The following is a 55,631-nucleotide window of genomic DNA, read 5'->3' as shown; positions in this document are numbered from 1 at the left end:
GAGGTGGTGCTCGCCCGCGATGCCCGGCCGCAGCGCGATCCCGGGCTGATCCTGCGGGTAGCCGCGGCCTCGGCGCAGACCGGGCTGCCGATGTCGGCGACCACGCTCAACCGGCTCGGCGAGGACGCGCCCGAGCTACGCGAGCCGTGGCCCAAGGAAGCCCTCAACGACCTGCTGGTCCTGCTGGGCACGGGCCGCGGCGCCGTCGATGCCGTGGAGGCGCTGGACCGGACGGGCCTGTGGGGCAGGCTCTTTCCGGAATGGGGCGTGGTGCGCGACCTGCCGCCGCGCGATGCCATGCACACCTGGACCGTGGACCGTCATCTCATGGAGACCGTCGCCCAGGCCGGGGCGCTGTCCACCCGGGTCGCCCGCCCGGACCTGCTGCTGCTGGGTGCGCTGCTGCACGATATCGGCAAGGGCCGCACCGAGGATCACAGCGTGGTCGGTGCGGAGCTGGCCGTCTCCATCGGAAATCGCCTGGGGCTGTGGCCTTCCGACGTGCAGACGCTCGCGGGTGTGGTGCGCCACCACCTGCTGCTGCCCGACACGGCCACGCGGCGCGACATCACCGATTCCGACACCGTGAAGATGGTGATCGACGCCCTCGACGGTGACCCGCAGCTGCTGGAGCTGCTGCACGCCCTGGCCGAGGCCGACGCGCTGGCCACCGGGCCCGGCGTGTGGAACGACTGGAAGGCCTCGCTCATCGGCGATCTCGTGCGCAACTGCCGCACGGCCATGGCGGGCTACGCCCTGCCCGAGCCGACCCCGATTCCCGACGAGCTGCGCGCCCGCGCGGAATCCGGTGGCGTGCACGTGGATCTGAAGCCGGGCGAGAGCCGCTACCACCATGTGGTCACCGTGGTCGCGCCCGACAATCCGGGTCTGCTCTCCGATGCGGCGGGTGTGCTGGCCGTGCATTCGCTGCGGGTGCTGTCGGCCGAACTCGCCAGTGTGGGCGCCTCGGCCATCGATACCTTCGTCGTGGCACCGCGTTTCGGTGATCCGCCGGACCCGGGCCTGCTGCGCCAGGAACTGATCCGCGCCATCAACGGCGATCTGGATCTGGCCTCGGTGCTGGCCCGTAAGGAGCGCGATGCGAGCGGCGCCCAGCCGAGGCCGTTCGCGCAGGCGCGGCCGCGGGTGTTCTGGCACGAGACCGCCGATCCGGGCCGGGTGCTGCTGGAATTGCGTGCCGAGGATCGGATCGGGTTGCTGAGCCGGCTGGCCGCGGCGCTGGCCGAGGCCGGGGTGAATGTCTGCTGGGCGAAGGTGGTGACCATGGGTTCGGCGGTCATCGACTCGTTCTGCCTGGATCTGGGCGCTTCCGACACGCCCGGGCGGCGGGCGGAGATCGAGGCGGCGGTGCTGACGGTGGTGCCGCCGCAACAACCGAAGAAACCTCTCGAATCGGACAGCTGAATTGGATCTCCCGGTGGTTTACCAATTGTTCGCCAGGAACCGGGATTAGCGGACAAACCGCACGTTTGCCGGTTAATCAGAATGTTGCAGGAGATTTGCTGTAATACCGATCGGGTGATCGGAGTCACACCCTAGTATTCGCGTGCAAGGTCGATCCGGAGGTCCCAAGCTGTCGCGAGCATGAGGGGAGCAGGTCGGTGGCAATCGAAGTCGTATCCGCGTCGATGATGACCAGCGATTTGACCGCACACATCGCCCGCTGCGTCGGTGGTGATCGCTGGGTGGTCTCCTGGCTGCCGGGGCGCACCCTGAGCGGCCAACAGGCGGTGACCGCGATGACCATCGCGTCCACCGTCGCCGACCAGGCGCCCTCCGACGCCGAATGGGCGTTGCTGGACGGGCTCGCCCTGGAACTGGGCCTCACCGCCCGCGAGGCGGTCGGTATGGTCGCCACCGAGAACCATGATCTGCGGCGGCCCGGCCCGCGTCCCCGCTCGCTGGAATAGCCGCCGGAACCGCTTGCCGCGCCGCCGCGTTCGCGCAGGTCCGAGCCTGGCGCAACGGCATCACGCGGATCCCACTACCCTGGTATCTCGAGTGACGTCCCTCGAGATCAGGAGCATCGGTGTTCGAATCCCTTTCCGACCGGTTGGCCGGTGCCCTCAAGGATCTGCGTGGCAAGGGACGCCTGTCGCCGGCGGACATCGACGCGACCGCCCGTGAGATCCGGCTGGCGCTGCTCGAGGCCGACGTGGCGCTGCCCGTGGTGCGCGGCTTCATCGCCAAGATCAAGGAGCGGGCCAAGGGCTCCGAGGTCTCCGCCGCCCTGAATCCGGCGCAGCAGGTCGTCAAGATCGTCAACGAGGAGCTCATCAATATCCTCGGCGGCGAGACCCGGCGGGTGCGGCTGGCCAAGAACCCGCCGACCGTCATCATGCTGGCCGGTCTGCAGGGTGCCGGTAAGACCACCCTCGCGGGCAAGCTCGCCAAATGGCTGAAGGCGCAGGGACATACGCCGCTGCTGGTGGCCTGTGACCTCCAGCGCCCCGGCGCGGTCACCCAGCTGCAGGTGGTCGGCGAGCGGGCCGGGGTGCCGGTCTTCGCGCCGCACCCGGGCACCTCCATCGGCGGCGGCGAGAACCCGCTGGGCGTCTCGGCCTCCGACCCGATCGATGTGGCGCGCGCCGGTATCGAAGAGGCGAAGACCAAGCAGTACGACGTGGTCGTCGTCGACACCGCCGGTCGCCTCGGTATCGACGAGGAGCTCATGCGGCAGGCCGCGGGCATCCGCGACGCCGTCAACCCCGACGAGACCCTGTTCGTCCTCGACGCCATGATCGGTCAGGACGCGGTCGCCACCGCCGAGGCCTTCCGCGACGGCGTCGGCTTCACCGGTGTCGTGCTCACCAAGCTCGACGGTGACGCCCGCGGTGGTGCGGCCCTGTCGGTGCGTGAAATCACCGGCCAGCCCATCCTTTTCGCCTCCACCGGCGAGAAGCTCGAGGACTTCGACGTCTTCCATCCCGACCGCATGGCCAGCCGCATCCTCGGCATGGGCGACCTGCTCACCCTGATCGAGCAGGCCGAACAGGTCTACGACGCCAAGCAGGCCGAGGAGGCCGCCCGCAAGATCGGCTCGGGTGAGCTGACCCTCGAGGACTTCCTCGAGCAGATGCTGGCCATCCGGAAGATGGGCCCGATCGGCAACCTGCTGGGCATGCTGCCCGGCGCGGGGCAGATGAAGGACGTGCTGGCCCAGGTCGACGACAAGCAGCTCGACCGGGTGCAGGCCATCATCCGCGGCATGACCCCCGCCGAGCGCGCCAACCCCAAGATCATCAATGCCTCCCGCCGCCTGCGCATCGCCAATGGCTCGGGCGTCGCGGTCTCCGACGTCAACCAGCTGGTCGACCGGTTCTTCGAGGCCAGGAAGATGATGGGCGCGATGTCCCGGCAGTTCGGCCTGCCGGGTGCGGGCCGGGGCGGCAAGAACACCAGGAAGGGCAAGAAGGGCAAGAAGGGCGGGCGTGGCCCGACTCCGCCGAAGGTGCGAGGCGGCTTCCCCGGCATGCCCGGCCTCCCGGGCGGTATGCCGGCCGGCATGCCCGACCTCTCCGACCTCCCCGCCGGTCTCAACGAGCTGCCGCCGGGTCTGGAAGGTTTCGACCTCTCGAAGCTGAAATTCCCCAAGAACTGATCCGCGCGAACCTGATTCGGCCCCGCCCCACACGGGCGGGGCCGAATTGCGTTTCCGGCCAAGGGCCATCGTGCGTTCCGGGCCCGGGGTGATGCGGGTGGGTGCTCAGTCGTGCGTGGGTCCGAGGGCTCGGGTCACGTATCCGGCCAGGCGGTCGATATAGTCCGCGTCGGCGGGTTCGCGGGTGAGCATGGCACGGAAGTGGATCGGTGCGATGAGCGGTTCCAGGGCCATACGCGCGTCGGTGCCGGGCGGGAGTTCGACCGTGCTCGACGTCTACGCCGACGACGACCACTGCGCCATGGGTCATGCCGTGCAATGGTCGGAATTATCGGTACGGTTCCTGCGTGACCACTTGGTGTCCTCCGACGCGGCAGAACCGGTGATGCGATGACCGAACCCACCCCGCTCCCGCGCCTGCGCCGTACCCTCGACCGCGGCCGGCGGCGCATCCTCCGCCAGATCGACACCGGCGGCGGGTGGACGACGGTCGGCGAATCCGATGGCGGCGCGGCCGATCTCGTGCCCTCGGCCTGGACCGAGGAGTTCGAGCTGGCCCGCTACGAGCGCCTGGAGCTCGCCGACGGGGCCACGGTACTGCCGGTGTGCCCGGTCTCGTTCCGGGACTTCATGCTCTACGAGAAGCATGCCGTGGACGCCGCGCGGGGGATGGCCCGCCGGTTCCTGCCCGCCGGATACCGGCTCGGGCAGGCGTTCGAGACGCTGACCCGTCGGACGTTCCCGGCCTACCGGCCGCACCGGCTCTGGTACGCCCAGCCCATCTACTACCTGTCCAATGCGTTGACCATCGTGCCCTCGGGTGTCCCGATCGCGCCGCCCGCCTACAGTCGCGCACTGGATTTCGAGCTCGAACTCGGGGTGGTGCTGGGCGCTCCGCTGCGCGACGCGTCGCCGGAGCAGGCGCTGGCCGCGATCGCGGCGGTGGTGGTCGTCAACGACTTCTCGGCGCGGGATGTGCAATTGGCGGAAATGCGGTCGGGTTTCGGGCCGCAGAAGTCCAAGCATTTCGTCAGCTCGATGTCCGGGACGGCGGTCGCCGGTGCGGCGGTGGCCGATCGGCTCGATCGGCTCACGGCCACGGTGGCGATCAATGGGGAGACGGTGTCCCGCACCGGGACCGGGGGCATGCGCTTCTCGCTCGGTGAGGCCATCGCGCATGTCTCGCGCTCCGAGCAGCTGTATCCGGGTGAGCTGCTGGCCACCGGCACCCTGCCGGGTGGCAGTGGTATGGAAGTGGGCCGCTGGCTGGCTCCGGGCGACGAGCTGCGCCTGGAGATCGACGGCATCGGCGTCATCGAACATCGAATCCGGCCGTGATCGATCACCGAATCCAACGCTGAGGAGGGGTACGTGAAAATCGACCAGGTTTCCGATTCCGTCTACGTCGTCGCGGGTACGAACGTCAACTGGGCGTTGGTCAGTGACGAGCGCGGTGTGACCGTCGTGGACGCCGGATATCCCGCCGACACCGAGTCGGTGCTGAGTTCGGTGCGCCAGATCGGGCACGAGCTCGGCGATATCGCCGCGGTGCTGCTGACCCATGCGCACCTCGACCACATGGGTGCGATTCCGACCCTGATCGAACGCCTGGGCGTGCCGGTCTACACCGGCGCCGAGGAGGTCCGGCACGCCAAACGTGAGTACCTGCAACAGATCACGCCCGTGGACATGGTGCGGCAGTTGCGGACTCGGCGCGGGGCGGTCTGGGTCGCGCAGACCCTGCGCGCCTGCGTCGGTCACATCGGGATGACCGTGCCGACCGCTCGCACCGCAGACGCCGACACCCTGGCGGCGCTACCCGGCGGTTTCGTCGAGGTGCCGACGCCCGGTCACACCAACGGTCACACGGCGTATCTGATGCCGTCCGAGGGTGTGCTGTTCTCCGGCGACGCCCTGGTCACCGGTCATCCCCTGTTGCTCGAGACCGGACTACAACTTCTCCCGAGCGTGTTCAACCACGATGAGGCGGGGACGCTCGCGAGCGCCCGCGCGCTCTGCACGCTGGAGGCCGGAATTCTGGTTCCCGGGCATGGGCTGCCGGTCCGGCACGACCTGTCGAGCCTGCTGGGTGATTTCGCCCGGCAGTGATCGCCGCGGAGAAGTCAGATCGGCAGGCAGGGGTTGGCCGAGGTGGTGATCATGCCCGGATCCCAATCGACTCCGAACGCGCTCGACCCCGAACTGGTCGCTACGGGGGTGGCGGTGGTGCTCGGATGATCGAGGGAGACGGGCGCCACAGGTGCATACGCACGGCGCCACAGGCGCAGCGGGTGTAGCTGACGATGCCCTCGGAGGTGCGGTGGCGCGAAAGGACTTGGAAGGGTTGGGCTGTGGGCCAGCCGCAGTGGCGACACTGTCGGTCCGATTCGGTCATGGGGCCAGTCTTCGCGGGGGCGGTAGTCTCGATCCATCGAAAGTTTTCGTAGCGAATCGTTCGGAATTGCCACATGATCGATCCTCGGTTGCAGGCCCTGCGGGTACTGCGTGAGCACGGCACGGTGACCGCGGCCGCGGCGGCACTGCATCTGACGCCGTCCACGGTGTCGCAGCAGCTACGTGGCCTGGCCCGGGAGCTGGATGTCGAACTGCTCGAGCAGGTGGGGCGCAGGGTGCGGTTGACGGCCGCGGGGCACGCGCTGCTGCGGCACGCGGATCTGCTTGCGGCACAGGCGGAGAGCGCGCGGGCGGAGCTGGCGGCGCACCGGGCGGGCATCGCGGGGGTGCTGCGGATCAGTGCGATGCCGACCGCCCTCGCGGCCCTGGTGGCGCCGGCCGCCGCCCGGCTACGGGACGCGAATCCGGGGCTGACCGTGGAACTGATCGAGGATGAGAGCGCGCACTGCTTCGAAACCCTGCTGGCCGGGGACAGCGATATCGGGATAGTGCTGCCCGCGCCCGGCAGCCCCGCGTCCGACGACCTGCGGTTCGAGCAGCGTCCGCTGCTGGCCGAGCCGTTGGATCTGCTTGTGCCCGTGGGGCATTCACTCGCCGGGTGCGACAGCGTGGCCCTGACCGAGGCGGCGACCGAGCCGTGGATCACCGGGCGTGCGCGCATCACCCATCACCTGGTGGTGTCGGCCGCCTGCGCCGCGGCCGGGTTCACACCCCGGATCGCTGGGCAGGCGGTCGATTTCCCGGGTGTGGCGGCCATGGTGGCGCACGGATTCGGGGTGAGTCTGGTGCCCCGGCTCGCGTTCCTGCCGCCGGAGCTGGCGGTGGTGCGTGTTCCGCTGCACGACGATCCGGTCCCGGTCCGCCGTCACCTGTCCGCGGTGCGGCGGGGCAGCGCCGGGCATCCGGTGATCGCGGCCGGGCTGGACGCCATTCGCGGGCGTTGCCGGGAGCGCATCGATATCACCGTGCTCGACGACTGATGCGATAGTGGACCCGGATTCGTGTCGAGACATACCGTCCAGGCGAGGAGGTCGGCATGCGGCTGCATTTCCGCGGCGTGGTCCTACCCGATGACGAAGTCCGTGACCTGTGGGTGCGCGACGGCCGGATCTCGGCGGAGCCGATTCCCGACGCCGACACCGTGCAGGCCTCCGGCTGGATCGTGCCCGGCCTGGTCGACGCCCACTGCCATGTCGGTATCAAATACGGCGGCGGACACGAGGATTCGGCGGGTGCGATCGCGCAGGCCGAGGTCGAGCGGGACGCGGGCGCCTTGCTGCTGCGGGATGCGGGCTCGCCCATCGACACCCGTTTCATCGACGACCGTGACGACCTCCCGCGCATCATCCGCGCGGGCCGCCACATCGCCCGCCCCCGGCGCTACATCCGCGAACTCGGCATCGAACTCGACGACGAGCGCGACCTGCCCGAGCTCGTCGCCGAGCAGGCCCGCCGCGGCGACGGGTGGGTCAAGATCATCGGCGACTGGATCGACCGCGCGATCGGCGACCTCGCCCCACTGTGGTCCGACGACATCCTGAAGGCCGCCATCGACGCCGCCCATGGCGAGGGCGCTCGCGTCACCGCCCACGTCTTCGGCGAGGACGCCCTGCCCGGCCTGCTGAACGCCGGCATCGACTGCATCGAGCACGGCACCGGCCTCACCGACGACACCATCGCCCTGATGGCCGCCCACGGCACCGCCCTCGTCCCCACCCTCATCAATATCGACACCTTCCCCGGAATCGCGGACGGCGCAACCAAATTCCCCACCTACGCCGCCCACATGCGCGACCTGCACCGCCGCTCCCGCGTCACTGTCGCCAAGGCCCACGAGGCCGGTGTCCCCATCTACACCGGCACCGACGCCGGCGGCTCCATCCGCCACGGCCGCATCGCCGACGAGATCGCCGCCCTCGCCGGCGCCGGCTTCACCCCCCACAACGCCCTCGGCGCCTCGTCCTGGCACGCCCGCACCTGGCTCGGCCGCCCAGGCATCGAACCCGGCGCCCCCGCCGATTTCGTTGTGTACCAGGAGGACCCACGAGAAAACCTGGCCGCCCTCGCCACCCCCGCCTGGGTGGTATTACGCGGCCGCGTCTACAACCGCCGCGACCCGGTCACCAGCCACCGCTGAACTCCGGCCGCTGAGACGACCCGCCAAGTTCCGCATCACGATCCGGGTGTGCCGCAGCTGCGTGGGCGGTTGGGCGGGTCTGGCGATTCGGCTGCGCATTTAAAGTGAATCGGTCATGCTTCAGACGTTTGTTGTTTCGACTCGATGAGGAGATGACCGTGGGGTCTATCGAAACCCTGGCCATTAGCGTGTTGGCCGGTTTGATCGTGAAGCTGCTGACGTCCGGGAGCTCCGGGCCCGGCCCGGTTCAGCCGTAGGCTCTGCGTGAGACGCAGCCCATCGGGGTCGTACCCGGTGGGCTGTGGTGTTTCCGGGGCCGGGTCGGGGCGATTTCTCCGGGCCGCCGGTGCTCTGGCAGAATGGACGACCGTCCTCATCGAGGACAGTGTCAGCCCGTCTCCGGTTCCGTACCGCGCGGCGGTCACAGCACTTGACGCAAAACCGGGTCCACCTCGTGTGGGCTGCTGAATTGCGACGTGACCAACCATTTGAAAGGCATCAGCTCATGGCTGTTCGTATCAAGCTGACCCGTATGGGCAAGATCCGCAACCCGCAGTACCGCGTCGTCATCGCCGACGCCCGTACTCGTCGTGACGGCCGCGCCATCGAGTCCATCGGCAAGTACCACCCGAAGGAAGAGCCGTCGCTCATCGAGATCGACTCGGAGCGCGCTCAGTACTGGCTGGGTGTCGGCGCGCAGCCGACCGAGCCGGTGAAGCGTCTGCTGGAGATCACCGGCGACTGGCAGAAGTTCAAGGGCCTGCCGGGCGCCGAGGGCACCCTGAAGACCAAGGCCCCGAAGCCGTCCAAGCTGGACCTGTTCAACGCCGCGCTGGCCGCCGCCGAGAACGAGCCGGTCGCCGAGGCCGTCACCCCGAAGAAGAAGGCCGCCAAGAAGGACGAGGCCGCCGAGGCCGCTGAGGCCACCACCGAAGCCGCCGAGTAATGAGTGCCGTTGTCGCCGATGCTGTCGAGCACCTGGTGCGCGGCATCGTCGCCAATCCCGACGACGTCCACGTCGAGCTGATCACCAGCCGTCGGGGCCGGACCGTCGAGGTGCACGTGCACCCGGATGATCTGGGCAAGGTGATCGGTCGCGGCGGTCGTACCGCGACCGCCCTGCGCACCCTGGTCGCCGGGATCGGCGGTAAGGGCATTCGCGTCGACGTGGTCGACACGGATCAGTAGATGGAACTGGTCGTCGGGCGGGTCGCCAAGTCACACGGTGTGCGTGGCGAACTCGTCGTAGAAGTCCGCACCGACGAGCCGGAACTGCGGTTCGCGCCCGGCAGCGTCCTGAAGGGGAAGCTGCCGCGCGCGAAGCAGGCGCAGGAATTCGAAGTGGAGTCGGTCCGGGAGCACTCGGGCCGGCTTCTCCTGCGTCTGGACGGCGTCGCCGACCGCACGGCCGCGGATGCGTTGCGGGGCATGCTGTTCGTGGTGGACTCCGCGGATCTGCCGCCGTCGGAGGATCCGGACGAGTACTACGATCACGAACTCGAGGGCCTGCGCGTCGAGCTCGGCGACGGCACCCAGGTCGGCACCGTCAACGAGGTGCTGCATTCCGCTGCGGGAGAACTGCTTTCGATCAAGGCCGGGGACGCGTTCCCGCCCGCGGGCCGGGAGATCCTGGTGCCGTTCGTGCTCGCCATGGTGCCGACGGTGTCGGTCGCCGACGGCCTGATCGTCATCGACCCGCCCGAGGGCCTGCTGGACCCGGAGTAGCGGCGTGCGAATCGACGTAGTCACGATCTTCCCCGAATACCTCGAGCCGATGCGAGCGGCCTTGCTGGGCAAGGCGATCGACAAGGGTCTGCTCGAGGTGGAGGTGCACGACCTGCGCCGCTGGACCCACGACGTCCACAAGTCGGTGGACGACACCCCGTACGGCGGCGGACCGGGCATGGTCATGAAGCCGACCGTGTGGGGCGACGCCCTCGACGAGGTGTGCCCGGACGACGCGCTCCTGGTGGTGCCGACTCCGGCGGGCGTGCCGTTCACGCAGGAGACCGCGCAACGGTGGTCCGCCGAACAGCACATTGTCTTTGCCTGCGGCCGCTACGAGGGCATCGACCAGCGCGTCTTCGACGATGCCGCGCGCCGGGTGCGCGTCGAAGAGGTCAGCATCGGCGACTACGTGCTCATCGGCGGCGAGGCCGCCGTGCTGGTCATGACCGAGGCGTTCGTCCGGCTGATCCCGGGCGTCCTCGGCAATCAGCAATCCCACGAACAGGATTCGTTCTCCGACGGTCTATTGGAAGGCCCCTCCTACACCCGCCCGGTGTCCTGGCGCGGCCTCGACGTCCCCGAAATCCTGTTGTCCGGCAACCATGCCAAGATCGCCGGGTGGCGGTACGAGCAGTCGCTGCGCCGCACGGCCGAACGCAGGCCCGATCTCCTACCGGATAACCTGGGCCATGCGTGAAGGAGGGTCGATCATGCGTGAAACCAGAGGATTTCTCAGCGCGACGCTGGCCGGGCTGGCCCTGTTCGCCGCGATGTTCGGCGGCGGCAAGGCGGTCGCGGACAATCTCGACGTGCTCTTCCTGAGTCACCTGGGCGACGAGACGGTGGCGTCGCCCGGCTATGAGGACACCGCGGACGGGCAGCGCCTGATCGCCGAGGGCAAGGACATCTGCGCCCACCTGCGCGCGGGCACTCCGGTTGTAGCGACCGACCAGTGGGGATTCGGGGAAAGGCTTGCCCGCGCGGCCGTCTCGGTGTACTGCCCCGAATTCAAGGCGACCCCAAGAGATTTCGGCTGACGGTGAAATTCGGTACGTAACAACTGATTTCGCGAGGATCGGGGTAACTCCCCGGGTACGCCCACACTTGATTCGGCACCCGGCGCAGGCACGCATGCGTCCCGGGTGACGGCTCTCGGCCGGGCGCCGAAGTTTCGGAGAGGCGGGGCAATGACCGAATCCTGTGTGGGCCTTGCACGCACTGTCGGGTGGCGGCGGTAGTGTCTGCGGGCGTGACGACAGCCTCCGAAACCGTCAGCGCAGCATCCGCAGGTGCCGCATCCACGGGTGCAGCGAGCACCGAGAGCACCGTCCGCCTCGCCAGCGTCGGCCGGCGTATCGCCGACGAGCTGGGGGTGCGCGAGGAGCAGGTGCGCTCCGCCGTCGAACTACTGGACGCCGGGTCGACCGTGCCGTTCATCGCCCGCTACCGCAAGGAAGTCACCGGCGGACTCGACGACGCCCAGCTACGCACCCTCGACGAGCGCCTGAGCTACCTGCGTGAACTCGACGAGCGCCGGGGCTCGATCATCGAATCCATCCGTGGCCAGGGCAAATTGGACGAGGCGCTGCACGCGCAGATCATGCTCGCCGACACCAAGGCCCGCCTCGAGGACATCTACCTGCCCTACAAGCCCAAGCGGCGCACCAAGGCGCAGATCGCGCGCGAGGCCGGGCACGAGCCCGTGGCCGACGCGCTGCTGACCGACCCGACCACCGATCCCGCGCAGTACAACGCCGAACAGCTCGACGGCGCGCGGGCCATCCTGGTGGAGCGTTTCGCCGAGGACGCCGACCTGGTCGGTGAACTGCGCGAGCTCATGTGGGAACGCGGGCAGATGAGCTCGACGGTGCGCGCGGGCAAGGAGGAGGCGGGCGCGAAGTTCGCCGACTACTTCGAATTCTCCGAGCCCTTCAGCAAGCTGCCCTCGCACCGCATCCTGGCGCTGCTGCGCGGCGAGAAGGAAGAGGTGCTCAACCTGCACCTCGAATCCGACACCGAGGAGCCCGAGGACGGGCAGCGCTCGATCTACGAGGGCCGCATCGCCATCAAGTTCGGCATCGCCGATCAGGGCCGCGCCGCCGACTCCTGGCTGCTGGACACCGTGCGCTGGGCGTGGCGGACCAAGCTGCAGGTCAGCATGGGCATCGACACCCGAATGCGGTTGCGGCAGTCCGCCGAACGCGATGCCGTCGACGTGTTCGCGGCCAACCTGCGCGACCTGCTGCTCGCGGCGCCCGCCGGCACCCGCTCGACCATGGGCCTGGACCCGGGCTACCGCACCGGTGTGAAGGTCGCCGTCGTGGACGCCACCGGCAAGGTGGTCGCCACCGAGGTCATCTACCCGCACAAGCCGCAGGGGCAGACCGAGAAGTCCCTGGCCGTGCTGGGCGCACTGGTCGCCCGCTTCAATGTCGAGCTCATCGCCATCGGCAACGGCACCGCCTCCCGCGAGACCGACGCCCTTGCCGCCGAACTGATCTCGCGCATCCCCGAGAACAAGCCCACCAAGATCGTGGTCTCGGAGGCGGGCGCGTCGGTGTACTCGGCCTCCGCATACGCCTCGCAGGAACTGCCCGGCATGGACGTGTCGCTGCGCGGCGCGGTCTCCATCGCGCGCCGGCTCCAGGACCCGCTGGCCGAATTGGTGAAGATCGACCCGAAGTCCATCGGCGTCGGCCAGTACCAGCACGACGTCTCCGAAACCCTGCTGGCCCGCTCGCTGGGCGCGGTCGTCGAGGACGCGGTGAACGCCGTCGGCGTCGACGTGAACATCGCCTCGGTCCCGCTGCTGTCCCGGGTCTCGGGTATTTCCAACTCGATCGCGGAAAGCATTGTGGCGCACCGCGATGCCAACGGCCCGTTCCGCAGTCGCGCCGCACTCAAGGATGTCCCGCGCCTGGGCCCCAAGGCGTTCGAACAGTGCGCGGGCTTCCTCCGCATCCGCGAGGGCGACGACCCGCTGGACACCTCCGGCGTGCACCCCGAGGCGTACCCCGTGGTCCGGCGCATCCTCGATGCCAGCGGTAAGGGCGTGAAGGAGATCATCGGCAACACCTCCGCCCTGCGCGCCCTGCGGCCGGCCGACTTCACCGATGAGCGGTTCGGTGTCCCGACCGTCACCGACATCATCGCCGAACTCGAGAAGCCCGGCCGCGACCCTCGCCCCGAATTCAAGACCGCAGAATTCGCCGCGGGGATCGAGAAGGTCGCCGACCTGAAGCCCGGCATGGTGCTCGAGGGCGTCGTCACCAATGTGGCCGCCTTCGGCGCCTTCGTCGACATCGGCGTCCACCAGGACGGCCTGGTCCACGTCTCGGCCATGTCCCACAACTTCGTCAAGGACCCTCGCGAGGTCGTGAAGTCCGGCGACGTCGTGAAGGTCAAGGTGCTCGAGGTCGACGTCCAGCGCCAGCGCATCGGCCTGTCCCTGCGCCTCGACGACGAGCCCGGAAACGCCAAGCCCGACCGCGCCGACCGCGGCCCGCGCAACAACCAGGGTGGCAGCCAGCGCGGCGGCAACCGCGACAACCGGCAGGGCGGCCAGGGCGGCCAGCGCCAGGGCGGACAGCGTCAGGGCGGCGGCAACCGCAATCAGCCCGCCCCCAGCGGTTCGATGGCCGACGCCCTCCGCCGCGCCGGCTTCGGTCGCTGACCAGCCGATTCCGAACCGCCGTCCGGCCGAACCCCACCCGGGTTCGGCCGGACGGCCACTTCGGAACTCGGAGCGATCAGCGCGATGGCGCCGAGGAACCGAGCGCAGCCCGGCCTGATGGGGATGTGCCGGCTAGCTCAGCGGGGAGCCGACCCGGTGCAGGGTGCCGTCGGGGTCGACGTAGCCGAATTCCCTTAGGCCGTAATCGGTGTCGACCGGGGTGGTGAGGCGGCCGGGCAGGCCTGCGGCGGCCCACTCCGCGTGCAGCGCGTCGGCATCGGAGACGTAGAGGTAGACCGCCGCGGCGGTTCGTGTCGAGTCGTGTTCGTCCCACTCGGTGAGGTGCAGGGATACGCGGCCCCGGTCGGCGAAGCCGTAGCGGGCGTCGCCCTCGTAGGCGTGGACGCTGAACCCGAGGCGTCGATAGCGGGCCAGGGCGGCGTCGAGGTCGAGGACCGGGATCACGGGGGCGACGCGCTCGAAGGTGATGTCGTCCGGCATGGAAGCTCCGAAAAATAAAGACGCCGAGGCGGTCCCGGTTCGGGGGCGCCCCGGCGTGCTCGTGGTGGGTTATTCGACGCCGAGGGAGACCTCGGTGGATTTGATGAGGACCTTGACGGGTTTGCCGTCGGCGAGACCCAGGTCGTCGGCGGCGTCACGGGTGATGGAGGAGGTGATCTCGTCACCACCTGCGAGGCGGATGCGCACCACCGCCATGGCCTCGCCGCGGGTGACCTGGGTGACTGTTCCATCGAGTTGGTTTCGTGTACTCAGTCGCATGGTGGTGAGCCTAGTCACCGGCGGTCGTCATTTCGATGGTGGCTGGAAGGTTGCTCAATCACGGCGCGACCGCATGTGATCTTTCCGTGCGGGTCGGCGGCGCGGGTAGCGTGACGGGGGTTGACGTTCGCACGAGGGTTTCGGAGGCGACACGGGCATGCGCGTACATCGGTGGTGGGAAGATGTCGTGGTGGCACACGGCAGATTGCCATTGGCATGCCTGCTTCTCGGGTTCATCGTCGGGTTCCTGCTGATCCGAATCAGCGTGCGGCTCATCCGCAAACAGGTGCGCTGGTGGCCGGGCAATGTGCGGGCCGGGGACGTGCACATCCACCACATGGTGTTCGGGGTGATCCTGGTGCTCGGCGCCGGCGTCGGGTTCGTGACGCTATATCAGAGCAGCGTCGGCGTCACCAGTGCGCTGGCCGCCGTGTTCGGGCTCGGCGCGGCGCTGGTGCTCGACGAATTCGCGCTCATCTACTACCTGCGCGACGTGTACTGGGAGGAGCAGGGCCGCACCTCGGTCGATGCGGTGTTCGTGGCCCTTGCCGTGACCGGGCTGCTGTTGCTCGGCTTCCATCCGCTGTGGTTGCTCGACATCGGCAATATTCGTGATCTCCGGACCGATCAGAATGTGCCCGAGCGGCTGTTCACGATCGGGTTCGCGTTCGGGAATCTGCTGCTGGCGGCCATGGTCATTGCCAAGGGCAAGATTTGGACCGGCCTGTTCGGAATGTTCTTCCCGCCGCTGCTGGTCATCGGCGCGCTGCGGCTGAGCCGCCCGGGCGCACCCTGGGCGCGCTGGCGCTACGCCGCGGGCTCGGGCCTCATGCGGCGTGCGGTGCGGCGCGAGCGCCGCTATCGCCGCCCGGTGATCCGGGCCAAGATCTTCGTGCAGGACCTGCTGGCGGGCAAGCCCGATGCCGCGCACGTGCTCCGCGCCGCCGAGGAGGAGTTGGCCCGGACCGTGGTCCCGGCCCCGCACGCGCCGCCCTCGGCCCACCTGCACCTCATGCACGGGCGCAAGCATGCAGATCGGCCCCTCGAGCCCACGTCCGCGGACCGTCCCCCGGAATCTGTCGATAGCCAATGAGTTGCTGACTATCGGTCGGCGTGCCAGTGTTGAGCCATGGGCTACGTTGTCGGCGACTATCTGCTCGATCGGCTCCGGGAACTCGGTGTCACCGAAATCTTCGGCGTTCCCGGCGATTTCAATCTGCAGTTCCTCGACCATGTCATCGCCCACCCCGACATCCGCTGGATCGGCAGCGCCAACGAGCTGAACGCCGGCTACGCCGCCGACGGCTACGCGCGGCTGCGCGGCATCGGCGCGGTCGTCACCACCTACGGCGTGGGCGAGCTGAGTGCGGTCAACGCCATCGCGGGCAGCTATGCCGAGCATGTGCCCGTGGTGCACGTCGTCGGCGTGCCCGCCAAGGACATCCAGGCCGGTCACCGCGTCATCCACCACACCCTCGGCGACGGCGACTTCCACCACTTCCGCCGCATCGCCGCCGAAGTCACCTGTGCGCAGGCCGATCTCGGCGCGGCCGACGCCTGCCAGGAGATCGACCGGGTGCTGAATTCGGTTCGCGTGCACCGCCGTCCGGGGTATCTCATGCTGGCCACCGATACCGCGCGGGTGGAGGTGTCCCCGCCCGCGACGCCGCTGGCGCCGCCCGCCGACTTCTCGAGTGCGGGCGCGCGGGCAGCCTTCGCGCAGGCGGCACGCGAATTCCTCGGCGGCCGGCGGGTGACGGTCCTCGCGGACATCTTCGTCGACCGGGTCGGAGCGACCGACCGGTTGCGCACCCTGGTCGGCCCGACCCCGGGGCAACCGCACGGACTCCCGCACGCCACCCTGGCCTGGGGTAAGACCGTGGTCGACGAATCCGCCCCGAACTTCCTCGGCGTCTACACCGGCGCGGCCTCCCCGCCGCAGGTACGCGCCGCCGTCGAGGAGGCCGACCGCCTGGTGACCGTCGGGGTCCAGTACACCGACAGCATCACCGCGGGTTTCAGCCACCGCATCGACCCGCACCGCACCATCGATATCGGTCCCGAGCGCACGGTGATCGGGGGAGTCGACGCCTTCGCGCCGCTGTCGCTCACCGCGGCCCTGGAGATCCTCACCGAGCTCGCCCCCGAATTCGCCTCTCCCGCACCGATTCCCGCCCCGGCGGCCGCCGCCCCGGACGCTCCGCCCGCCGTGGACGCGCCGCTCACCCAGGCCGCCCTGTGGCCCCTGGTCGCGGCAGCGCTGGGCAACAACAACATTGTGGTGGCCGACCAGGGCTCGGCCTTCTTCGGCCTGGCCACGCTGCGCATGCCGACCGGCATCACCTTTCTCGGCCAGCCGCTGTGGGGCTCGATCGGCTATGCCCTTCCGGCCGCCCTCGGCGCCGGCATCGCCTGCCCCGACCGTCGCGCGGTCCTCGTCATCGGCGATGGCGCGGCCCAGCTTTCGATCCAGGAGCTGGGCACCTGGATCCGCGAGCAGCTGAACGGCGTGATCATCCTGGTCGACAACGACGGCTATGCCATCGAACGCGCCATCCACGGCCCGGCCGCCCCGTACAACGACATCGCCCCGTGGCGCTGGCCCGAACTCCCGCACGCCTTCGGCGGCGACGCCGAGTCCGTCCTCACCCTCCGCGCGACCACGGCCGGCGAGCTGCAACACTGCCTGAAAGCCGCGACGGACGAGCCGGACCGGCTGGTCTTCCTGCAGGTGATCACCGGCGCCACCGACTACCCGCCGCTGGTCTCGGACATCGCCGCCGCCCTCACCCGCGCGAATACCCGCGCGTAGGGGCCGATTAACTCCGCGATCCCGGAGTCTGGCACAATGCTCAGGTTGCTTTGGGCGCGCTGTGCCCGGGCACCGCCCAAATATCCGGAGCACGAACCGGTAGAGCACCCGCCCCGGGTAGCCGCCAGGTTCCTCTGTTCGCGCGAACTCCAATAAGGACGGACATGAACACCCTCGACTTCGTCGACGCAAGCTCGCTGCGCAGCGACATCCCGGACTTCCGCCCGGGTGACACGGTCAACGTGCACGTGAAGGTTATCGAAGGCAACAAGGAGCGCATCCAGGTCTTCAAGGGCGTCGTCATCCGCCGCCAGAACGGTGGCATCCGCGAGACCTTCACCGTGCGCAAGGTTTCGTTCGGTGTCGGCGTGGAGCGCACCTTCCCGGTGCACAGCCCCAACCTGGACAAGATCGAGGTCGTGACCCGCGGTGACGTGCGTCGCGCCAAGCTGTACTACCTGCGCGATCTGCGCGGCAAGGCCGCCAAGATCAAGGAAAAGCGCTGAAGTAGTCGCAGCTCCCGCTGAGCCCGTGAACGGCTCGGCGCAGGATCGACAGTCGGCTCGCCGACAACGAGTAGCCCGGCACCGCATGGTTCTTCGCGGTGCCGGGCTACTCTGTTCCGGTGGCAGACGAGAGCGAGTCGGTGACGAAGTCCGGGTCCGGCAACGGCAATGGGGCGAAGACGCCCGAGGCGCCCGAGACGCCCCAGCCGAAGTCGAAGAAGAAGCAACGCCCGTTCTGGCAGGAGCTGCCCATCCTGATCGGGTTCGCGGCGCTGATCGTGGCTCTGCTGGTGACCTTCATCGGCCGGCCCTACGTCATTCCCTCGCAGTCCATGGAACCCACCCTGCACGGCTGCGCGGGCTGCACCGGCGACCGCATCTATGTCGAGAAGCTGAGCTACTACTTCGGCGATCCCGAGCCGGGCGACGTGGTGGTGTTCGTCGGCCCGACCAGCTCGTGGAACAGCCACTACAAGTCGATCCGGTCCTCCAACACCGTGGTGCGCGGGGTGCAGAACTTCCTGTCCTTCTTCGGCCTGGTGCCGCCGGACGAGAACGATCTGGTGAAGCGGGTCATCGCCACGGGTGGGCAATCGGTCAAATGCTGTGACGCGCAAGGCCGGATCCTGGTCAAGGACGACAGCCCCGGCGCCGACTGGAAGCCGCTCGACGAGCCGTACGTGAAGTTCAACAACCCCTTCGACCCCCAGCACCCGGACGTGCAGTTCAACGCGGGCGGCCGGGCTTTCCCCGAGATCAAGGTGCCCGCCGGCAACCTGTGGGTGATGGGTGACAACCGCGCCGAGTCCGCCGACTCCCGCTACCACATGAAGGACGAGCTGCAGGGCACCGTGCCGGTGAAGGATGTGCGCGGCAAGGCCGTGTTCAAGATCTGGCCGCCGAGCCGGATGGGTCCGGTCCGGGCGCAGGACCCGCAGTAGAAGCGAGAATCGCGGGATAATCGACCGGTGGGGAAGATGGCGAGGGCCGCCGAGCCCGGTGCGAGCCGGAAGGCGATCGGCGGCAAGAAGATTCAGCGGATCGACCGCGGTGACTGGCCACCGCGCGTGGTCATGCGGCAGGCGGGCGGGCTACGCACTCTGGAGGCCGCGCTGATCCGCAGCGGCCTCGGTCCGGTCGCGGGCGTCGACGAGGCCGGGCGCGGCTGCGCGGCGGGCCCGCTGGTGGTCGCCTCCTGCCTGCTGCCACCCAAGGCCTACGCCTCCCTCGCCGGTCTCGACGACTCGAAGAAACTCACCGAGAACGCCCGCGAACAGCTGTTCCCCATCATCAAGCGGCTCGCGCTGGCCTGGGAGGTGGTGGTCGTCCCGGCCTGGGAGATCGACGCCATCGGCATCCACGTGGCCAATATCGAGGGCATGCGGCGGGCGGTGGCCGGGCTGGATCCGGTGCCCGGCTATGTGCTCACCGACGGCTTCCGGGTGCCCGGCATCCCGGTGCCGTCACTGCCGGTGATCGGCGGCGACGCCTCGGCGGCCTGCATCGCCGCGGCCAGCGTGCTGGCCAAGGTGACCCGTGACCGCATCATGGTGGAGATGGACGAGCAATACCCGGGTTACGGATTCGCCGCCCACAAGGGCTACAACACCCCCGAGCACATTGAGGCGCTGACCCGTCTCGGCATCACCCCCGAGCACCGCCGTTCGTGGCGAAACGTCCGGGAGACCGGCCGAGTGGCTACCGACACGGCGTATGCGGGATGATGTCTCTACACCCAGTTGGGCGACAAGGAGGACGTTCCACCCGATGAGCGCCGAGGACCTCGAGAAGTACGAAACCGAGATGGAGCTATCCCTGTACCGCGAGTACAAGGACATCGTCGGGCAATTCTCGTACGTGGTGGAGACCGAACGTCGCTTCTACCTCGCCAATTCCGTCGAACTGCGGCCGCAGAACGCCGATGGCGAGGTGTACTTCGAGGTACGGATGTCGGATGCATGGGTGTGGGACATGTACCGGCCGGCGCGCTTCGTGAAGCACGTTCGCGTGATCACCTTCAAAGACGTGAATATCGAGGAGCTGGAGAAGACCGACCTGCGGCTTCCCGACTAGTCCACAGGCCGCAGCTTATCCACAGGCTCACTGTTTTCCCAGTTCGGCATGGCCGGGTCCGTCACGGGCCCGGCCATGCTGGCTGAATGGCACAGCATCTGGCGCTGGGAGCGCAGGGGGAGGAACTGGCCGCGGACTTTCTCCGCGCCGCCGGCATGGAGATCGTCGCCCGCAATTGGCGATGCCGCTTCGGCGAGCTCGACGTCATCGCCCGCGAGGGCGAGGTAACGGCCTTCGTCGAGGTCAAAACCCGCCGCACCCTGACCTGCGGCCCACCCGAGGAAGCCGTCACCTACCTCAAACAGCGCCGCATTCGCGAACTCGCCGCCCGCTGGCTGCGCGAACAGAACGGCACATACCTGCGCATCCGCTTCGACGTGGTCGCCGTCCTCCTGCGTCCGGGCCGCGCCCCGGAAATCCGCCACCTGAAGGCGGTGTTCTGAAATGCCTTTGGGCAGAGCCTATTCCGTCGCCGTCAACGGCGTAGAGGGCCAACTCGTAGAAATCGAAGCCGACATAGGTCAGGGCCTCCCCTCGGTCCACCTGGTCGGCCGCCCCGACACCACCCTCCAGGAATCCCGCGACCGCGTCCGCGCCGCCGTCACCAATACGGGCGAGAAGTGGCCTGACGGCCGCGTCATCCTCGCCCTGTCCCCGGCCACGCTGCCGAAGGTCGGCAGTGTGTACGACGTCGCTCTGGCCGGTGCCGTGCTGGACGCGGCCGGAGCGATCCCGTCGAACCGTCTCTCGGAGTCGGTACTGCTGGGTGAACTGGCACTGGACGGCCGCGTGCGCCGGGTGCGCGGCATTCTTCCGGCGGTACTGGCGGCGCGGAACGCGGGGCGGCGCACCGTCATCGTCCCGACGGCCGCCCTGCCCGAGGCGGGCCTGGTCGACGGCATTCGCGTCCTGGGGGCGTCGACCCTGCTCGAATTACTGGATTGGTTGCGCGGCGGCGGTGAGCTCGCGCTTCCCGATCCGGTCCAGCCGCCGGCCGAGACATCGATCGGGGACCTGCGCGAGGTCGTGGGGCAGGACGAGGCGCGCTGGGCCCTGGAGGTGGCCGCGGCGGGCGGGCATCACCTGCTGCTGACGGGCCCGCCCGGCATCGGGAAAACCATGTTGGCGCAACGGCTTCCAGGCTTGCTGCCGCCGCTGCGCGAACGGGATTCCCTGGAGGTGACCGCGATTCACTCGGTGGCGGGCACACTGTCCGACGATGCCCCGCTGATCACCGCGCCGCCCTTCGTGGCACCCCATCATTCGTCGTCGGTCACGGCGATGATCGGCGGCGGTTCGGGCTCCGCCCGGCCCGGGGCGGTCAGCTGCGCCCATCGCGGCGTCCTGTTCCTGGACGAGTGTGCCGAGATCGGCAGCAAGGTCCTCGAGGCGCTGCGAACCCCCTTGGAGGAAGGCGAGGTTCGCATCGCGCGCCGGGACGGGGTGTCCCGTTTCCCGGCCCGCTTCCAACTCGTCCTCGCGGCCAACCCGTGCCCGTGCGCACCCGCCCGCGATATCGACTGCATCTGCGCGCCCCTGGCCCGCCGCCGCTACCTCGGCAAACTCTCCGGCCCGCTGATGGATCGCATCGATCTCTCGGTACAGATGCACGCCCAGGCCGCCGGAGCCTTCACCGGCGACGAGGTCGAGAGCAGCGAAGAGGTGCGCGCCCGCGTGACGGCGGCACGGAACGCGGCCGCCGAACGATGGGTCGAGCTCGGCATGACCACCAATGCGGAGGTGCCCGGTCACATACTCCGCCAACGCTTCCGGTTGCCCCGTGAGGCGCTCGCCCCGGTAGAGAACGCCCTCCAGCACGGCCGCATGTCCGCCCGCGGCGCCGACCGCGCGATCAGAGTTGCCTGGACTGTCTGTGACTTGCGTGGCGGTGATGTGCCCGGCGCCCAGGACGTCCTGCAGGCATTGAGCTTTCGACAGCGAGGTGGAGCATGAGCGAGACGACGGACAACTCCGATTCGATGCAGCGCACTGGCGTGCGCCACGAATCCGGTTCGGCCTCAAGGGATGTAGCGGCGAAAGCAGCGGTTGTGCCTGCCTCGGGAAGTGCTGCCGGTGGGACCGGCAGCGGACTTGGTCAGTCTGGTTCGGTCGGCATAACCGATTCCGGGTCACGCGCACCCGGTCACGTCAGCGAATTCGGCCGGGGCTCCGGGTGGACGGGGGCGAAGCACGGCGTGAAAGGCACTGTCGGCGCGGCGGTTGGGGGCGGGGATGCGGATGAGAGGCGGTTGGCTTGGGTGTATTTGTCGCGGGTGGTGGAGGGGCCCTGTGCGGCGTTGTCGGCGTTGATCGGGTCGGTGGGGGTGGTGGAGGCGGCGCGGGCGGTGCGGGAGTGTGCATTGCCCGAGGTGTTGCGGGGGCCTACCGAGCTGCGGCGGGGGATCGACCGGGCGGAAAGGGATTTGGCGTATATCGAGCGGTTGGGTGGGCGGGTGGTGACGCCGGACGATGCGGAGTGGCCGGCCTGGCGGATGCTCGGGCTGGGGCAGCTGGATCCGGCGCAGGATGCGGATGCGGCTGTGCCGCTGGTGTTGTGGGTGCGGGGGCCGCGGTCGCTGCTGGAGACCACCGAGCGGGCGATCGCGGTGGTGGGGGCGCGGTGCAGCACCGGGTACGGGAATCATGCGACCGGCGAGATTGCCGGTGAGCTCGCGGCGCGCGGGTGGACGATCGTGTCCGGGGCGGCGTTCGGGATCGATGGGATGGCACATCGGGCCGCGCTGGCCGTCGGCGGTATGACGATCGCCGTGCTCGCCTGCGGTCCGGATCGGCCGTATCCCGTGCAGCACGATCAGCTGCTGGCCGAGATCGTCGACACCGGTCTGGTCGTCACCGAGTACCCACCCGGCACGTCCGCGCGCAAACACCATTTCCTGGCCCGCAATCGGCTGATAGCCGCCTTCGCGGACGGTGTCGTGGTGGTGGAGGCCGGGATGCGCAGCGGGGCGCGCAACACGGTGAAATGGTGCCGCCGGCTGGGCCGGCCCGCGATGGCCGTTCCCGGCCCGGTCACCTCTGCCGCCTCGGTCGGCTGCCACCGCATGATCCGCGAGGGCGAAGCCTTCATCGTCACCCGCGCCGAGGACATCCTCGACGAAGCCGGGCCGCTGCGCCTGTCCCTGCCGGGCGCGGTCCCACCCAGCCCGGAGGACAACCTCTCAGGCGACGAGGCCCTGGTCTTCGCCGCCCTCCCCAACACCGGTTCCCGTTTGCCCCGTGGCCTGGCCACCGACACCGGCCTCCCACTCCCCACAGTGCGGGCAACCTTGTCCGCCTTGGAGATCGCCGGCCTGGTCGCCTGCGACGGCAACGGCTGGTACCGCACCACCCGCCCGACCTCGGCCACCGCCGCCATAGTCGCCGCCCATGACCACCATCGCTGACCAACCGGCCCGCCCGCACAGGAATGCGGTGCCGGGCATGGACAACCGCTGGTGGTCCGGCCGTGTGATGGGCGCGGCGGCGGGGGTGCTTGATATGTGGCGGGATTCGGGTCAGCGTGGACGGATGAGTGAGCTGCCCGAGGATTTGGAGGCATTGCTGGCCGAGTACGGGCGGCACTTGCGGTTGGGGCGGAATCGGTCGGAGCATACGGTGCGGGCGTATGTGGGCGACGCGCGCGGGTTGCTGGAGCATTTGCTGGGGCGGGCGGTGGATTCCGGTGTGGGGGAGGTGGATCTGGCCTTGCTGCGGTCGTGGCTGGCGGCACAGGCGGCGGGCGGCGCGGCGCGGACCACCATGGCGCGGCGGGCCTCGTCGGCTCGGACGTTCACGGCCTGGCTGACGCACACGGGGCGGCTGGCGGTGGATCCGGGACCGCGGCTGGGGTCGGCGCGGGCGCATCGGGTGCTGCCGTCGGTGCTGGGGCGCGAGCAGGCGCAGGCGGCCATGGCGGCGGCGGAATCGGGTGCGGCGCAGCATGATCCGATGGCCTTGCGGGATAGGCTGATTGTCGAGATGCTGTACGCGACCGGGATCCGGGTGAGCGAGCTGTGCGGGCTCGACATCGAGGACGTGGATCGGGAACGGCGGCTGGTGCGCGTGCTGGGCAAGGGGAACAAGGAGCGGGCGGTGCCGTTCGGCGTGCCCGCCGAGCAGGCCCTGGACGGCTGGCTGCGGTTCGGCCGGGCCGCCTTCGCCACCCCGGAGTCGGGGCGCGCGCTGCTGCTGGGCCGCCGGGGCCGACGCATCGACCAGCGACAGGCCAGAACGGTTGTGCACGAGGTGGTTTCCGCCATTCCGGGCGCACCCGATATGGGCCCGCACGGTTTCCGTCACACCGCCGCGACCCATCTGCTCGAGGGCGGGGCCGATCTGCGGGTGGTGCAGGAGATCCTGGGCCACGCCAGCATGGCCACCACGCAGCTGTACACCCACGTGTCGATCGATCGGCTCAAGAAGGTGCACGACCAAGCCCACCCGCGCGCCTGACCGCCATGCGAATTCCCGACTCGGCCGAACTGCTGCCCGGTGCCGCCGATTCGCCTGTGGTGCTGCACGTTCCGCACTCGGCGCGCACGATCCCCGCCGCTGTCCGCGCGGGGCTGCTGCTCGATGACGGGGCGCTCGACCGTGAGCTCGACGCCATCACCGATGCCCATACCGCGCGGCTGGCGGATACGGCCGCACGCCTGTCGCCCACCCGGCCATGGCAATTCGTGAACCGGCTGTCGCGGCTGGTCGTCGACCCGGAGCGCTTTCCGGACGAGCGGGAGGAGATGCTCGCCGTCGGCATGGGCGCGGTGTACACCGCCACCACGGACCGGAGGCCATTGCGGGCGGCCGGTTTCGATCCCGCACCGTTGCTGGACCGCTACTTCCGCCCCTACGCCCAGGCCATGACGGATCTGGTCGCCGATCGCCTGTCGGCGACCGGCCGTGCGGTGATCATCGACGTCCACTCCTACCCGGCTCAGCCCCTGCCCTATGAGCTGCACGGTGACCTACCACGTCCCCCGATCTGCCTGGGCGCGGACGCCTTTCACACGCCGCCCGAACTGCTCACCCATGCGGCGGGGGCCTTCGTGGACTTCGGTGGCGTCGGCGTCGACAGCCCATTCGCGGGAACCTATGTGCCGCTGGATTTCTACCGCACCGAACCCCGCGTCACCGCGCTGATGGTGGAGATCCGCCGCGACCTCTACCTGTCCGAACCCGGCGGCCCGCCCGGTCCCGGAATCGATCGCCTGGCCGCCGCCCTGGCCGCGCTCATCGCCGATATCCGGTGACCGACGGCCTATCGAAATACTATCGACGACCTATCGGAATTCGTGCTAGCGTCACTTAGGTAATCCTAATTATGGAGGTTCCTTTGGCACGCACACGCATCACGCTGGTGGTCCAGAACACGATCCGGCTGACCGATCACCTGATCCGGGTCCGGCTGGGCGGCCCCGGCTTCGCGTCCTTCCAGCCCAACGACCGCACCGACGCCTACGTCAAACTGGTCTTCCCCGGTGCCGACGGCGACACCGTGCGCACCTACACCGTGCGCGAGGTGGATCGCGCGGCGCAGGAGCTCGCCATCGACTTCGTCCACCACGGTGACGAGGGCGTCGCCGGACCGTGGGCCGCCGCCGCCCAGCCGGGCGACACCATCGACCTGATGGGCCCGGGCGGCGCCTACGCCCCGCGTTCCGACGCCGACTGGCATCTGCTGGCCGGCGACGAATCCGCACTCCCCGCCATTGCCGCGGCCTGCGAGTCGCTGCCCACCGATGCGGTCGGGCAAGTATTCGTGGAGGTCGCGGATCCCGCCGACGAACTCGCCTTCGCCCACCCGGAGGGCGTGGAGCTGACCTGGATTCACCGCGGCGCGGACGAGCCGGGAGTGCGCCTCGCCACCGCCGTCCGCTCCGCCCCCTGGCGTGACGGCCAGGTGCACGTCTTCATCCACGGTGAAGCCCAGGCCGTCATGCACGACCTCCGCTCCTACATCCGCAAGGACCGCGGCGTCCCCGCCGACTGGGCATCCATCTCCGGTTACTGGCGGCGCGGCCGCACCGAGGAGGGCTTCCGCCGCTGGAAGTCCGAACTCGCCGAGCGCGAAAAGGTTACGCCCGCAACCCTTTAGCCAATCCATTCCTCCCCGCTCGGGTGCTCCCCGCAGCCCGCCGCACGCATCTGCGGCGGGCCCCTCCGGCCCCATCCCGAGCGTTCCCGCAGTGCATAGAGCACGTCGTGTTGCTTGCTGCGAGAGGGATCAGGCGAATCCCTGGTCGAATAGCTCGAATCCGTTGGGGCGGACCATATAACGCTGCTCGGACCCGCTGATCGCGGGTGAATTCGCTTAATCGTCAAGCAGTTTGATCGATCGCGGAGGAGGCCCGAGCAGACTCGGCATCCGGTCCAATCCCAGGCTCGGGTGGCATCGGCGATCGCGTGCGTACGCCCGATCACATCCTCGGACAGGTCTTTTCGGTCCCGCGCGCCCACCACTCCAATCTCATAACCAAAGACCTAGCAGGTAGCGTCGATGATCATGACGACCCCATCCTCCCTGCGTGAACGTCTGCGCGCCGCCCTGCCCGTGGCGATGAAGGCTCGCGATCGCAATGCCACCGCGGCGCTTCGTTCGGCTCTGGGCGCTATCGACAATGCCGAAGCTGTGGACGGTTCCGATGTTCGTGCCGGGGCCATCGAGTCCAGTGCTGTGGGGCTGGGCGCGGCTGAACGCGCTCGGCGCGACCTCACCGAGTCCGATATCGCCGGAATCGTTCGTGCCGAGATCGACGACCGTCTCACTGCCGCAGAGGAATACGATGGGCTCTCCGGTGGGGCGGACCGTGCCGCCTCGCTGCGCGCCGAGGCCGCTGCTCTCTCGGCTCACCTCGTGGATGGCTGAGGTCACGTGCCTCAGCGTGGCCGGATGGTTCCGATGTAGCGGTGTGCGAACCAGCGCTGGATGAGTCGCACGATCGGGCCGCCGAGCCGGGTGTACCAGGCGCCCGGTTTCGAGAACGCGGCAATGACCCCGTGGACCGAGCCGTCGGCGGGGTCGTATTCGACGCAGAACAGCTCCTCACCGCTCTCGGGGTGGCCGGGGAGCGTCCCATAGGCGAAACCGCGCCGATCCGGCTCATCGAGGACGTAGACGACTCGGCACGGCGCGCTCACGCCGATCGGCCCCAGCCCGAGCCGCACCGTCAGCTCGGTCCCCGGCTCGGCTACCGGCGTGGTCGCGTCCTGGAAGATCCCGGTACCGCGCTGCATCCCGTACCCGAGAATGTGTTCGGCCGCCTGCTCGAACAGCGCTCGGCCCGAACCGATGTGCCTGCGTAGCCGGAAATGGTCGTAGCCCGGGGGAAATTCACCCGCGGTCGCGCCGACATCGGAGTAGGTGAAGGGCGCGGGTTTCTGCGACATGGTCACCATCCTCGCTCGGTTTCGAAGTTCACGCCCATGCGGCCGGGGCGGGCCGGGATGTCGCCGGTGAGGGGCTTGAGCCGGATCGGAGTGCGGTGGAGCAGCCCGAGCGGATCGAGGTATTCGCCGTCCCGCCGCGCTCCCCAGTGCAGGCATGGGGAGCAGGGCGGGTGTCCGGCTTCCAGCAGCCCGATCGGTGTGCCACGAGTCAGCCTGCGGCCCACGGGAATTGCCGCGGATACGGGCTCGTAGGTCGTTCGGAGCCCGCCGGGATGGTCGATGGAGACAACCGGTTTGTCGGCCACGATCCCCGCGAAGACGACGATGCCGTCCCCGGCCGCGAGCACCACCTGCCCCCGAGCGCCCGCCAAATCCACCCCGCGATGCCCCGGCAGCCAATCGTGTTCGGGTTTGTCGAAGGCGCGCACGACCCCTGGCCGCGGCCGCAGCGGCCAATCGAAATCGCCGCCGGGCGCAGGTGAACCGCCGGCAGCGGGCATGGCGGCGCACAGCCCGATCAGGCTTGTCGCGCACGCTCCGGCCACGACCCGGACGACCGCGGCGCCCGGACCATGCGCACGCGATGCGAGCCGAAATCTGGTGTGCGGTCCGGGGGAAACGCCCGCTGCATTCGAAGCCGTCATGGACGGCACGGCTGAGACGTCGGTGTGCCGGGTGCGAGGCGGTGGTTCGTGTGGGGGTGAGGGCATGGGAGTCAGCCTGCGCCGTGGTGAGGCGTTGAGCGAGAGGGTGCGCGGCGAGTGTGGAGGACACGACCGGTTGTGGACAACGTGAATGTCAGTTGCTGGGTCGCATCAGGGAGTAGTGGATCATCGGGCCGAGTACGCCCTGGACGGTTTCGTAGGGACGCATTCCCAGGCGCTCGACAACGGCTCGTGAGGCGGTATTGCTCTCGTCGATCTCGGCGAGGACCCGGTCCAGCCCGAGCGTGTCGAAGGCGTAGTCCAGGACCGCGGCTGCGGCCTCGCCTGCCAGGCCGCGGCCCCAGCGGGCCGGGGTCAGGCTGTAGACGATCTCCAGGTCGGGGCCGCCGTCGAGGCCACGCAATCCAGCGGTGCCGAGCAGTGGCCCGCCGCTCCTTTCTCGGAGCGCCCAGAGCCCGAAATTCACGGTGGCGAAACTATTTTCGGAATTCGTGATGATCCGCGTGACCTCATCGGCGGAGAGCATTTCGCCGTCGAAGAGGAATTCGCGGACGAGCGGGTCACGCCACAGCGCCACGAGTTCGTCGCGATCGCTCGCGCACACCGGTGTGAGTACCAGTCGCCCGGTTCGCAGCATTGCCCCACCGTAGGTCGCTGACCTGCGATTGCGCACCTGAGTAACGCATACCCCCGGGCCCGATTTCGGTCTGGCGCCTCCGCTGCGTAAACTGGTCCAGCGGTTTGCGTTAACGCAGACCGACTTCGCGCGCCCACAGTGAGTGTCGCCGGCTGGTCCCCCTGATTCGTTTTCGGAGGGTTCCGGTGGCCGTGAGCGCCAGGGCAGGGATCGCCGATTCCTGTGTCAACCAGCAACGAGAGGAAGTTACGGAGCCATGGCTGTCGTAACAATGAAGCAGCTGCTCGATAGCGGCGCGCACTTCGGTCACCAGACCCGCCGGTGGAACCCGAAGATGAAGCGGTTCATCTTCACCGACCGCAACGGCATCTACATCATCGACCTGCAGCAGACGCTGACCTACATCGACAAGGCCTACGAGTTCGTCAAGGAGACCGTTGCCCACGGCGGCACCGTTCTCTTCGTCGGCACCAAGAAGCAGGCCCAGGAGTCGATCGCCTCCGAGGCGACCCGCGTCGGCATGCCCTACGTGAACCAGCGCTGGCTGGGTGGCATGCTCACCAACTTCTCGACCGTCCACAAGCGGCTGCAGCGCCTGAAGGAGCTGGAGTCGATGGAGCAGACCGGCGGTTTCGAGGGTCGCACCAAGAAGGAAATCCTCATGCTGACGCGTGAGAAGAACAAGCTGGAGCGCACCCTGGGCGGCATCCGGGACATGGCCAAGGTTCCCTCGGCCATCTGGGTTGTCGACACCAACAAGGAGCACATCGCCGTCGGTGAGGCTCGCAAGCTGAACATCCCGGTCATCGCGATCCTGGACACCAACTGCGACCCGGACCTGGTCGACTACCCGATCCCGGGCAACGACGACGCGATCCGCTCGGCCGCGCTGCTGACCAAGGTCGTCGCCTCCGCCGTCGCCGAGGGCGTGCAGGCTCGTGCCGCGCGTGCCACCGGCGATGCGAAGCCCGAGGCCGGCGCCGGCGAGCCGCTCGCCGAGTGGGAGCAGGAGCTGCTGGCTCAGGCCACCCCGGCCGCCGAGCCGGAGACCGCGGCCGAGGCCGAGGTGAAGGAAGAGCCGGCCCCGAAGACCCCGGCCGACTTCTGATTTCCAGCCGCGAGGCATCTGTTCACCTTGCCGACCGCTCATGTTCCATGACGGTCGGCAAGGTGTGACCCCCACAGACTTTCACTCACAAAGGGAGGCTCGCCCGAGATGGCGAACTACACCGCCGCCGATGTGAAGCGGCTCCGCGAGCTCACCGGCTCCGGCATGATGGACTGCAAGAAGGCGCTCGAGGAGAACGCGGGCGACTTCGACAAGGCCGTCGAGTTCCTGCGTATCAAGGGCGCCAAGGATGTCGGCAAGCGCGCTGAGCGCGCCACCGCCGAGGGCCTGGTCGTCGCGCAGGACGGCGTGCTGATCGAGATCAACTCCGAGACCGACTTCGTGGCCAAGAACCAGGAGTTCCAGGACGTCGCGAACGCCATCGTGGCCGCCGCCGCGAAGGCCCGCCCGGCCGACCTGGACGCCCTGAAGGCCGTTGAGGTCGACGGCAAGACCGCCGACCAGGTGCTGCAGGAGCTGGCCGCCAAGATCGGCGAGAAGCTCGAGCTGCGCCGCGTCGCCACCTTCGAGGGCACCACCACCGTCTACCTGCACAAGCGCGCCACCGACCTGCCGCCCGCCGTCGGCGTGCTGGTCGAGTACACCGGCACCGACGCCGACGCCGCCCGTGCGGCCGGCATGCAGGTCGCGGCCCTCAAGGCCAAGTACCTGGCCCGCGAGGACGTCCCGGCCGAGCTCGTCGCCAAGGAGCGCGAGATCGCCGAGGCGACCGCCAAGGAGGAGGGCAAGCCGGAGGCCGCCCTGCCGAAGATCGTCGAGGGTCGCGTCAACGGCTTCTACAAGGACGTCGTCCTGCTGGAGCAGGCGTCGGTCACCGACTCCAAGAAGACCGTCAAGCAGCAGCTGGACGACGCCGGTGTCACCATCACCCGCTTCGCCCGCTTCGAGGTCGGCCAGGCGTAATCGCCTGAAGCATCGAGAAGGCCCCTCGCCCATCGGATTCCGATGAGCGAGGGGCCTTCTCGTATCCGCCGCGCTACGACACGACGGGGCTGCTGGCGCAGTTCCCCCAGCCGCCGCCGGAGGAGCCGTTGATCAGCAGCCGGCCCAGCTGCCCCAGCCCGCTGCTGCCCTGACCGCACGGAAAGCTGTAGCCCGAGGCGGAGAGGAGCAGCTCTGCCAGGGTTCCGGTGCCGACCGGGGCGGAGCTGAAGGGGTAGATCAACTGCTGGCTGCCGGTCACCCCGCTGCCACTCGAGGTACCCGCGATATCGGAGGTGCTCGGGGGCGCGGCCGGTTCGAGGGTGATGTCGGCTGTGGCGGGGCCCGCGGCGGCGATGGCCCCGGCGATTGCCAGGGTGGCCAGTCCGGCCCGGACGGCGACGTTGCGTGTGTTCACGATTTCTCCTTGTGATTCTGAATGCCTGACTGCGCGGGAAACGGAATCCCGTTCAGCCGCAGAGTCCGTGGCAGGGGTCCTTCGACGGTGGGGCGAGCAGTTCCCCGAGGTAACCGAGGAAATTGCTGCTGCCTGAGGAAAGGGTCGGGCCGCTGCTCCCTCGGTGCCGGTGGCGAGACTGATCGGGTCGGCGGGCGTGCGGGGTACCTCGGCCGAGGCCGGGCCCGCGCAGCCGATGACGCCCATCGCGAGTTCGAGGGCCGCGAATCCTGTTCGGGCAGTGTGGTTTCTGATCACGACGCGCACCCCGCGCCCATGTACCAGGTCCCGGTCGTCAGGCTCATCAGCAGCGCGACCGTGCTGGCGAGAACGCTGTTCGTGTGCGGGTTGGACAGGCTGGGGCACGGGACGTAGTCCAGGGCTTTCAGGATCGTCTCCGCGACGGTGCTGTTGCCCATCGGTGTGGAACTGAAGGGATTGACGAGCTGCTGGCTTCCGGTCGCCGAGCCGGAGGCCGAACCGGAACTGGTTCCGCCGCTGGTTCCGTTCTCCTTCTGGCCGCTTCCGGTCACGGGATTGAAATTGCCGCTGCCGGTGGAGGAGTCGGCGATGGCGGACGGGCTGGAGGACGCGGGGGGCTCGAGGGGGATGTCGGCCGTGGCGGGGCCCGCGACGGTCGCGAGGGTCGCTGCGAGGGCGAGGGCGGCCAGTCCGGTCCGGACCGTGCGGTTCTTCGTGGTCACGCGCCGAAGATATGTGAAACAGATTTATTTGAAACGGGATTGAACGCCCCCCGTTTCCTGGGCAATGTTTCCGGGGGCCGGGCGTCAGGTGGGTCGGTTCTGTAGTGCCGTCAGCTGGTGGATGTCGTGCTTCAGCCGTAGCTCGGAGATAGCCTCCGTAGTTGCCGAACCGGACAGTAGCAGGTCGCTCAGCTCGGCGAGGTACTTCTCGTGCCCGGTCGGCGTGACCATGAAAAGCATTCTGGCGGTGGTGGTTCCGGGATTGTGGAAGGCGTGCGGGCAGCCTGCGGGCACGTACATGAAGCTGCCCGGGCCGCCGCGGTAGACGGGCGTGCCGTCGGCGGCCTGCCAGGTGAGCCAGTCGCCCACGGCCTCGGCCTCGGGGTGGAAGGCCAGCAGGTCGAGTTCGCCGTCGACGATGTAGAAGATCTCCTCAGCGTGGCCGTGCCAGTGGGCGCCGACGTCGAAACCGGGCGGGACCTCGGCCTCGAAGGCGGACCAGGCATCGGAGTGGCCGGCCCCGACCTTGAGCGTCATGGTGGGCTGCACCTTCTCGCCTGCGCCGGGTGGCAGCAGCAGGCCGTCGGCGGCCAGTAGTCCGTCGGTCATGGTGTGCTCCTCAGAGGGTCCAGTCGGTGGCGGTCAGCCAGGCGTCGAGGGTCATCAGGTCGGGGAGGGCCGCGCGCAGGGCGGGCACGTCGATGGCCGGGGCGGGGCGGGAGTTGAAGAAGGCGAACATCTTTCCCACCTGCTCGTCGAAGGCGCGGATCTGCTCGACGGGGACCTGGACGGTCCGCGGGTGCAATCCGGCTGCGCGCGCGAGGGTTTCGGCGATCTGCGTGGGTGCCGGGCTGTCGCCGGCGAGGGTCAGGGTGCGGCCCAGGAACTCGTCGGGGCGTTCGAAGGCCAGGGCGGCGAAGCGGCCGATATCGCGGATGGCGATGAGCGGCATGGGCAGGTCCGGCGGCACCGGCAGGGCCAGGACCAGGTGGTCTCCGTCACGGGCCGGGCGGTTATAGGTGGCGAAATTGTCCATGAACGACACCGGCCGCAGCACGGTCGCGGGCAGTCCGAGGGCGCGGATGTGGCCCTCGATGTGCTCCTTGGCGTCGTAGTACTCGATGCCGGAGCCCGCTCCGACCCCGTGCAGCGAGCTGTAGACCAGGTGCGCGACGCCGGCTTTGGCGGCCAGGTCCGCCACCGCTTTCCCGCGCCGCTCCTCGTCGGCGACGGCGGCCAGGCTGATGTGGACGCCGTCCATCATGGTCAGCATGAGGAAGACGCCGTGTGCGCCGTCCATGGCGGTCCGCAGCGATTCCTCGTCGTCCAGGTCGCCGACGGTGAGCTCGGCCCCCGCGTCCCGCAGCCGGCGGGCCTGTGGTGCGTCCGGATTCCGGACGAAGGCCCGGACCGGCCGGCCCCGCTCCAGTAGTGCGGTGGCGGTGGCGCTGCCCTGCCGCCCGGTTGCTCCGATGACCAGTACCGGTCCGTTGTCCGCGCTCATCTCCAGCTCCCGTCGCGTCGATCTCGATTCGACGGTAGGAAGCCGCGTGCACGCCTGTCCTGGTGGCGATAATGCTAGGCAGGTCTCTGTACAGGGGGGCGGCCGAATGGTAAGCGGCAACGGCACTTCCGGCTCGCATCACGTCTCCGCCCGGCACGCGCAGCTGGGCGAGTTCCTGCGGGCGCAGCGGGCGCGGTTGCAGCCGGGGGACGTGGGCCTGGTGCCGTACGGCGATCCCGCGCGGCGGCGCACGCCCGGATTGCGGCGGGAGGAGGTCGCCGAACTGTCGGGGGTGGGGGTGACCTGGTACACATGGCTGGAGCAGGGGCGCGAGGTGGCGGCCAGCCGGCAGGTCATCGACGCCCTGGCCCGCACCCTCCGGCTGGATCCCGATCAGCATCGTCACCTGCGGTTTCTGGCCGGTCTCGCGGAGCCGGAGGACGCGGAGCCCGAGGCCGACCGGTCTCGGCTGCAGCGCCTGGTGGACGCGGTCATGCCCAGTCCGGCGAGCGTGTACGACGCCGGATTCGACTATCTGGTCTGGAATCGGGCCTATGTGCTGGTCCGCGACGATCCGCTCGCTCTGCCGCCGGAACGCCGCAATCTGCTCTGGATGATGTTCACCGAGAACGCGAATCGCATGCGCATGGCGCATTGGGAGCGTGCGGCGCGCGCGGTGGTGAGTCAGGTGCGCGATGCCGTGGGCCGTCGCCCCGACGATCCTCGGCTGGCCGCCTTGGTGTCGGAATTGTCCGCTGCGAGCCCGGACTTCCGGCGCTGGTGGTCGGAATATCCGGTGCGCCGATTCCGGCCCGCCACCATTACCGTGCGCCATCCGCGGGCCGGGCCGATCGAACTCGAAGTATTCCAATTGCGCCCGGTCGAGTACCCGAACCTGCTGATGGTGGTGCAGGCCCCGGCCACCCCGGTCGCCGCCGGGCGAATCGCCGCGGTCCTAGCGGCCGGACAAATCGGGTAAATGTCACGAATCGGTAGGCCGTATCGAGGGTCGGGTCACGCTCGCCACCGGTCGTGAGGCAGGATGGATGGAGCTTTCAAGCCGTCCCGCGCGATCCATCGGCCGGGATGGTCTTTTCATGTGCGTGCGCACGCTCGACCGCCGAGACAAGGAGACCGATGACGGACCCGGATACCGCCCCCGATCGCAAGGGCTACCGCCGAGTGCTCCTCAAGCTCGGTGGCGAGATGTTCGGCGGTGGTCGGGTGGGTCTCGATCCCGATGTGGTGCAGGCGGTCGCGGAGCAGATCGCCGAGGTCGTCGAGACCGGTGTCCAGGTGGCGGTCGTCATCGGCGGCGGCAACTTCTTCCGTGGCGCCGAGCTCGAGGAGCGCGGCATGGAGCGGGCCCGCTCGGACTATATGGGCATGCTCGGAACCGTCATGAATTCCCTTGCGCTGCAGGACTTCCTGCAGAAGCAGGGCATCGACACCCGGGTGCAGACCGCCATCACCATGGGTCAGGTCGCCGAGCCGTACCTGCCGCTGCGGGCCAAGCGGCACCTGGAGAAGGGCCGCGTCGTGATCTTCGGCGCGGGTATGGGCATGCCCTACTTCTCCACCGACACCACGGCCGCCCAGCGCGCGCTGGAGATCGGCGCCGAGGTGGTCCTGATGGCCAAGGCCGTGGACGGCGTCTTCACCGCGGATCCGCGGGAGGACCCCGACGCCACCATGTTCACCGAGATCACCCACAAGGAGGCGTTGGAACGCGGCTTGAAGGTCGCCGATGCCACCGCTTTCAGCCTGTGTATGGACAACCAGATGCCCATGCTGGTGTTCAATCTGTTGACCAAGGGAAATATCGCCCGCGCGGTCGCCGGTGAGAAGATCGGCACGCTGGTCCGGTCATGACCGAGACAAGAACGATGACGCAGTGGAGGAATCGCCGTGATTGAAGAAGCGCTCTTCGACGCCGAGGAAAAAATGGAAAAGGCCGTCTCGGTGGTGAAGGACGATTTGGGCTCCATTCGGACCGGGCGCGCGAATCCCGGCATGTTCTCGCGAGTAGTGGTCGACTACTACGGTTCGCCGACGCCGATCACCCAGATGGCCTCCATCACGGTGCCCGAGCCGCGCATGCTCGTCATCAAGCCCTACGAGCAGTCCCAGCTGCAGCCGATCGAGACCGCGATCCGCAACTCGGACCTCGGGGTGAACCCGACCAACAATGGCGACATCATTCGCGTCAACGTCCCGCAGCTCACCGAGGAGCGCCGCCGGGAAATGGTGAAGCAGGCCAAGTCCAAGGGCGAGGACGCCAAGATCTCGATCCGCAATGTCCGCCGCAAGGCGATGGACGAGCTCGGCCGCATCCAGAAGGACGGCGAGGCCGGCGAGGACGAGGTCGGCCGCGCCGAGAAAGAACTCGACAAGACCACGCAGAAGTACGTCGCGCACGTCGACGAACTGGTGAAGCACAAGGAAGCTGAGCTGCTCGAGGTCTAGGACGGCCGACGCCGGCCGGGGGCAGGGACGAACGGACGACAAGTGAGCGACGGGACAATCGTGGCCGAAGAGACTGCCGCCACCGGCGAGATGCCGGAGGATGCCGCCACACCGCCGGCGGCGGGCGCGGAGTCGGCAGGGCCGGGAAATGACGAGGGGAAGCCGCCCGCGTCGAAGGCGGGCCGCAACCTGCCGGCGGCGCTGGCGGTCGGATTCGGGCTGGGGTTGTCCCTCATCGCGATCCTGCTGTGGGCGCCCAAGGTGCTGATCGGCGTGATCGCGGTGGCGATCGCGGTGGCCACCTGGGAGGTGGCCAAGCGGCTGCGCGAGGCCGATGTGCTGGTGCCCCGGATTCCGCTGCTGGTCGGCGGGCAGGCGGTGGTGTGGCTGGCCTGGCCGTCCGGGCCGCAGGGGGTGCTGGGCGCGTTCGGCGCGACCGCGCTGACGATCATGGTGTGGCGGCTGTTCGACCACGGCCTGCGGGCCACGCCGCGAAACTACCTGCGCGACACCGCCATCGCGGTGTTCGTGCTGGCCTGGATTCCGCTGCTGGCGGCCTTCGCGGTACTGATGCTGCAGGAGGACAAGGGCAACCTGCGGGTGCTCACCTTCATGATTCTGGTGGTCTGCTCGGACGTGGGCGGCTATGTCGCCGGTGTGCTGTTCGGCAAGCACCCGATGGTGCCGCACATCAGCCCGAAGAAGTCCTGGGAGGGCTTCGGCGGATCGCTGGTGTTCTGCGTGATCGGCGGCCTGCTCACGGTGACGCTGCTGCTGCAGGCGAACTCGATGATCGGCGTGCTGCTCGGCGTGGGCCTGGTGCTGGTTGCGACCAGCGGGGATCTGATCGAATCGCAGGTCAAGCGGGAGCTCGGCATCAAGGACATGGGCACGCTGCTGCCCGGCCACGGCGGGATCATGGACCGCCTGGATTCCATGCTGCCGTCGGCCTTCGTGGCCTGGCTGGTGCTCACCGCGCTGCTCTGACGCGTTGAAACGGTTGCCGCTCAGAATGTTTCGGCTGGCATCCCTACACCCTGCAGTGCGCGCTCGACCTCAGCCTGGATTGGCGTGCGCTGGGCCGCGTCGAGGCCGCTGACGACCTGGAACAGGACACCCTGGAGGCCTACGCGGCCACCCTCGGCCCCGATCATCCGGAATCGCGGGCGGCCGCCGCCCGGATGCGGGGCACCTGCGACGTCGAGCCGCCGCCCATGTGATCGCGCTTACTGTGAGGAACTCGATTCCCCCGGACGGCGTCGGCCTGCCGGGGGATGGGACACTGGAACGGTTATGACTACCCCCTTGCCCCTCGTTTTCGACGCCCCTCGTCGCGGCATGCCGCCGCGGCATCTCGCCGACCTCGATTCGCAGGAGCGCAAGACGGTGGTCGAGGAGCTCGGCCTGCCGAAGTTCCGCGCCGATCAGATCGCGCGCCAGTACTACGGACGGCTGGTCGCCGACCCGGCGCTGATGACCGATCTGCCGGAGGCCATGCGGTCCACCGTCGCCGAGGCGCTGTTCCCGCCGCTGCTCACCGAGGTCCGGCACATCGAATGTGACGACGGGACCACCCGCAAATCCCTGTGGCGGGCGAACGACGGCACGCTGCTCGAGTCGGTGCTGATGCGCTATCCCGACCGCAACACCCTGTGCATCTCGTCGCAGGCGGGTTGCGGCATGGCCTGCCCCTTCTGCGCCACCGGCCAGGGCGGCCTGAACCGCAACCTGTCCACCGCCGAAATCGTCGACCAGGTCCGCGCCGCCGCGGCCGCCCTGCGCGACGGCGAGGTCGCCGGCGGCCCCGGCCGCCTGTCCAACATCGTGTTCATGGGCATGGGCGAGCCGCTGGCCAACTACAAGCGCGTGGTGAACGCGGTCCGCCGCATCACCTCTCCGTCGCCGGAGGGTTTCGGGATCTCGCAGCGGTCGGTGACGGTGTCCACCGTCGGTCTCGCGCCCGCTATCCGCAAGCTTGCCGACGAGGATATGTCGGTGAGACTCGCTGTCTCCCTGCACACTCCGGATGACGAGCTGCGAGACACATTGGTGCCGGTGAACAATCGCTGGCCGGTCGCCGAAGTCCTCGACGCCGCACGCTATTACGCCCACAAGTCGGGCCGCCGCGTCTCGATCGAGTACGCGCTGATCCGTGACGTCAACGACCAGGGCTGGCGTGCGGACATGCTCGGCAAGAAACTCCACCAGGCGCTGGGCCCCCTGGTCCACGTCAACCTGATCCCCCTCAACCCGACTCCCGGCAGCAAGTGGGACGCCAGCCCGAAGCCGGTCCAGGACGAGTTCGTCCGCCGTGTCCAGGCCCAGGGCGTCACCTGCACCGTCCGCGACACCCGAGGCCAGGAAATCGCCGCCGCCTGCGGCCAGCTCGCCGCCGAGGGATAGCAATCGAAGATCGATCGGCCGAGTGGCGTCGACCCTGGCCGGCGTTCTCGGGAAACACACCGTACGACGTCCACTCGGGGCGGTAGCCAGCGTTTACCGGCTGGTGACCGTAGGCTGGGCAGTGGCCCCGGTGTTTGCCGAAGCCGCTCGAGGCCTCTCTGCGGTCCTGTTTCTCGAATCGCGATGCCGCCCGAATCTCGTGAAGGGGCGAATGTGGCAACTACCGCAGGCGAAACGATCGACCAGGATTCCACCGCCGACCCGGCGGAGCACACCGAGGCCGCGGAGGGTTCGGTCTGGGACGAAAGCGAGTCCCCGGCGCTGCGTCGGGCACGAAAGGAATCCGAGCTCACCGCGAGCGGGGACTCGACACGGGCGTATCTGAAGCAGATCGGCCGAGTTCCCCTGCTCACCGCGGTTCAAGAGGTCGATCTGGCAGTCCGGATCGAGGTCGGACTGTATGCGGCGGAGAAGCTGCGCGCCGAGTCCGAGGTGCCGTCGGGTCTGACCGCCGCGCGTCGCCGAGACCTGACCTGGATCGTGCGGGACGGCGTCCGGGCCAAGGATCATTTGCTAGAGGCGAATCTGCGTCTGGTGGTCTCGATTGCCAAGCGGTACACCGGGCGCGGCATGGCCTTTCTCGACCTGATCCAGGAGGGCAATCTGGGCCTCGTGCGTGCGGTCGAAAAGTTCGACTACAGCAAGGGATTCAAGTTCTCGACCTATGCCACCTGGTGGATTCGCCAGGCGATCAGTCGCGCCATGGCCGACCAGTCCCGCACCATTCGCATCCCGGTGCACATGGTGGAGATCATCAACAAGCTCGGACGTGTCCAGCGCGATCTGCTGCAGGAACTGGGCCGCGAGGCCACGCCCGAAGAGATTGCCGAGGAATTGGACATCACACCCGAGAAGGTCCTCGAGATCCGGCAAATCGCGCGTGAACCGATCTCGCTGGACCAGACGATCGGTGAGGAGGGTGACGGCCGGCTCGGCGACTTCATCGAAGACTCCGAGGCGGTCGTCGCGGTCGAGGCGGTGGCGTTCACCCTGCTGCAGGAGCAACTGCAGGCGGTACTCGACACGCTCACCGAGCGCGAAGCCGGTGTCATGCGCCTGCGTTACGGCCTGGGGGATGGCCAGCCTCGAACCCTCGACGATATCGGGAAGGTCTACGGCGTCACGCGCGAGCGAATTCGGCAGATCGAGTCGAAGACGATGTCGAAGCTGCGTCATCCGTCGCGCTCACAGCTACTGCAGGATTACCTCGACTCCTGACGACGAGCTGCGAGACACCTTGGTGCCGGTCAACAATCGCTGGTCGGTTGCCGAAGTTCTCGACGCCGCACGGTATTACGCGGACAAGTCGGGTCGCCGGGTGTCGATCGAGCACGCGTTGATCCGTGACGTCAACGATCAGCCCTGGCGTGCAGACATGCTCGGCAAGAAGCTGCACAAGGCATTGGGTCCCGTGTTCACGTGAACCTCATCCCGCTGAAGCCGACCCCGGGCAGCAAGTGGGATGTGAGCCCCAAACCTGTTGAGCGGGAGTTCGTTCGGCGGGTGCAGGCGCAGCGTGTGCCCTGCACGGTGCGGATAGCGCGGGCAGGAGATCGCGGCGTCGTGCGGCCAACTCACCGCCGAGGGATAGCAATCAAGGCTTGTGAGATCGCGGCGGGCAAGACATGCCGGACCGGCAAATTGTCGATCGTGCGCCCGGGCAGGCGGTAAATTGCCCGGGTCTCGGCAGTGGAATCGCCGCGCGCTCGGCAGCACTGTCCTTCCTGCCAGGAAGGGACCCCGAGAGACAACAGGCATAGTGGCAGCCCTGCACGGGTATTCCGCCTGCTGTGACGCGTTGCTCGGTTCGAGGCGGCTGTGCGAGTGCTATGGGTCGGCTCGTCGTGTTGGCAGGGTCAACGGCGCCGCCGAGGTGACAGTGTGTGTGCCGGTGGGTGTTTCGAGGGTGATCGGATCACCGGCGGTCACTTCGACAGTGGAGATTTCGGGTTGGATCCGCAGGGTGAGGGTGCTGCCTCGGATGGAGAGGTTCCTGATGGTGAGACCGTCCGGGAATCCGCTGGGCAGCATGGGGTCCAGGCGTGGGCCGGTGTCGGTCCAGCGTAATCCGGAGGGGGCATACAGCATTGCTTGCAGGAATCCCGCTGCGCCGGTGACGAAGATCCACGCGGGTTGTCCGATGGTGTTGGCGCCGGAGCGGTCCCCGCGCGCCTCGGATTGGAAATGGTAGGGCTCGCGGACATACGGCTGGACAGACCGGTCGAGGAATTCCTGAGTGCGGCCCGGATCAAATTGTGCGGCGATGATGGCTCCGATGCTGTTGCTCATGTTCGGGCCGTCGGGATCGGTGCGGTCGAAGTAGTAGCGGTAGGTGTCGACCGCCGAGTATCCCGGTGCGGTGTAGGAGAACGGGTAGCTCAGCAGCACGGTGTCGGCTTGTTTGATCGGTGTGCCTTGATATCCGAGGTATTCCGCAGGAACACCGGGAACGATGTCGGGAGGCATCGCCATGTTCGCGGCGATGTCGGCCCAGCGCGGGTTCACTGGAAGCCCGGACAGTTGTGCGGCAGCAGCGGCAGTACGCATGGTGTTGACCACACCGGCGTTCGTGACGGCATTGTCGATGGAGACAGCGACATACTCGTCGGGCCCACCGACCGGTGCGTAATGGTAGTGACCGTCGAGCAGTTTCGGGCCGACGCGCACGGTGAGGTAGTCGGCGATCGCGGTGATCACCGGCGCGCCACCGGTGCACAGCCATGCCAGATCCGCGGTGGCCAGGTAGTACTGCCATTGGGCGAGCACGATGTCGTTGGCCAGATGTTCTTCGCTCAGCCCGCACACCACCGGGCTCCCGCAGCGCTGTGCGGGACCATCGTTCCACGGATACACCGCACCGGGCAGCCCGTAGGCGTGTGCGTTGGCGCGGGCCTGCGGTAGCGCGGCGACCCGGAAGTCGACAATGGTGCGCGCCAACGCCGGGTAGAGGGCAAGCAGCATGGGAAAGACGAAGGTGTCGGCGTCCCAGAAGGTCATGCCCGCGTAATCGGTGGAGGACAGGCCCGCCGGTTGCACCGACCAGTGTTGGCCTTCGCGCACGCTGGACAATACCGAGTACAGCGCGGCCCGGAGCCAGAGGCGGTAATCCTCGCGTCCGGGAACATCGATCGCGGGCTGCCACAGGGTGTTCCATGCGGCGACGTGATCGGTGTGCTCGGCCGCGTAGCCGCGTTCGAGGCCGCGCTGGGATGCCGCGGTGGCGATCGCCCGAGGGTCGGGGCCGTCGTCGGAGGAGGCGATGCCGACGTACTTGGTGAAGGTGTAGGCATGACCGGCGGTCATCGAGGCGGTGAACCCCAGTCCGGTGGTGTTGGCCGCCGCCGGGATCGAGGTGGCAATCAGGTTGTCGGGGGTGTCGATAGTGGAGACCAGATAGGCTGTGCTGTCGGTGTTTTCGGCGCGCACGCCGACGGTGCTCTGTTTGCTTGCTGCATCGCTCGAGGCCGTGACCGGGGTGACTCGGCGGGCTGCGGCGCCGTCGATGAGATCGGTGATGTCGAGCTGCCCGGAGTAGTGCGGGGTGACGGTGAGCTTTTGAATCGCTAGGTTCGGTTCGGACCGGGAGATGAAGGTCTCGAACTCCAGATCCACGTGGTGCTCGGGGCTCGGTGACCAGGTCGCCTTGGTGGTGGCGGTCGCGTCGCGGTAGTTCAGACGCTGACTATAGGTGCCGACCGTCGCCGGATCGACATCTGCTTGATAGGTATTCCCGTCGGCGGCCACGGTCAGCCCCGACCAGGCCGGCAGCGCCGCCAATGCCTGGGTGGTTTGCAACGAGGGGGCATCCGCGTAGAACCCGGCCAGATAGGTGCCCGTGTAGCGCGGCTCCTGCAATGGATACGAGGTGACGACTCCCTCGCCGTAGCCTTGGTACCCGGCCCCGCTGGGTGGGATCATCGCACCGATGCGGCCGTTGCCAAGAAACGGCGCCGCACGGAAATCGTTCGGAGAGAATACCTCCGCCATCGCCGACCACCCCTCGGAACCATCGGCCGTTTCGGCGCACACTCGGCCGGAGAGCATCGTCGAGGCGAGTGCCGCACACATGAGCGCGGCTGTCGCGGCCCGGCCCATCCGCATACGCCTCCGTCGGGCCGAGGCAGACCGAGCCGTCGGCATTGTCTTCACGCTCACGGCCATGAACCATCCTTGTCTCGGGATTGTTTCGTGAACCTTGTGTCCAGCGGGAGTGTCGAAACCCTGCGATTACCGAAAGGACCAGCGACGCGACCACCATACCCAGCGGTCGGACGGTAGCAGCGCTGCGGCGCACCATCCCGCGTTCGCATGGAAGCGACGGTTCGGTCCGCTGCGACTGTGCTACCGGATAGTGTTATCGCGGCGTCGGTACTGCTACTCCGGATGGGCTGGCGCGGTGCGGAATTGGGGGCAGGGAACTGAAGTCGACCTGCGATGTCCAGCTGCGCCTCGAGGACGTCTACGCCGCGTCCACGGTCGGCGATCTGCTCGCACTGATGCCGCAACAAGCCGGTTCGGTGACCGCCTGATCCGTACCGGGCTGCTGGCCGCCCGCTTCGACGCCGCCATCGACATCACGCTCGAGGAACTCCGCATCGAGCTCTTCTATCCCCTCGACCCCGAGTCCGCGGACTTGTTCCGGCCGCACTGAACCACCGAGGGGGTGCGAAGTCGCCGAACCGCCGCGCTGCCGCATGGACCGTCCCCACCATTGACGACCATGACAACGAAGCGGAATCGAAATGCCTCGGCGGCAACGCCCTTGAAGCGCGCGGCCGCGGCCGCGCGGTTGAATATCGCGGTCGGGGACCTGCCGGAACTGGGTTGCGGCTGGACCGTCGGGGAGGTGCTGCGGCTGCGGCGGGAACGCCCCGACTGGCTCACCGATGCGCGGCGCAGATTCACGCGGCCGGAGATCGGCGCGCGGTGGCGGTGATCGGCTTATGCTCGGGGTGACTGGCTCGTTCTCGTATCGGGGTCGCTGTGCCGCATGTCGATCCGTTTTCCACGCGCCGCGAAGAGACTCTCGGGTTCGCGGCGGAACTGGCGGCTGCCGGGTTCGGGGCGCCGGTCGAGGTGGGCCGCGGGGGATTCGGCGTGGTGTACCGCTGTTTTCAGCACGCGCTGGGACGAACCGTGGCCATCAAGGTACTGACCGCGGACCTGGAATCCGACAGCCTGGAACGGTTTGTGCGCGAGCAGCTCGCCATGGGGAAGCTGTCGGGGCATCCGAACATCGTGACCGTGTTCGAGGTCGGGTCCACCGACACCGGGCGGCCGTACATCGTGATGCCGTTCCACGCGCACGGGTCACTCGATACCCGCATACAGCAGGGCGGTCCGGTCGAATGGCCGGAGGTCCTGCATCTCGGGGTCCGGCTGTCGGGGGCATTGGAGACGGCGCATCGGCGGGGACTGCTGCACCGGGATGTGAAGCCCGGGAACATCCTGCTCACCGAGTACGGGGAGCCGCAGCTCGCCGACTTCGGAATCGCGCGGCTGACAGGTGGATTCGAGACCGCGGCGGGCACGATCACCGGGTCGCCCGCCTACACCGCGCCGGAGGTGCTGCAGGGGCAGGCCCCGGATGTGACCGCCGACGTCTACAGCCTGGCGGCGACCCTGTTCTGCGCGGCCACCGGGCACGCGGTGTTCGAGCGGCGCAGCGGGGAACAGCTGGTCGCACAGTTCGTGCGGATCACCAGGCATCCGATGCCGGACCTGACCGGGGAAAGCCTGCCCGCCGACCTCACCGGGCCGATCGAGGCGGCCATGTCACGCGAGCGCTCCCAACGCCCCGGCTCCGCCGCCGAATTCGGTGCGGCGCTGCGGGATATCCAGCAACGGCACGGGCTGCCACCCGACGACATACCGATTCCGGCGCCCGCCGCGGAACCGCCACCGCCGACGGACCGGGCCCGGACCGTCGGCCGCACCACCCCGCCCCGGGCCGGGCGCCGGCGCTCCCGCATCACCACCGCCACGCCGCCGGTCCCGGCGACCCGGCTGCGCCCGCCCACCCTCACCCGGGTCCTGGTGGACCGCCCGCGCCTGCTCGACGCGCTGCGTTCGGGCAGCGACCGCCGGCTCGCGGTCGTCCACGGCCCCACCGGTTTCGGCAAGACCACCCTCGCCGCGCAATGGTGTGCGGCGGTCACCGCCGCCGGGGGATCGGTGGCCTGGCTGACCGTCGACAACGACGACGACAATGTGGTGTGGTTCCTCTCCCACCTGATCGAAGCGGTGCGCGCGGTCCGGCCCGCTCTGGCGCGCGAATTGGGCGAACTGCTCGAGGAACACGGCGACGAGGCCGGGCGCTTCGTACTGACCTCGCTCATCAACGACATCGACCAGCGCGGCGAGCCGCTGACCGTGGTCATCGACGACTGGCATCGCGTGAGCGACCCGAATACCCAGGCCGCGCTGCGCTTCCTGATCGAGAGCTGCAGTCCGGTGCTGCGCATGCTGGTGACCAGCCGCCACCAGACCGGCCTGCCCATGAGCTCCATGCGCGCCCGCGACGAACTGGTGGAAATCGACACCGCCGCACTGCGATTCACCGCCGGCGAGGCCTATGCCCTGCTGGTCGAGCTGGGCGGGCTGGAACTGGATCGCGACGACGTGGCGGACCTCACCGAATCCACCGGCGGCTGGGTCGCGGCACTGCAACTGGCGGCGCTGTCGCTGCGCGGCAGTGACGATCCCGGGCAGCTGATCGGGCAGCTCACCGGACGTCACCATGCCATCGGCGAATTCCTCGCCGAGAACGTGCTGGAGGCCCTCGAACCCGGCGTGCTCGACTTCATGGTGGCGACCTCGGTCACCGAACGCACCTGCGGCGAGCTGGCCGCGGCGCTCACCGGCGTGCCCGACGGGCAGGCCCTGCTGGAACGGATCGAGCAGCAGGACCTGTTCCTGCGCCGGGTCGACGGCGGCCCGTGGTTCCGCTACCACCAGCTGTTCCAGGACTTCCTGCGGCAGCGGCTCGAACACGATCGGCCCGCGGAGATCGACCGCCTGCATCGCGCGGCCTCGGAGTGGTTCGCCGGGCACCGGCACGTGAGCGAGGCGGTCGACCACGCCCTGCTGGCCGGTGACGAGCAGCGTGCGGTCGAAATCGTGGAGCGCGATGGCATGTCGCTGCTCGAATACGGCCAGATGGCCAGCCTCATCGGCCTGGTGAACAAGCTGCCGCCGGCCGTCATCGAATCCCATCCGCGGCTGCAACTGGATCTGGCATGGGCGAACATCCTGCTGCACCGGGCCGGTCCGGCCGAACGCGCGCTGTCCCTGGCGGAACAGACGCTCGAGCGCGGCGGTCTCGACCCGGGGATTACGACCCGGCTGCGCGCCGAAGCGGGTGTGGTGCACGCGGTGGTCACGGTCCGTGCGGATGTACTGACCGGCGTGGAGGATCGGCTCGCACCGTGTTTCGCGATGGCCGACGAGCTCTCACCGTATGTGGTGGCCATCGGCGCCAACTGCGCGAGTTTCGCCGCGGGTTACCGCTACGACTTCGAGGAGGCGATCCGCATCCAGGAGTGGTCGGCCCCGTACATGCGCCGGAACAAGGGCTACTACAACAATGTTCACGGCCTGTGCTTTCTGGGCCTGGCCGCCAGCCTGCAACTCGACATCCCGCGCGCCGAGGAGTACTTCCGCAGCGCCCTGAAGATCGCCAAGCAATCCGGCGGCAGCCACTCCTACGGGGCCCGCCTGGCCGGATCGCTGCTCGGTGAACTGCTCTACGAGCGTGGCGAGGTCGCCGAGGCGGAGCGCCTGCTCGACGAGGGCTACAAACTCGGCGCCGACGCCGGTGTCGTCGACTTCAAACTGGCCCGCTACGTGGTCGGCGCCCGGGTGAAGGCGCTGCGCGGCGACCGTGCCGCCGCCATCCGCCGCCTGAACGAGGGTGCGCGCGTGGCCGATTCGATGTCGCTGCCCCGCCTGCGCGCCGAGGTCGAGAACGAGCGGCTGCGCCTGGGCCTGCCGCCGCACCCCGACTTCGGCCCGCTCGCGGTGGTCGACCACGCCCACCGCCGCACCCCGATCGACCCGATCGACGAATTCACCGTCCTCTACGAGGAATTCACCGCCATCCGTCTGCTCTTGGCCGAATCCGCCACCGAATCCCGGGAACTGGCCCGCACCTGGGCCCAGGAATGGGTCGACGAGCTCGAAGCCGTCCGCCGCCCCCGCGAACTCCTGAAGGCCCGCCGCCTGCTGGTCGCGTGCCTGGCCGCCACCGGCCGCACTGACGCCGCCAAGACCCTGCTCGCCACCGTCACCGCCCAGTGCGCCGAATACGGCTCGGTCCGCTACATCCTCGACGGCGGCCCGCACGTCGTCGCCACCCTTGCCGCCCTCGCCGCCGACCAGGCCGCCGGCCGCTGGCGCCCCGACTGGCCCGAGGTCCCGCCCGCCTTCCTCCGCGCCCTGACCGAAGCCGATGCCGCCCAGACGATCTAGAGTGAACCCGCCGGATGTGGAGCTAGGCAGGGATTTACGGGTGTGACTGAACCTCTACACGAGGCGCACGAGCGGGCCAGTTGGGCCGAGTTGTTCTTCGATCTGGTGCTGGTGTTCGCGGTGACGCAGGCCGCGCACGTGGCGGTGGCGGGGCAGAGCTGGGGCGCGGTCGGGCAGACGGTGCTGCTGCTGGCAATCATGTGGTGGTCGTGGGTGGGGACCACGCTGGCCGTGCACGGGGTGGAGGATTCCAACCAGCAGCGGATATTCCTGTTCGCCTGCGGATTGTGCATGTTCGTCATCGCGATCACCGCGCCACACGCGTTCACCGGCCACGCGCAACCGCTGCTGCTGGCCGGCGCGCACCTGGCATTGCGGCTGCTGCTGTGGGGCGAGATGCAGCACAAGCGGGCGTTCTCGTCGGCGGGGACCTTCGGGAACTGGCTCAATCCGTTCACGGTGACCCTGGCGGCGGCGGTGCTCCTGGTGGCAGCCGCATTCGCGCCCGCGGGCGGAACGCGCAACGGGCTCTGGATCATCGCGGTGGCACTGGCCTTCGGTGGTCCGGCGCTGCTGGCGCGCCGCCTGGAGAAGGTCCAGTTCGGTGCGACCCATCTGCCCGAACGCTTCGCCACCTTCGTCATCATCGCGCTCGGCGAGACGGTCGCCTCGGTGGGTTCCCAAGCGGCGGAAGCACATCTGGGCGTGGTGGCCTGGATCGCGGTGGTGCTGATCTTCGTGCTCGGCTGCGGCCTGTGGTGGCTGTACTTCGCCTACGGCTTCGCCGCGGTCGAGCATTCGCTGCGCACCAACCAGGTGCGCGGCACGGTCGTGCGGGATGTGCTCAGCTACGGGCACCTGCTGCTGGTGATCGGCCTGGTGCTGGTGGCGGTGGGCGCGCGCACCATGGTCGAGCATCCGACCGCGGTGGCGCACAGCGTGACCGGATATCTGCTGCCGCTGGGCGCCACCCTGTACGTGACCACCTTCCTGTTCACCCGCTGGCGCATGTTCGGCGCGGCCACCCTCGGCCGGTTCGTCACCGCGCTGGCGCTGGCGGTCCTGACCGCCGCCGCGCCGCTGCTGCCGCAGATCGCGACGCTGGCCGCGGCGACCGCGATCCTGGCCGGCCTCAACGCCTTCGAGTACTGGGTGGTGTCGACCGGACGGCCGCTGCTGCTCATGCGCCGCTCCCGGGTGCGCTAGCCGACCGGCACGATGGTGGCGTCGATGGTGTGGATGAGTCCGTCACTGATCGCGAAGGTTTCGGTGATGTCCACCGTCACCAGCCGCACCCCCGCGACGCCGGAATCCAGCAGATACCGTGCCGTCACCACACCGTCCGCCTCGGTCAGGCGCAGGTTGTAGAAGCGCTGCACGAGCGAATACTGCGGCCCGTGCTCGAGGTCGTAGGTGAGCTGCGGCCCCGAAAAGCCGGTCTGCAGGCCCGCTTCGACCCGCGTCGCGTCCGGCGCGAACGGTACCGCCGACGCGTCGTGGCTGATCAGCGCGTCGAGATAGGCGAGCGCGATGGCGGTGTCGCGGGTGTGCATGGGTGCCGCGCCCGCGCTTCCGGAGGCGACACCGAGGGCGGCAGCCGCGCTCGCCGTCAACACTGCAACATGTCTCATCTTCATCCGCTGATGCTGGCTCGAGAGGCGGTGCCGCGCAAGCGTTTCCAGCCCGCTGCCAGGCGCTCACCCAGGCCCGGCCGGACGGGTTCCGCGCCGAGCCAGTCGGCGATATCGCTGATCACCGCTGGATCGACATGTTGCGGTCGCAGGTAGCCGCCGGGTGTGGATGGTCCGGTACCGGAGCAGAGCATGTGGTCGACCGTGGGGTGGACCCGAATGGTGACATCGGGTCGCCCGGCCAGCCCGGCCTCCCACAGCGGCAGGTCCTCGCCGGCGGTGACCTGATAGTCGCGGCCACCCTGGATGAGCAGGATGGGTCTGTCCAGCGCGGCGGCGGTGGCGACCTGGTCGTAGCCCCGCAGGTCCAGCCAATACGATGCGGGCCAGTTGAACAGCAGGTCCGCGGCCGGGGTTTCGGTTGACAGCGCAGGACTTTCGGTTCGCGCCGCCCGGGCACGCATGCTCTCCAGCAATTCGCCGATGTCCTGCCCGGGCTCGACCGCCGCGATGTGCCGCAGCGCGCGCAGGATCGACCGTGGCAGCGGCACGGTATCCCCGGCCAGCACCGCCACCCCGGCAATGCCCGGGTCGGCGGCCGCGATGCGCGGCGCTGCCTTGCCGCCGCCGCTGTGCCCGGCCACGAAGATTCGGGCCGAGTCGACCCCTGGCTCCCGGCGCAGCACCTCGACCGCCGCCAGGGTATGCGGCAGGTACTCCTCGACCATGGTGAACCCCGCCGCACTCTCGAATTCGCTGTGCGCGTGGGTCAATTTGTCGAAACGCAGCGTGGCGACACCGCGACCGGCGAGTCCCCACGCCAGGTCCTTGAAGGGTTTGTTGGGACCGGTGGTGAGGTCCCGGTCGGCGGGCCCGGAGGCCACCAGCACCACGGCGGGCCCGGTTCCGCTCCCGACCGGCAGGGTCAGCGTGCCGGATACCTCGGTAGCGCCCGCGCCGAGGGTGACGTCGCGTTCGCGGAATCGGTGCGGCACCGCGTAATCCGTTGGCGTCCAGCCGGATTCGGCCGGCGCGGCGAGCCGGAGCCCGTGCAGCCGGCCCGCCGCGTCCACCGCCAGGTGTATCGCGAGCGCACCTCGCTCGCAGGTGACCGGCAACTGCACCGGCGTCAGCCCGTCGGCAGCGGGCCGGGTGACCGCGGCGCCGACAGACCGGATCGCGCCGATCTTGGCGATCTCACCGGTCCACCCGGCCCGGACGGTCTCCGCGGACACCACGGCCGCCAGTCGCGGCGCGAACAGCTCCGCCAGCTCGTCGAATCGTTCGTTCCGCAGCAGGTCGGCCACGGTGGCGGCCACGGTCTCGGGATCGATGTCAACGGTCATGTCCCAGAACCTTTCTCAATCAGTGCAAGCATTCTCATGATTGAGAAAGGTAGCAGCTTATGAGAAGGTTGAGAAGTGGAAACCTTCGAGCTGCTGGCACATCCGGCGCGACTGCGCATCGTGCACGCCCTGCGCGGCGACCGCACCCTGACCACCGGCGACCTCTGTGCCCGCCTGCCGGACACCTCGAAAGCGACCGTGTACCGCCACGTAGACGCCCTCACCGCCGCCGGCATTCTCGAGGTCGCCGAGGAGCGGCGGGTGCGCGGCGCGGTCGAGCGTCGCTATCGGCTGCGCCAGGAGAACGCGGCCATCAGCGCCGAGGCCGCCGCCGCACTGCCCGCCGAGGGCTACCGTCCGGTCTTCGCCCTCGGGATGGCGGTGCTCGTCGCCGAATTCAATGCCTACCTCGACGGCGAGAACGCGGATCCGGCAGCCGATCTCGTCGGTTTCCGCCAGCACGCGCTCTGGCTGAGCCGCGACGAACTCGAGCAGCTGATCGCGGAGCTGCGCGCGGTGATCCTGCCGCGCCTGGCCAACCAGCCCGGCTCCGGGCGCGGCCAATACCTGTTGAGCCCCATCCTTTTCCCGATCGAACAGGCACCCGCTGACCCGGCCGGCTGAATCAGCCTCCGACCTCGCCGAGCCGGCGGCGCAGGTAGGCGCGCTCGGCCTCGTTCGCGGTGAGATCGAGCGCGGCCCGGTATTCGCGTGCCGCGGCCTCATCGCGGCCCGAGCGGCGCAGCAGATCGGCGCGTGCGGTGGCGACCAGGCGGGCCAGGTCGGAGCCGGGTGCGGCGGCCACCGTGTCGAGTAGTTCGAGCCCGGCGTCGGGGCCGGAGCGCATGCCGACGGCAATGGCGCGATTCAAAGCGACCGTGGGGGAGGGGATTCGGAGCATCAGCGCGTCGTACAGCTCGGCGATGCGCGCCCAGTCCGTATCCTCCGGGCCCGCCGCCGTCACATGGCACGCGACGATCATCGCTTGCAATTGGTACGGGCCCAGCCGATCCCGGCGGGCCGTGCGGCGCAGCTCGGCCAGCCCGGCCGCGATCAGCCGCCGATCCCAGCGGCCGCGATCCTGCTCCTCGAGCGGAATCAGCGTCCCGCCGGCCCCGGTCCGCGCGGCCGCACGCGATTGCTGCAGCAGGACAAGGGCATTCAGCCCGCCCGCCTCCGGATCGTCGGGCATGAGCTCGACCACCAGCGCGGCCAGCCGCTGCGCCTCCGCGGCCAGATCGGGGCGTTGCAGATCGGGTCCCGCCCCGGCCAGATAGCCCTCGTTGAACAGCAGATAGATCACGCCCAGCACGGCGCGCGTGCGTTCCGGTAGCAGGTGCGCGGGCGGCACCCGATACGGAATCCCGGCAGCGCGGATCTTCTGTTTGGCCCGTACCAGCCGTTTGGCCATGGTCGGCTCGGGAACGCCGAAGGCCCGGGCGATCTCGGCGGTGGTGAGCCCGGTCAGCGTGCGCAACGCCAGCGCGACCTGCGCCTCGAAGGCCAGCGCCGGATGGCAGCAGGTGAAGATCAGCCGCAGCCGGTCGTCGGGAATGTCGGTGCCGGACACGGGTTCTCCGGAATCGGGGGTGTCGATGAGCGCCAGCGCGCGCAGCTTCTCGGCTCCGACGCGTTCACGGCGCAGCCGGTCGACCGCGCGGCGGCGGGCGGCGGTGAGCAGCCACGCACCGGGCCGCTCGGGCACACCTTCCCGTGGCCAGGTACGCCAGGCCAGCGCGAACGCTTCCTGCGCGCACTCCTCGGCCAGATCCCAGTCGCCCAGCCCGCCGATGAGCGTGGCCACCAGCCGCGCCCACTCGGTCCGGAAGGCGGCGGTGAGAGCGGCGTCGACCGCGGTCACGGCGTCCGGACCGGGCGAATCTCGATCTGCCCGAAGCGACTCGCGGGATGCCCGGCCGCCACCTCGATGGCCGCGTCCAGATCCGCCACCTCGATGATCGCGAAGCCGCCGATCTGATCCTTGGCCTCGATGAACGGCCCGTCGGTGAGCAGCACCTCGTCACAGCGCACCCGGACCGTGGTGGCGGTGTGGCTGGGGTGCAGCCCCTCGTGGGCGGTGAGCACGCCGCGGGCGAGCAGATCGTCCAGCCACGCCCGGAACGCCCGCAGGCCGTCCCCGTCGACGACGTCGTCGACCCGGCTCTCATCGGCGCTGATCAGCAAGAGGTATCGCATGGTCGTCACTCCCTAATCTCCCGCACGACGGACGGGACTCATCTACCCGACGAACAGGACCGACCGCGGATGGACACCACTATGCCGAGCGAGGGTGTCCAAATCGGGGATTCCCGTTCGTCGTCCCGGTATCGATCCCCGACCACGGAGAAGACCATGCCCAGAGTTATTTCCGCCGACGGCACCACCATCGCCTACCATCGCGCCGGTTCCGGCCCGGCCCTCGTCTTCCTGCCCGGCGCCTTCAACGACAGCGGCACCTGTGCGCCCCTGGCCGAGCAGCTCAGTGACCGCTACACGGTGGTCCGCCCGGACCGCCGCGGCCGGGGTGCGAGCACCGACGCCATCGCTCCGGCCGGCGCCGGGGCCTATGAGGTCCAGCGCGAGATCGAAGACCTCGACGCGGTCATCACCGATATCGGCGGCGCCGCAGCGGTTTTCGGCTTCTCCTCCGGCGGCATCCTCGCCCTGCGGGCCGCGGTCGCCGGCTCGCGCATCACCCGCCTGGCCCTCTACGAACCGCCGTTCGCGCTGGGCGGTCTGTCCGGCCATACCCCGCAGCGGCTGCCGGAACGCCTCGCCGATCTCATCGCCCGCGGTGAACCCGGCGCGGCCGTGGAACTGATGCAGCTGGAGGGCATCGGCCTGCCGCCTGACGTGGTCGAGCAGGTGAAGCACTCACCGGTCTGGCCGCAGCTGGAAGCTATCGCCCAGACGGTGGTCTACGACGCCGCCATCTGCCGCCCGCCCAATCTGCCGACCCCGGCCATGGCCCGTCTCGACCTGGCGACTCTCGTGATCAGCAGCCCCGATTCCTGGCCCGGCGTTCGCTCCGCCGCCCGGGCGCTGCCCGCCGAACTCGCCCGCGCCCGTTATGTGGAGGTGCCGGGCGGCGCGGATCACGGCATCCCCGCCGAGGCCACCGCGAAGGTTCTCGACGCCTTCCTTGCGGAGGATCCGGCGAGCCGAGTGCGCTGACTCGCGCCCGCCATGGCCGGTCACCGGCCTGTCCGAGTGCTCACACTGTGCTGCTATTGCAGTTATTACGCAATAACTTGGAGGGGTGGCTTCCGAAGAGCAGACCGAACTCGACTACCGATTCACCCTCGCGAACGAACGCACCTTCCTGGCCTGGATCCGCACCGCGCTGGGCCTGCTCGCGGGCGGCGTCGCCGTCCACACGCTGGTCGAAGGCTTCCGCATCCACGGCGTGCGCGCGGCCATCGCCATGTCGGCCATCGTGCTGGCGGTGGTGCTCGCGGTCGGGGCGTACGCGCAGTGGCGCAAGGTGGAACGGGCCATGCGGGCGGGCAAACGGCTGCCGGGCAATGCGCTGATCCCGGTACTCGCGGCCGGTGTCGCGCTGATCTCCGCGATCGCCGTGGTCGGCGTCCTCAGCCTGTGAGCGCGCCGGCGATCGCCCGCGATCCCGGACTGGCGACCGAGCGCACCGCGCTGGCCTGGCGACGCACCGCCATCTCCGCCATCGCCAATGCCGCACTGTTCACGAAGGTGGCCGCCGAGGGCGGGATCGACTGGCGGCCGACCGGTCTGCTGCCGCTGAGCGCGGCCGTGGTCATGATGCTGGTGGCGGCAGTCGCCATGGCGCGCAGCAGAAGTCTGCACCGCGGCGCGCATCGCGGCACCGGGCCGCTGCTGCTCCTGGTGTCCGCGGGGGTGACGGCGGTGGGGCTCGCCGCGACGGCGATGGTCCTCGCGCACTGGGCCTGACGTCGCAGCGGCGGGCAGCGGTCGAAACCGCCTGAGCCAGGCATGCTCACCGGCCCGGAGTGAGCGAATCGCGGGTGGCGGGACGCGGCCGCCGACCTCCCGGATCGATTGCGTGATGATTGCTAATCTGGCGCCATGAGTGCTGGTCAGCGGCTGGACGGATCTCGGTCCACCGGATCCCGATGAGGGTCCGGGGCGGCCGCGACGCCATCGAGTCGGGCACCGCGTTCCTGGCGGCGCTCGTCGCCGGGCTGTCGCTCATGGTGCCCATCGACTTCGCGTGGACCTCTCGCAGTTCGGCACTGCACCTGGAACTGCTGGTCTTCAGCCTGCCGCAGGCGATTGCGGCGGGGGCGCTGGTCGCGATCGTGATCGCGGTGCTGACCACCGCGCTGGGCGGGCAGAGCCTGCGCTGGGGTGTGGCGCTGGGCGGCGCGGCGCTTTTGTTCGTCAATCACCTGCTGGGGGGCCACGCCGTGCTCGGCACCTCGCTGGCCACCCTGAACTTCCTGGATTCCATTGCCGGCGGGCTCATTCTCGGCGGTTCGGGGGCCGGGGTGCTGTCCCGCTCCCGCGTCGAATCCCGGTACACCTGGGCGACGTCGGCGTGGCTGCTGGGCGCGCTCGGCAGCGTGGTCGCCCAGGACCTCATGCCGGAATCCGAGTCCAAGGTGGCCGATCCGCACTTCCCGCAGAACTGGCCCGCCCTCGGCGCGCCCCCGCTGTGGCTGATCGCGCTGGCCCTGCTCGTCATCGGACTCCGGTTCCTGCGCGAGCCGGGCGCGCATCCGGTGGAAGCACATTCGATCCAGCTGCCCATCGTGCCGATCATCGCTGGCGCCTTCATGATCGGCGTCGACCTGGTCGGATCCGGGGTGCTGGCCCGCCACGGCGACAGCCCGCTCGCGATCGCGGTGACGTGCGCGGCCACGGTGGCCGGGGCCCTGCTCACCGCGCTCATGCTGCCCAGGCGGGACGGCGTCCAGGTGCTGCTCGCGGTGGCGCTCGCCGGGACGGGCAGCGCCGTCCTCGTGACGAGCATTCCGGGATGGTCGATCTGGGGTCTCTTGGCGCTGGTCGCCGGCGGGCTGGTCGCGGGTATCCGCTGGCCCGGTGTGCGGGCCGCCGCGGTCGGCATCATCGGCTTGTCCGTCTACGCGGTGCTGACGGTCGTGGCCGGGCATCCCGTCGTCCTCACCGTGCTCGGGCACGCGCTGCTCGCCCTGCTGGCGGGTTACTGTTTCGGCGCGGTCACCCCGCGCTACGGCTCCACCCGGGTGCTCGGCATCGCCCTGATCTACGTGCCCTCACCGGTGCTCGCGCTGCGCGACTACGCCCGGCGTGGGCACTGCCTGCTGATCGACCCCGGAAAGCCGTGCACCATAGCCGATTTCACCTCGTTCGCACCCGGCTGCGCGGCCATCGCACTCGCGGTGGGCTGTGCGCTGGGCCTGTGGGCGCTGCTGCGGCGGCGGCCCGAACAGGCTCGGGTGGCGGCGTCCGCGAGCTGAGCGTCCCGAGCGCCCGTGGCCGAGCGGCCTGGGTACCGTGGCGGACATGAATTCGCTGCTGCACCGGATATTGGATATCGCGCCGATCTGGGTGTACCTGGTCGTCACCCTGCTGGTGTTCGCCGAGGACGCGATCTTCGTCGGTTTCGTGATCCCCGGTGAGACGGCGGCGGTGCTCGGCGGTGTGGCCGCCAGCCAGGGACATGTGCTGCTGTGGCTGATGATCCTGCTGGTGGTGGCCGCCGCCATCCTCGGCGACAGCGTCGGCTACGAGGTCGGCAAGCACGTGGGCCCGAGGCTGCTGCAGGCCTCGATGCTGGACCGGCACCGCGGCCGCCTCGACCGCGCCCAGGACTATCTGGCCCGGCGCGGCGGCTGGGCGGTGTTCCTCGGCCGGTTCACCGCGTTCTTCCGGGCCATGATGCCCGCGCTGGCGGGCACCTCGCGCATGCCCTACCGGCGCTTCCTGCTGTTCAATGCCGTCGGCGGAATCGTCTGGGGCACCACGTTCGTGGTGCTCGGCTTCGTGGCCGGGCAGTCCTACGAGGCGGTGGCCAAGACGGTCGGCCGGGACCTGGCCATCGGTGTCGTCGCCATCGTCGTGCTCGCGCTGATCGTGTGGAAGCTGCGCGAACGTCGCCGCGAGCGGGCCTTCGAGACCGAGTACGA

At 69.0% G+C, this 55,631-nt stretch carries 60 protein-coding genes and 2 pseudogenes (2 of these 62 cut by a window edge); 46 read left to right on the top strand and 16 right to left on the bottom strand.

Features of this window, described 5'->3' with window-relative positions:
• From ABZV44_RS19090 to ffh, 3 genes are all read left to right on the top strand, one after another.
• On the top strand, positions 1–1,425 hold the 3' portion of the coding sequence (locus ABZV44_RS19090) for a [protein-PII] uridylyltransferase (protein WP_354837730.1). 1,023 nt of this gene lie to the left of the window's left edge; the window shows 1,425 of its 2,448 coding nt (coding positions 1,024–2,448); its start codon lies off the left edge, out of view; the stop codon is at positions 1,423–1,425.
• 197 nt (positions 1,426–1,622) lie between these two features.
• On the top strand, positions 1,623–1,931 hold the full coding sequence (locus tag ABZV44_RS19085; RefSeq protein ID WP_354837728.1) for a hypothetical protein: 309 nt from the start codon (positions 1,623–1,625) through the stop codon (positions 1,929–1,931).
• Positions 1,932–2,050: 119 nt separating this feature from the next.
• The gene (gene ffh, locus ABZV44_RS19080) at positions 2,051–3,622 is read left to right on the top strand and encodes a signal recognition particle protein (protein ID WP_354837726.1); all 1,572 of its coding nucleotides are present in this window, start codon (positions 2,051–2,053) and stop codon (positions 3,620–3,622) included.
• 105 nt (positions 3,623–3,727) lie between these two features.
• Here ffh and ABZV44_RS19075 read toward each other — a convergent pair whose 3' ends face one another.
• Positions 3,728–3,856: a hypothetical protein gene (locus tag ABZV44_RS19075; RefSeq protein WP_354837724.1), complete on the bottom strand. Its 129-nt coding sequence runs from the start codon at positions 3,854–3,856 to the stop codon at positions 3,728–3,730.
• Positions 3,857–3,887: 31 nt separating this feature from the next.
• Here ABZV44_RS19075 and ABZV44_RS19070 point away from each other — a divergent pair, with 31 nt between their 5' ends.
• From ABZV44_RS19070 to ABZV44_RS19020, 11 genes are all read left to right on the top strand, one after another.
• A complete protein-coding gene (locus tag ABZV44_RS19070) occupies positions 3,888–4,016 on the top strand; it encodes a hypothetical protein (RefSeq protein ID WP_354837722.1) in 129 nt (42 codons plus the stop codon).
• Positions 4,013–4,960 carry a fumarylacetoacetate hydrolase family protein gene (locus ABZV44_RS19065; RefSeq protein WP_354837720.1) on the top strand — a complete coding sequence of 316 codons (948 nt, stop codon included), beginning with the start codon at positions 4,013–4,015 and terminating at the stop codon, positions 4,958–4,960. The genes ABZV44_RS19070 and ABZV44_RS19065 overlap by 4 nt, the downstream gene beginning before the upstream one ends.
• A gap of 33 nt (positions 4,961–4,993) precedes the next feature.
• Complete coding sequence (locus ABZV44_RS19060; protein WP_354837718.1) at positions 4,994–5,731, top strand: MBL fold metallo-hydrolase; 738 nt, start codon at positions 4,994–4,996, stop codon at positions 5,729–5,731.
• A 359-nt stretch (positions 5,732–6,090) separates the two neighbouring features.
• Positions 6,091–7,017, top strand: coding sequence for a LysR family transcriptional regulator (locus tag ABZV44_RS19055; RefSeq protein WP_354837716.1), 927 nt, complete (start codon positions 6,091–6,093; stop codon positions 7,015–7,017).
• Positions 7,018–7,073: 56 nt separating this feature from the next.
• On the top strand, positions 7,074–8,174 hold the full coding sequence (locus ABZV44_RS19050; RefSeq protein WP_354837714.1) for an amidohydrolase family protein: 1,101 nt from the start codon (positions 7,074–7,076) through the stop codon (positions 8,172–8,174).
• A gap of 505 nt (positions 8,175–8,679) precedes the next feature.
• Positions 8,680–9,120, top strand: coding sequence for a 30S ribosomal protein S16 (rpsP, locus tag ABZV44_RS19045; RefSeq protein ID WP_354837712.1), 441 nt, complete (start codon positions 8,680–8,682; stop codon positions 9,118–9,120).
• Positions 9,120–9,362 carry an RNA-binding protein gene (locus tag ABZV44_RS19040; RefSeq protein ID WP_029930032.1) on the top strand — a complete coding sequence of 81 codons (243 nt, stop codon included), beginning with the start codon at positions 9,120–9,122 and terminating at the stop codon, positions 9,360–9,362. The genes rpsP and ABZV44_RS19040 overlap by 1 nt, the downstream gene beginning before the upstream one ends.
• The gene (gene rimM / locus ABZV44_RS19035; RefSeq protein WP_354837710.1) at positions 9,363–9,899 is read left to right on the top strand and encodes a ribosome maturation factor RimM; all 537 of its coding nucleotides are present in this window, start codon (positions 9,363–9,365) and stop codon (positions 9,897–9,899) included.
• 4 nt (positions 9,900–9,903) lie between these two features.
• Positions 9,904–10,599 (top strand): tRNA (guanosine(37)-N1)-methyltransferase TrmD, encoded by a 696-nt coding sequence (gene trmD / locus ABZV44_RS19030; protein ID WP_354837708.1) that lies wholly within the window; start codon positions 9,904–9,906, stop codon positions 10,597–10,599.
• Positions 10,600–10,612: 13 nt separating this feature from the next.
• Positions 10,613–10,939: a DUF732 domain-containing protein gene (locus ABZV44_RS19025; RefSeq protein ID WP_354837706.1), complete on the top strand. Its 327-nt coding sequence runs from the start codon at positions 10,613–10,615 to the stop codon at positions 10,937–10,939.
• A 317-nt stretch (positions 10,940–11,256) separates the two neighbouring features.
• Positions 11,257–13,575 (top strand): Tex family protein, encoded by a 2,319-nt coding sequence (locus ABZV44_RS19020; RefSeq protein WP_354837982.1) that lies wholly within the window; start codon positions 11,257–11,259, stop codon positions 13,573–13,575.
• Positions 13,576–13,707: 132 nt separating this feature from the next.
• Here the strand turns inward: ABZV44_RS19020 and ABZV44_RS19015 are convergent, their stop codons facing one another.
• Positions 13,708–14,064, bottom strand: a complete 357-nt coding sequence (locus tag ABZV44_RS19015) for a VOC family protein (protein ID WP_354837980.1) — start codon at positions 14,062–14,064, stop codon at positions 13,708–13,710.
• Between the two features lie 81 nt (positions 14,065–14,145).
• The gene (locus ABZV44_RS19010; protein ID WP_354837704.1) at positions 14,146–14,355 is read right to left on the bottom strand and encodes a TOBE domain-containing protein; all 210 of its coding nucleotides are present in this window, start codon (positions 14,353–14,355) and stop codon (positions 14,146–14,148) included.
• A 157-nt stretch (positions 14,356–14,512) separates the two neighbouring features.
• Here ABZV44_RS19010 and ABZV44_RS19005 point away from each other — a divergent pair, with 157 nt between their 5' ends.
• The 13 genes from ABZV44_RS19005 (at position 14,513) to ABZV44_RS18945 (ending at position 26,611) form a co-directional block, all read left to right on the top strand.
• Complete coding sequence (locus tag ABZV44_RS19005; protein ID WP_354837702.1) at positions 14,513–15,448, top strand: hypothetical protein; 936 nt, start codon at positions 14,513–14,515, stop codon at positions 15,446–15,448.
• Between the two features lie 36 nt (positions 15,449–15,484).
• On the top strand, positions 15,485–17,167 hold the full coding sequence (locus ABZV44_RS19000; RefSeq protein ID WP_354837700.1) for a thiamine pyrophosphate-binding protein: 1,683 nt from the start codon (positions 15,485–15,487) through the stop codon (positions 17,165–17,167).
• Between the two features lie 164 nt (positions 17,168–17,331).
• The gene (gene rplS, locus ABZV44_RS18995) at positions 17,332–17,673 is read left to right on the top strand and encodes a 50S ribosomal protein L19 (RefSeq protein ID WP_033086110.1); all 342 of its coding nucleotides are present in this window, start codon (positions 17,332–17,334) and stop codon (positions 17,671–17,673) included.
• Between the two features lie 245 nt (positions 17,674–17,918).
• Positions 17,919–18,614, top strand: coding sequence for a signal peptidase I (gene lepB, locus ABZV44_RS18990; RefSeq protein WP_354837978.1), 696 nt, complete (start codon positions 17,919–17,921; stop codon positions 18,612–18,614).
• Positions 18,615–18,641: 27 nt separating this feature from the next.
• Positions 18,642–19,397 (top strand): ribonuclease HII, encoded by a 756-nt coding sequence (locus ABZV44_RS18985; RefSeq protein WP_354837697.1) that lies wholly within the window; start codon positions 18,642–18,644, stop codon positions 19,395–19,397.
• 43 nt (positions 19,398–19,440) lie between these two features.
• Positions 19,441–19,746 (top strand): DUF2469 domain-containing protein, encoded by a 306-nt coding sequence (locus ABZV44_RS18980; protein ID WP_040859817.1) that lies wholly within the window; start codon positions 19,441–19,443, stop codon positions 19,744–19,746.
• A gap of 86 nt (positions 19,747–19,832) precedes the next feature.
• Complete coding sequence (locus tag ABZV44_RS18975; protein WP_354837695.1) at positions 19,833–20,189, top strand: YraN family protein; 357 nt, start codon at positions 19,833–19,835, stop codon at positions 20,187–20,189.
• Position 20,190: 1 nt separating this feature from the next.
• Positions 20,191–21,699, top strand: coding sequence for a YifB family Mg chelatase-like AAA ATPase (locus tag ABZV44_RS18970; RefSeq protein ID WP_354837693.1), 1,509 nt, complete (start codon positions 20,191–20,193; stop codon positions 21,697–21,699).
• A 296-nt stretch (positions 21,700–21,995) separates the two neighbouring features.
• Entirely contained in the window at positions 21,996–23,150 is a 1,155-nt protein-coding gene (gene dprA / locus ABZV44_RS18965; RefSeq protein WP_354837691.1) for a DNA-processing protein DprA, read from the top strand.
• Positions 23,151–23,274: 124 nt separating this feature from the next.
• Positions 23,275–24,198 carry a tyrosine recombinase XerC gene (locus ABZV44_RS18960; RefSeq protein WP_354837976.1) on the top strand — a complete coding sequence of 308 codons (924 nt, stop codon included), beginning with the start codon at positions 23,275–23,277 and terminating at the stop codon, positions 24,196–24,198.
• A 5-nt stretch (positions 24,199–24,203) separates the two neighbouring features.
• A complete protein-coding gene (locus ABZV44_RS18955) occupies positions 24,204–24,995 on the top strand; it encodes an N-formylglutamate amidohydrolase (protein ID WP_354837689.1) in 792 nt (263 codons plus the stop codon).
• Between the two features lie 71 nt (positions 24,996–25,066).
• Positions 25,067–25,840, top strand: a complete 774-nt coding sequence (locus ABZV44_RS18950) for a siderophore-interacting protein (RefSeq protein WP_354837687.1) — start codon at positions 25,067–25,069, stop codon at positions 25,838–25,840.
• 408 nt (positions 25,841–26,248) lie between these two features.
• On the top strand, positions 26,249–26,611 hold the full coding sequence (locus ABZV44_RS18945; RefSeq protein WP_354837685.1) for a hypothetical protein: 363 nt from the start codon (positions 26,249–26,251) through the stop codon (positions 26,609–26,611).
• An 11-nt stretch (positions 26,612–26,622) separates the two neighbouring features.
• Here the strand turns inward: ABZV44_RS18945 and ABZV44_RS18940 are convergent, their stop codons facing one another.
• From ABZV44_RS18940 to ABZV44_RS18930, 3 genes are all read right to left on the bottom strand, one after another.
• Positions 26,623–27,132 carry a DUF1990 domain-containing protein gene (locus ABZV44_RS18940; RefSeq protein ID WP_354837684.1) on the bottom strand — a complete coding sequence of 170 codons (510 nt, stop codon included), beginning with the start codon at positions 27,130–27,132 and terminating at the stop codon, positions 26,623–26,625.
• 2 nt (positions 27,133–27,134) lie between these two features.
• The gene (locus ABZV44_RS18935) at positions 27,135–27,632 is read right to left on the bottom strand and encodes a M23 family metallopeptidase (protein ID WP_354837974.1); all 498 of its coding nucleotides are present in this window, start codon (positions 27,630–27,632) and stop codon (positions 27,135–27,137) included.
• A gap of 298 nt (positions 27,633–27,930) precedes the next feature.
• Positions 27,931–28,434: a GNAT family N-acetyltransferase gene (locus ABZV44_RS18930; RefSeq protein WP_354837682.1), complete on the bottom strand. Its 504-nt coding sequence runs from the start codon at positions 28,432–28,434 to the stop codon at positions 27,931–27,933.
• Between the two features lie 256 nt (positions 28,435–28,690).
• On the opposite strand from ABZV44_RS18930, the gene rpsB reads away from it, so the two are divergent.
• Entirely contained in the window at positions 28,691–29,542 is an 852-nt protein-coding gene (gene rpsB, locus ABZV44_RS18925; protein ID WP_354837680.1) for a 30S ribosomal protein S2, read from the top strand.
• Positions 29,543–29,650: 108 nt separating this feature from the next.
• Positions 29,651–30,466: a translation elongation factor Ts gene (gene tsf, locus ABZV44_RS18920; RefSeq protein WP_354837678.1), complete on the top strand. Its 816-nt coding sequence runs from the start codon at positions 29,651–29,653 to the stop codon at positions 30,464–30,466.
• Between the two features lie 73 nt (positions 30,467–30,539).
• Here the strand turns inward: tsf and ABZV44_RS18915 are convergent, their stop codons facing one another.
• From ABZV44_RS18915 to ABZV44_RS18900, 4 genes are all read right to left on the bottom strand, one after another.
• A complete protein-coding gene (locus ABZV44_RS18915) occupies positions 30,540–30,902 on the bottom strand; it encodes a hypothetical protein (RefSeq protein ID WP_354837676.1) in 363 nt (120 codons plus the stop codon).
• Between the two features lie 293 nt (positions 30,903–31,195).
• Complete coding sequence (locus ABZV44_RS18910; protein ID WP_354837674.1) at positions 31,196–31,645, bottom strand: hypothetical protein; 450 nt, start codon at positions 31,643–31,645, stop codon at positions 31,196–31,198.
• An 84-nt stretch (positions 31,646–31,729) separates the two neighbouring features.
• Positions 31,730–32,254: a cupin domain-containing protein gene (locus ABZV44_RS18905; RefSeq protein ID WP_354837672.1), complete on the bottom strand. Its 525-nt coding sequence runs from the start codon at positions 32,252–32,254 to the stop codon at positions 31,730–31,732.
• 10 nt (positions 32,255–32,264) lie between these two features.
• Positions 32,265–33,149 (bottom strand): NmrA/HSCARG family protein, encoded by an 885-nt coding sequence (locus tag ABZV44_RS18900; protein ID WP_354837670.1) that lies wholly within the window; start codon positions 33,147–33,149, stop codon positions 32,265–32,267.
• 106 nt (positions 33,150–33,255) lie between these two features.
• Between ABZV44_RS18900 and ABZV44_RS18895 the strand changes: the two genes are divergently transcribed.
• The 8 genes and pseudogenes from ABZV44_RS18895 to ABZV44_RS18860 form a co-directional block, all read left to right on the top strand.
• Positions 33,256–34,128, top strand: a complete 873-nt coding sequence (locus ABZV44_RS18895) for a helix-turn-helix transcriptional regulator (protein ID WP_354837668.1) — start codon at positions 33,256–33,258, stop codon at positions 34,126–34,128.
• 158 nt (positions 34,129–34,286) lie between these two features.
• Complete coding sequence (pyrH, locus tag ABZV44_RS18890; RefSeq protein WP_040859803.1) at positions 34,287–35,021, top strand: UMP kinase; 735 nt, start codon at positions 34,287–34,289, stop codon at positions 35,019–35,021.
• 36 nt (positions 35,022–35,057) lie between these two features.
• A complete protein-coding gene (gene frr / locus ABZV44_RS18885; protein ID WP_354837666.1) occupies positions 35,058–35,615 on the top strand; it encodes a ribosome recycling factor in 558 nt (185 codons plus the stop codon).
• Between the two features lie 90 nt (positions 35,616–35,705).
• Positions 35,706–36,602, top strand: coding sequence for a phosphatidate cytidylyltransferase (locus ABZV44_RS18880; protein WP_354837972.1), 897 nt, complete (start codon positions 35,706–35,708; stop codon positions 36,600–36,602).
• Between the two features lie 50 nt (positions 36,603–36,652).
• Positions 36,653–36,835: a tetratricopeptide repeat protein gene (locus tag ABZV44_RS18875; protein WP_354837970.1), complete on the top strand. Its 183-nt coding sequence runs from the start codon at positions 36,653–36,655 to the stop codon at positions 36,833–36,835.
• A gap of 73 nt (positions 36,836–36,908) precedes the next feature.
• Positions 36,909–38,018, top strand: a complete 1,110-nt coding sequence (gene rlmN, locus ABZV44_RS18870; protein WP_354837664.1) for a 23S rRNA (adenine(2503)-C(2))-methyltransferase RlmN — start codon at positions 36,909–36,911, stop codon at positions 38,016–38,018.
• 228 nt (positions 38,019–38,246) lie between these two features.
• A pseudogene (locus ABZV44_RS18865) lies at positions 38,247–39,296 on the top strand (RNA polymerase sigma factor); the annotation flags it as partial.
• Positions 39,289–39,669, top strand: a pseudogene (locus tag ABZV44_RS18860) (23S rRNA (adenine(2503)-C(2))-methyltransferase RlmN); the annotation flags it as partial. The pseudogenes ABZV44_RS18865 and ABZV44_RS18860, both read left to right, overlap by 8 nt.
• Positions 39,670–39,905: 236 nt before the next feature.
• Here ABZV44_RS18860 and ABZV44_RS18855 read toward each other — a convergent pair.
• Together ABZV44_RS18855 and ABZV44_RS18850 are read right to left on the bottom strand one after the other, a co-directional pair.
• The gene (locus ABZV44_RS18855) at positions 39,906–42,065 is read right to left on the bottom strand and encodes a glycosyl hydrolase family 65 protein (protein WP_354837662.1); all 2,160 of its coding nucleotides are present in this window, start codon (positions 42,063–42,065) and stop codon (positions 39,906–39,908) included.
• Between the two features lie 472 nt (positions 42,066–42,537).
• Complete coding sequence (locus tag ABZV44_RS18850) at positions 42,538–42,726, bottom strand: hypothetical protein (protein WP_354837660.1); 189 nt, start codon at positions 42,724–42,726, stop codon at positions 42,538–42,540.
• A 72-nt stretch (positions 42,727–42,798) separates the two neighbouring features.
• On the opposite strand from ABZV44_RS18850, the gene ABZV44_RS18845 reads away from it, so the two are divergent.
• Genes ABZV44_RS18845 through ABZV44_RS18835 form a run of 3 tightly spaced genes read left to right on the top strand, consistent with a single transcriptional unit; the run spans position 42,799 to position 47,753 of the window.
• Complete coding sequence (locus tag ABZV44_RS18845) at positions 42,799–43,014, top strand: hypothetical protein (RefSeq protein ID WP_354837658.1); 216 nt, start codon at positions 42,799–42,801, stop codon at positions 43,012–43,014.
• A gap of 47 nt (positions 43,015–43,061) precedes the next feature.
• Positions 43,062–46,547: a protein kinase gene (locus ABZV44_RS18840; protein ID WP_354837656.1), complete on the top strand. Its 3,486-nt coding sequence runs from the start codon at positions 43,062–43,064 to the stop codon at positions 46,545–46,547.
• Positions 46,548–46,589: 42 nt separating this feature from the next.
• Complete coding sequence (locus ABZV44_RS18835) at positions 46,590–47,753, top strand: low temperature requirement protein A (RefSeq protein ID WP_354837654.1); 1,164 nt, start codon at positions 46,590–46,592, stop codon at positions 47,751–47,753.
• On the opposite strand, the gene ABZV44_RS18830 is transcribed toward ABZV44_RS18835, so the two are convergent.
• On the bottom strand, positions 47,750–48,184 hold the full coding sequence (locus ABZV44_RS18830; RefSeq protein ID WP_354837652.1) for a hypothetical protein: 435 nt from the start codon (positions 48,182–48,184) through the stop codon (positions 47,750–47,752). The genes ABZV44_RS18835 and ABZV44_RS18830 overlap by 4 nt on opposite strands.
• The gene (locus ABZV44_RS18825) at positions 48,181–49,524 is read right to left on the bottom strand and encodes a hypothetical protein (protein ID WP_354837650.1); all 1,344 of its coding nucleotides are present in this window, start codon (positions 49,522–49,524) and stop codon (positions 48,181–48,183) included. The genes ABZV44_RS18830 and ABZV44_RS18825 overlap by 4 nt, the downstream gene beginning before the upstream one ends.
• Before the next feature lie 75 nt (positions 49,525–49,599).
• Between ABZV44_RS18825 and ABZV44_RS18820 the strand changes: the two genes are divergently transcribed.
• On the top strand, positions 49,600–50,148 hold the full coding sequence (locus ABZV44_RS18820; RefSeq protein ID WP_354837648.1) for a helix-turn-helix domain-containing protein: 549 nt from the start codon (positions 49,600–49,602) through the stop codon (positions 50,146–50,148).
• A gap of 1 nt (position 50,149) precedes the next feature.
• Here the strand turns inward: ABZV44_RS18820 and ABZV44_RS18815 are convergent, their stop codons facing one another.
• Both ABZV44_RS18815 and ABZV44_RS18810 read right to left on the bottom strand, forming a co-directional pair.
• Positions 50,150–51,385 carry a DUF6596 domain-containing protein gene (locus tag ABZV44_RS18815; RefSeq protein WP_354837646.1) on the bottom strand — a complete coding sequence of 412 codons (1,236 nt, stop codon included), beginning with the start codon at positions 51,383–51,385 and terminating at the stop codon, positions 50,150–50,152.
• Positions 51,382–51,720: a YciI family protein gene (locus ABZV44_RS18810; RefSeq protein WP_354837645.1), complete on the bottom strand. Its 339-nt coding sequence runs from the start codon at positions 51,718–51,720 to the stop codon at positions 51,382–51,384. Before ABZV44_RS18810 ends, ABZV44_RS18815 begins: the two co-directional genes overlap by 4 nt.
• A gap of 156 nt (positions 51,721–51,876) precedes the next feature.
• On the opposite strand from ABZV44_RS18810, the gene ABZV44_RS18805 reads away from it, so the two are divergent.
• From ABZV44_RS18805 to ABZV44_RS18785, 5 genes are all read left to right on the top strand, one after another.
• On the top strand, positions 51,877–52,698 hold the full coding sequence (locus ABZV44_RS18805; RefSeq protein ID WP_354837643.1) for an alpha/beta hydrolase: 822 nt from the start codon (positions 51,877–51,879) through the stop codon (positions 52,696–52,698).
• An 85-nt stretch (positions 52,699–52,783) separates the two neighbouring features.
• Entirely contained in the window at positions 52,784–53,125 is a 342-nt protein-coding gene (locus ABZV44_RS18800; protein WP_354837642.1) for a DUF202 domain-containing protein, read from the top strand.
• On the top strand, positions 53,122–53,451 hold the full coding sequence (locus ABZV44_RS18795) for a DUF202 domain-containing protein (RefSeq protein ID WP_354837640.1): 330 nt from the start codon (positions 53,122–53,124) through the stop codon (positions 53,449–53,451). The genes ABZV44_RS18800 and ABZV44_RS18795 overlap by 4 nt, the downstream gene beginning before the upstream one ends.
• Positions 53,452–53,633: 182 nt before the next feature.
• On the top strand, positions 53,634–54,962 hold the full coding sequence (locus ABZV44_RS18790) for a hypothetical protein (RefSeq protein WP_354837638.1): 1,329 nt from the start codon (positions 53,634–53,636) through the stop codon (positions 54,960–54,962).
• Between the two features lie 46 nt (positions 54,963–55,008).
• Positions 55,009–55,631, top strand: the 5' portion of a protein-coding gene (locus ABZV44_RS18785; protein ID WP_354837636.1) for a DedA family protein. It continues 40 nt past the right edge of the window; only the first 623 of its 663 coding nucleotides appear in the window; the start codon lies at positions 55,009–55,011; its stop codon lies beyond the right edge, outside the window.

This window comes from Nocardia sp. NPDC004860 (genome assembly GCF_040609015.1).
In the GTDB taxonomy this organism is placed as follows: domain Bacteria; phylum Actinomycetota; class Actinomycetes; order Mycobacteriales; family Mycobacteriaceae; genus Nocardia.
The sequence above is the reverse complement of the archived record's forward strand: the minus strand, read 5'-3'. Positions and strand labels throughout refer to the sequence as shown.

Coding starts and splice junctions, on each gene's coding strand:
- ABZV44_RS19010 (WP_354837704.1), bottom strand. CDS start 14,355: ATGCGACTGAGTACACGAAACCAACTCGATGGAACAGTCACCCAGGTC.
- ABZV44_RS19005 (WP_354837702.1), top strand. CDS start 14,513: ATGCGCGTACATCGGTGGTGGGAAGATGTCGTGGTGGCACACGGCAGA.
- rimM (WP_354837710.1), top strand. CDS start 9,363: ATGGAACTGGTCGTCGGGCGGGTCGCCAAGTCACACGGTGTGCGTGGC.
- ABZV44_RS18790 (WP_354837638.1), top strand. CDS start 53,634: ATGAGGGTCCGGGGCGGCCGCGACGCCATCGAGTCGGGCACCGCGTTC.
- ABZV44_RS18805 (WP_354837643.1), top strand. CDS start 51,877: ATGCCCAGAGTTATTTCCGCCGACGGCACCACCATCGCCTACCATCGC.
- ABZV44_RS18980 (WP_040859817.1), top strand. CDS start 19,441: ATGAGCGCCGAGGACCTCGAGAAGTACGAAACCGAGATGGAGCTATCC.
- ABZV44_RS19050 (WP_354837714.1), top strand. CDS start 7,074: ATGCGGCTGCATTTCCGCGGCGTGGTCCTACCCGATGACGAAGTCCGT.
- ABZV44_RS19000 (WP_354837700.1), top strand. CDS start 15,485: ATGGGCTACGTTGTCGGCGACTATCTGCTCGATCGGCTCCGGGAACTC.
- ABZV44_RS18905 (WP_354837672.1), bottom strand. CDS start 32,254: ATGACCGACGGACTACTGGCCGCCGACGGCCTGCTGCTGCCACCCGGC.
- ABZV44_RS18900 (WP_354837670.1), bottom strand. CDS start 33,149: ATGAGCGCGGACAACGGACCGGTACTGGTCATCGGAGCAACCGGGCGG.
- ABZV44_RS18950 (WP_354837687.1), top strand. CDS start 25,067: ATGGAGGTTCCTTTGGCACGCACACGCATCACGCTGGTGGTCCAGAAC.
- tsf (WP_354837678.1), top strand. CDS start 29,651: ATGGCGAACTACACCGCCGCCGATGTGAAGCGGCTCCGCGAGCTCACC.
- ABZV44_RS18970 (WP_354837693.1), top strand. CDS start 20,191: ATGCCTTTGGGCAGAGCCTATTCCGTCGCCGTCAACGGCGTAGAGGGC.
- rpsB (WP_354837680.1), top strand. CDS start 28,691: ATGGCTGTCGTAACAATGAAGCAGCTGCTCGATAGCGGCGCGCACTTC.
- ABZV44_RS18880 (WP_354837972.1), top strand. CDS start 35,706: ATGCCGGAGGATGCCGCCACACCGCCGGCGGCGGGCGCGGAGTCGGCA.
- ABZV44_RS18945 (WP_354837685.1), top strand. CDS start 26,249: ATGACGACCCCATCCTCCCTGCGTGAACGTCTGCGCGCCGCCCTGCCC.
- ABZV44_RS19065 (WP_354837720.1), top strand. CDS start 4,013: ATGACCGAACCCACCCCGCTCCCGCGCCTGCGCCGTACCCTCGACCGC.
- ABZV44_RS19025 (WP_354837706.1), top strand. CDS start 10,613: ATGCGTGAAACCAGAGGATTTCTCAGCGCGACGCTGGCCGGGCTGGCC.
- ABZV44_RS18895 (WP_354837668.1), top strand. CDS start 33,256: ATGGTAAGCGGCAACGGCACTTCCGGCTCGCATCACGTCTCCGCCCGG.
- ABZV44_RS18935 (WP_354837974.1), bottom strand. CDS start 27,632: ATGCCCGCTGCCGGCGGTTCACCTGCGCCCGGCGGCGATTTCGATTGG.
- ABZV44_RS18830 (WP_354837652.1), bottom strand. CDS start 48,184: ATGAAGATGAGACATGTTGCAGTGTTGACGGCGAGCGCGGCTGCCGCC.
- rpsP (WP_354837712.1), top strand. CDS start 8,680: ATGGCTGTTCGTATCAAGCTGACCCGTATGGGCAAGATCCGCAACCCG.
- ABZV44_RS18810 (WP_354837645.1), bottom strand. CDS start 51,720: ATGCGATACCTCTTGCTGATCAGCGCCGATGAGAGCCGGGTCGACGAC.
- ABZV44_RS18960 (WP_354837976.1), top strand. CDS start 23,275: ATGAGTGAGCTGCCCGAGGATTTGGAGGCATTGCTGGCCGAGTACGGG.
- ABZV44_RS18825 (WP_354837650.1), bottom strand. CDS start 49,524: ATGACCGTTGACATCGATCCCGAGACCGTGGCCGCCACCGTGGCCGAC.
- rplS (WP_033086110.1), top strand. CDS start 17,332: ATGAACACCCTCGACTTCGTCGACGCAAGCTCGCTGCGCAGCGACATC.
- ABZV44_RS18855 (WP_354837662.1), bottom strand. CDS start 42,065: ATGGCGGAGGTATTCTCTCCGAACGATTTCCGTGCGGCGCCGTTTCTT.
- ABZV44_RS18975 (WP_354837695.1), top strand. CDS start 19,833: ATGGCACAGCATCTGGCGCTGGGAGCGCAGGGGGAGGAACTGGCCGCG.
- ABZV44_RS19040 (WP_029930032.1), top strand. CDS start 9,120: ATGAGTGCCGTTGTCGCCGATGCTGTCGAGCACCTGGTGCGCGGCATC.
- ABZV44_RS18940 (WP_354837684.1), bottom strand. CDS start 27,132: ATGTCGCAGAAACCCGCGCCCTTCACCTACTCCGATGTCGGCGCGACC.
- ABZV44_RS18930 (WP_354837682.1), bottom strand. CDS start 28,434: ATGCTGCGAACCGGGCGACTGGTACTCACACCGGTGTGCGCGAGCGAT.
- ABZV44_RS19075 (WP_354837724.1), bottom strand. CDS start 3,856: ATGGCCCTGGAACCGCTCATCGCACCGATCCACTTCCGTGCCATGCTC.
- rlmN (WP_354837664.1), top strand. CDS start 36,909: ATGACTACCCCCTTGCCCCTCGTTTTCGACGCCCCTCGTCGCGGCATG.
- ABZV44_RS18955 (WP_354837689.1), top strand. CDS start 24,204: ATGCGAATTCCCGACTCGGCCGAACTGCTGCCCGGTGCCGCCGATTCG.
- ABZV44_RS19055 (WP_354837716.1), top strand. CDS start 6,091: ATGATCGATCCTCGGTTGCAGGCCCTGCGGGTACTGCGTGAGCACGGC.
- ABZV44_RS18845 (WP_354837658.1), top strand. CDS start 42,799: ATGACAACGAAGCGGAATCGAAATGCCTCGGCGGCAACGCCCTTGAAG.
- pyrH (WP_040859803.1), top strand. CDS start 34,287: ATGACGGACCCGGATACCGCCCCCGATCGCAAGGGCTACCGCCGAGTG.